Annotated in this window: 12 protein-coding genes (2 of these 12 only partly in view); 6 read left to right on the top strand and 6 right to left on the bottom strand. The window is 59.8% G+C overall.

Annotated elements, in window-relative coordinates; genetic code table 11:
* Positions 1-2,245: the 5' end (the start) of a DUF6797 domain-containing protein gene (locus Enr13x_RS34420; protein ID WP_145391414.1), read on the bottom strand. The gene continues 2,300 nt to the left of window position 1, outside the view; the window shows 2,245 of its 4,545 coding nt (coding positions 1-2,245); its start codon is at positions 2,243-2,245; the stop codon falls past the left edge of the window.
* 335 nt (positions 2,246-2,580) lie between these two features.
* Here Enr13x_RS34420 and Enr13x_RS34415 point away from each other — a divergent pair, with 335 nt between their 5' ends.
* On the top strand, positions 2,581-3,468 hold the full coding sequence (locus Enr13x_RS34415; RefSeq protein WP_145391413.1) for an SHOCT domain-containing protein: 888 nt from the start codon (positions 2,581-2,583) through the stop codon (positions 3,466-3,468).
* Between the two features lie 21 nt (positions 3,469-3,489).
* Here the strand turns inward: Enr13x_RS34415 and Enr13x_RS34410 are convergent, their stop codons facing one another.
* The 3 genes from Enr13x_RS34410 to Enr13x_RS34400 all read right to left on the bottom strand — a co-directional run bounded on the left by Enr13x_RS34410 (position 3,490) and on the right by Enr13x_RS34400 (position 6,301).
* On the bottom strand, positions 3,490-4,518 hold the full coding sequence (locus Enr13x_RS34410) for a DUF1593 domain-containing protein (protein WP_145391412.1): 1,029 nt from the start codon (positions 4,516-4,518) through the stop codon (positions 3,490-3,492).
* 204 nt (positions 4,519-4,722) lie between these two features.
* Positions 4,723-5,547, bottom strand: a complete 825-nt coding sequence (locus Enr13x_RS34405; RefSeq protein ID WP_145391411.1) for a hypothetical protein — start codon at positions 5,545-5,547, stop codon at positions 4,723-4,725.
* A gap of 10 nt (positions 5,548-5,557) precedes the next feature.
* The gene (locus tag Enr13x_RS34400) at positions 5,558-6,301 is read right to left on the bottom strand and encodes a hypothetical protein (protein ID WP_145391410.1); all 744 of its coding nucleotides are present in this window, start codon (positions 6,299-6,301) and stop codon (positions 5,558-5,560) included.
* 769 nt (positions 6,302-7,070) lie between these two features.
* Between Enr13x_RS34400 and Enr13x_RS34395 the strand changes: the two genes are divergently transcribed.
* The 5 genes from Enr13x_RS34395 to Enr13x_RS34375 all read left to right on the top strand — a co-directional run bounded on the left by Enr13x_RS34395 (position 7,071) and on the right by Enr13x_RS34375 (position 53,481).
* Positions 7,071-48,917: a tandem-95 repeat protein gene (locus Enr13x_RS34395; RefSeq protein ID WP_145391409.1), complete on the top strand. Its 41,847-nt coding sequence runs from the start codon at positions 7,071-7,073 to the stop codon at positions 48,915-48,917.
* Between the two features lie 70 nt (positions 48,918-48,987).
* Positions 48,988-50,427 carry a polymorphic toxin-type HINT domain-containing protein gene (locus Enr13x_RS34390; protein WP_145391408.1) on the top strand — a complete coding sequence of 480 codons (1,440 nt, stop codon included), beginning with the start codon at positions 48,988-48,990 and terminating at the stop codon, positions 50,425-50,427.
* A 1-nt stretch (position 50,428) separates the two neighbouring features.
* A complete protein-coding gene (locus Enr13x_RS34385) occupies positions 50,429-51,208 on the top strand; it encodes a hypothetical protein (RefSeq protein ID WP_145391407.1) in 780 nt (259 codons plus the stop codon).
* Positions 51,209-51,297: 89 nt separating this feature from the next.
* Entirely contained in the window at positions 51,298-51,996 is a 699-nt protein-coding gene (locus tag Enr13x_RS34380; protein ID WP_145391406.1) for a transposase, read from the top strand.
* 126 nt (positions 51,997-52,122) lie between these two features.
* The gene (locus Enr13x_RS34375) at positions 52,123-53,481 is read left to right on the top strand and encodes a hypothetical protein (protein ID WP_145391405.1); all 1,359 of its coding nucleotides are present in this window, start codon (positions 52,123-52,125) and stop codon (positions 53,479-53,481) included.
* A gap of 351 nt (positions 53,482-53,832) precedes the next feature.
* Here the strand turns inward: Enr13x_RS34375 and Enr13x_RS34370 are convergent, their stop codons facing one another.
* Complete coding sequence (locus Enr13x_RS34370) at positions 53,833-55,080, bottom strand: hypothetical protein (RefSeq protein WP_145391404.1); 1,248 nt, start codon at positions 55,078-55,080, stop codon at positions 53,833-53,835.
* Between the two features lie 255 nt (positions 55,081-55,335).
* Positions 55,336-57,671: the 3' portion of a M56 family metallopeptidase gene (locus Enr13x_RS34365; RefSeq protein ID WP_145391403.1), read on the bottom strand. Its footprint extends 1,072 nt past the window's final position; 2,336 of the gene's 3,408 nt are visible here — the last part of the coding sequence; the start codon falls outside the window, past its right edge; it ends in the stop codon at positions 55,336-55,338.

Genomic DNA, 57,671 nt, shown 5'->3' with positions numbered 1-57,671 from the left:
CGTTGGCCCAAGTCGTGTCGTTTTGATTTCCCCAGTGACCCTGATCGCCGCCATCGAGCCCGGGGTACTCGGCCAGCAGCGGCGGGGCCGCGGGTTGTTGACGAAAAAAGTCCGCTTGTTTGGCGTAGAAGTCATACACTCGATCGCGATTGACGTGATGCTGCCAGCTGGGCCAGTGTTCGGGTTTTAGCGGTCGTCGTTCGATCGGAAATTCCACCGGTCCATGCGAGTGTGCCTGGGCATGTGCCAGCAGCGTGTCCATCTCGTAGCTCGGCAATCCGTCGTCGGTCCCCAAGGCGAACAGGAACCGCAGCAGACCGCTGAGGTCTTCCGGGGACATCGCACCGGCCAGATTGTCGGGCATCAGCGTGCCGACTTCGCGCTGCAACACGATCTCGTCGATCGGGATCGCGATCTCCGTCGGTTGGTTGGCCGTCGGATCGCGAAGCACGATTTGCTGTTCGTCCTCGCGCACCAGAAAGCCTTGGTGGGTCTGTCCGGATTCATCGAGGACCAAGTGGGCGACGTATTCGGGTGGGATGTGCCGTTTCGGCCAGAGCACCGATTCGACCAATTCCTCGGGTTTCCGTTGCTTGCCGATCGACGTCAAATCCGGACCGACGCTGCCACCGTGATGACCGATGCGGTGACAAGACAGGCACGCCGAATTGGCATTGGCAAACGTCAGCAAGCCTCGATGTGGATCGCCATCGGCGCGGGCTTTCGCGACCAACGCGGAGACCAACTCGGGTGAGTAGTCTCGGTTTTTGAAGTCCAGCCGCGCGGCGTCGTTCGGCGGTCCTTGCGCCCCGTCCCGCGGTGAAAGTTTCTCACTGCGCCACAACAGCAGCGTCGTGTCGTCTTGGGTGGCATCGATCACGGGATCGGCGGGAATGTCTCGCACTCCCTTGGAAATTCGCACCCAGTGGACTTGGCCACGACAACCGATTCCGCCCTCGACCAGTCGACCGATCGCCAGTTTGTCCGCACGTCCATCGCGGCCGGTCGATCGAATCGGCTGATCGGCGGCCGGCTTGCCATCGACCAGCAACCGCACGCGATCCGGCTGGTAGATCATCGACACAGTATGGGGCTTGCCATCGCAGATCATCGCCTGGGAATGAACGTGATCGGGTTGCATCCCGGGCAGGTAGGCGGTGAAGTTGCCGGTGCCGTTGTTCGAAAAAATCTCCCAATGGTCGCCCGATCGTTTGGTGTCGCTGGCGACCAGGATGTTGTACCCGTTTGCATCGGGCAACGTGACTCGGCACTCGACGGTGATCGGCGGTCGTCGGTATTCCGGGCGTCCGTCGATCAACGTTCCGACGGTCTCCGAGGCTCGCTTGGGTGGTGCCGTTTCGGGTGAATACGTACGAAGTGTTGGCTTGGGGCCGGCCGGACGGCCATCGATTTGCGGCAGCAACCAATGCAAACCATCAAGGTTGTCTTGCAGCCGAAGCTCCACATCGTCCTGCGTGTGGCCGATGATACCGACGGGGCCGTCGTAGCCGGAATCGCGGACGGCGGTGAGCAGCTGAACGTCGAATTCGCCTTCGCCCAGCGGCAAGATTTTCTGGCCGTGCTGGTCACCGTTCCGGGTCATGCCGTTCAGATTCAGGCACAACAAGTACGGCTTGAGTTGCTTAAGAACCGCCGCGAAATCGTCGAGGTGCTCGTGAGCATGGTGCAGGTTGTAAACGATGCCGACATGCTGGGCGTCGTGATGCCGGCGCAGGTAGTCGCAGACCGCGATCATGTTTTCCGGCTCGCCGCCCCAACCGCCGTGGTTGTACAGCCCCAGTTTGCTACCCAGTTTTGCGGTCCGTTCGACCAGCGGCAGCAATCGCGACGCGGCGGTCTGCACGCGCTCCGCTTGCGTTTCCCCTTCGATCGAACCGAGCATCTGCCAGATTTGGGGGCGCAGACCATGCTTTTCGAACAATTTCAGCGCATCGTCGTGCAACCCCCAAAATGCAAAGTATTCGATCCCGTGTTTTTTGTATTGCAGAATCTCTGCTTCGAACGTCGGCACATGTTCGGCACGCCAATCGTAGGCGACGCGACGCAATCCGAGCCGCTTGACCATCTCGGCACGCTCGGCCGGATCGCGTTTTTGCGAGTCAAAGGGGACGATGCACCAGGCGACCAGATTCTCGTCGCGGAAATTGGCGGGCGTTTCGGCGAAACATTGCGTGGTGACGGCGACGCCGAGTAGGATCGTGACTAAAACTCGTAGATTGGCCATGGATGATGGAGTGTTGCACTGATTGGTAGAAGCCGATTTTATTTTGTTGCGACCATTGTAGGTGACAGGTATCCAGCGCAGACACGCCGCGTTCTCTGATTTTGTGGTGAGTGAAGCGAATGGCTGAATGATCGGCTCGCGGTCCGGGGAATTATTCGAAGATCCGACTCAAATAGGGACATTCATTTTCTTTGTGAATCTGCTAGGCTCTGGAGTTCGTTCGATTTCTGAACACTTGCGTTTGTGGAAATGATTCCAAGGCCGGCGACGCGAACTGTTTTTCGGTCAGATCGGGGATTTCCCGGGATGACTCTATTTCCAACCCTTGCAAGAAGATGCCAAATCTCTCCCCGACGGGACAACAAATCGTCCAGTCACTCGCCAGCCGTTACGGCCTTTCCACCGACGCAGTGACCCACATGTTGATCGCCGTTTACAACGGCAACGGAACGATGGCCCAGTTCAGCCATCCCGAATTCTGCGGCTCCGGCCAATGGATGCGGGGCGGGATGACCATGGTCAGCGACCTGTTCAACAACAATCTAAAAAACTTAGTCAACAACCTGTGCAGCGATATCTCCAACGAATTGGCGAACCATCAATCGACGCCGTTTAGCGGATCGTTTCAATCGCAAAGTCAGAACGGGATGAGTTCCCAGGCTCAGGCGAGCGGTCAGATGGGCTCGTCCAACAGTCTGTTTGTCCCCGATCCGTCGACGAATTGGTGGCCGAAGGAACTGGGGTCGCCGACTTCGTTGGGGTCGCAGAACAGTCTGCGTTACGCCTACTTTGCCGATTCGCATCGGCTGGCGGTCACGACCGGTGGGACGCCCTGGGTGTACGACACCCTGGACCATCAGATCGGCGGCTTCAGCCAGCAGCAGGGCGGCGGGCAATCGATCACCTTCACCAGCCAGTACGGGACCGTTGACCTGTCGACGCTGCCGGTGATCTCGCGCGACGGTTCGGCTCACGCGCCGCCGAACGCGCCGGCGCCGTCGATGACCACCGGTCCTGCCCCGGCACCCGCCGAAAGCCAACCGGTCGAAAGCCAACCCGCCAGCGTTGCACCGCCAAGTGCGTCCAACGGCTCCGCCGCAGCCCCTGAGTCACGAGAAAACGTGATCGAGACACTCGAACGACTCGGGGCTCTGAAAGAAAAGGGTTACATCACCGACGAAGAATTCGCCACCAAGAAAAGCGAGTTGCTCTCGCGGTTGTAGCGAGCGTCGGCGACGGCCGGTTTACGGATCCATGCACCACGACATGCGGCGCGAGAAGTCTTGCTGGAATTCGCCTCGCCAGCGACTGACCGAAAGGCGGTGATCCGTTGTCGGCTGGTCGTCGCGATACCAACCGTCGGCGGCTCGATCAAACTGGCCGCCCCAGCCGGGTTGTGTCGGATCGGATGGGGCGTTGTGGCCTTGGGGCAAAAAGAAGAACCACGATGGCGTGTCGCCTTCCTTCATGCAGCCGTGGGGATTCGGGCTGGTCCAGGTTTTCGTCGGATAAAGCTGGCCGAGCGGCCCGGTCGATCGCACGTTCGCTTCGATCCATGCTCGCGATGTCAGCGATTCGTCGCCGGTCAGATACATGCCGCGAAAGGTCGCGTTGCGTTTGTCGGTCCCCGCCTTGGCTTTGCTGAGAATGTAGTACATCCCTGGGAACTCAGACTGCATCCAATCGGCGATGCCGTCTTGATCGGCGATGTCATAGACGCGAAATCGCTTGACGAATTCTGCCAAGCCATCCGCGCCACGATCCTTTCGTACACGCCAAAGTGCCTGGGCCAAGTCCGTTTGGCCTCCCCAAATCGTGATGTTCAACGGACGATCTGTTGATCCCGCGTCGACACGTTCGATCAACAGTGCCGACCCCTCCGTGTCATGCCCTTCACCAATGTTCTGACGCCCCCGTTGCGGATTGCCGGACTTGATGACGTTCAGCAGCGATTCGGTTTCGGGCCATCCTTGGGCATGTCGAACCAGATTGCGGCGGACCTTTCCATAGGCCGACACCGTGTTGCGGATCAAGTCCGTTCGTGTCGTCGCAACTTTCAATTCTCCAGGTGTTCCCGATGCGGAAGCGACGAGTCCTTCGATCTGAAATTCGTTGCTGTAGACCATCAACCGGACCAGTGACTGCTGGTCATCGGGATCACCGCCGATGTCGGTCAACACGAATAAACGCGGACGCTCGTCTGCGGACGAGGCATCAGGCAGGGCGTCGGCAACAAATCCGACGAGCAATGCGATCAAAAAGAGACAGCGCATGGTCAACTTGCTTGCTCCGACGAAACGGTGAAAGACTTACAGGCCCGGCCGCTTGCCGGTCCGTCGATTGAATCGATATTCAGAAATCAAAGCGATGATGTTAGCCCGAACGCGTCAGCGAGGGGCGCCGCGTGACCCCTTTTCCGCTCGACAAACGCAGGCTCGAAAATTGAAAGCTGACAAAGCACCAGGCATCCATTGCTGTTACACGGCAGTCGATCGGCGTCGGCGGTAGGTCGACGCGGCGATGCCCAGCAGTAGGACGCAGGTGCCGGTGGGTTCGGGGATCGCGGTGACTTGGCCGCTAAGGATCAGATTGTCGATGCCGAAGTCTTGGTCGACGCCCTCGCTGCCGTACAGCCGAAGCGCGACGGTGTTGGTGCCTGTTAAGCCTTGGAAGTCGCTCAAATCGAGCGGTCCGGTATTCCAGGTCCCGGTCGAAAAACTACCGCCGGTCGATTCGGCCTGCGGTTCGCCAGGCGCGTAGTGATCGTGCGATAGATTGCGGACAAAGTCGGTCGCTCCGCGAAGTCCATTGATCGCGGGATCGCCCGCCGGGTTGACGAACAGGGAGTAGGTCACACTTGCATCGTCTATATTCGTCCCCCGCGTCTTCAGTGAGTCAAAGCTCAGTGATTCGAGGTTGAGCCGGAATCCGATCTGCACGTCGACCTCAAAGTAGACCGCTTGATTGGTATCCGCGAATGACCGATCGTCATTTCGATCCGTGCTGAATCCGAGCGCATCGTCATAGGCTTCGGCGCCAAAACCCAGCGCCGCCGTCGGATTCAGGTTCGGAGAAAACTGCAGGTCGCTGATCGTTGTTCCCGCAACGAAAGCATTGTTGGAAAGGTTCAAACCCGTATTGGCACCGAGTGTGTTGGACGGATCGTCGGTGTAGTCATTGCCTTGGAAATCGAAACGAGCGATCACATCGGCTTCCGCGCGCCGGTCAGCGACCAGCGTCATCACAATCAAGGCGGGGACCGCGATCAGCCTGTTGAGCCAGGCCCCACGAAACGATTTCATATCCATCAACCTATCGGGGTTTCCGTCTTCGCAGTGTGGTCCATGACAAACCGACCAGTCCCAGCAGGGTCAAGCCGCTACCGGGTTCGGGAACGACGCCTCCGCTTCCTCCACCACCACCGCCGCTGCCAGATGTCAGCGTGAAGGTCAGTGAACTTTCGCCCACGGTTCCGAATTCGAAGTTGAGCACCTTGGAGTCACCACCGATCGGGAACACGGCGGCTGAAGACGTTCTTAATGAATTGTCGTTTGGATCAACCTTCCCGGTAATATCTAAAGTGATCGAATCGCCGATTCCGAGTCCGAGTCCCGAGTAATCAAAGGTAAATGTACCGAACTGAAACGGAGCCGAGTTCGTCATTGGATACCTGGGGCTACCCGTATCAAAGGCGCTCCACACGGCTCTTGCCGGATCGCTACGGGTTACAGGCCCAAAACGCTGTTGGTCACTTCCGTCGAGCCAAGCGTCGAACGGAGCGGTCAAACCCAACGTGACCCTGGAGTAAGCGTTTGGATCACCGGCCAATGGTGCGACGCCGGCCAGCGCAGTGGAATTGACGGTGCTGTTGAAAATGTCTAGCTCAACGAGATCCAAATCCAAGCCGACGGTGTTGAGCCCGCTGCTGTCTGCGGCAATAAAGAAATCGACTTCGAACTTGTCTTCACCGGCGAGCTGTCGAATGTTTCGCAATCCGCCAAGAACACCGGCTTGGCAATGGGGACGATCCAGGCCCAGCATTGCGACGACCAGCATGAGGATGAGGCCGATCGCAGGCAATCCAGTCGCGGTCCATCTGGGCTTCGCGGGTGATCGGGGCTTCGCGGGGGATCGGGGGGGCGGCAACGGAGGTGTCATGATCGACCGGATCTTTCATCGCAATGACGAACGATCACGTCCCCTGAATAGTTTGGGTCTTTGAGTATCGGACTTGAGCACTCGTTGTCACCCTGCGAGACAACCGAACCGACGATAGACAATTGTGATCCGGAAATCAACCTTCTGGTTTGACTCAGGGAACAAGTTGCCTCTCTTTAAATAGAGTCGACGAGGACCGGGATTTCCGTGATTCGGCCGGCCCCCCGATTTCGTCCGCTGACCGAGCAGCTCGAATGGGGGCATTCAACGGCCGGGGCCGGGGCCGATGTTTCTGCCGGTGTGATGCAGGCCGTGATAGTTCCATGAACGTAGTCCACACCCCTTCCCCAGAGCTTGCAAAGCGACCTGAGACCACTAACCTAGGTACACTGTTTGGAGGGAATTTGCGCCGCATTGGCCCCACAAAAACACCGGCCGCCAAGGATCCGGTAGACGGCACACTCAAGGTTGCTGAAAGCCATCGGGCGTTCTTGTGAAGGGGCTGCCGCGTGCGTGAACGTGTACCCCCTTTCCTTTTTTTGAATCGGCGGCCCCGGTGGATCAGTTTTTCGATCATGCGACCCGTTCGGCAGAGCCGTCGAATTCGGTCACCCGTTGTCGAACTCTCGATCTGCTTTCGTGCCGCCCATACTGTTAGGCGTCTTCGATGGCACGGAAATTTGATCCGTCGGCTGACCAGGGTGGTTACGTTCAAAAGCTTCGTGATCGCCGTCGCATCAAAGCGGCGCGGAGCCGCCGCAAGAGTCTGAGCGACGGCTTGATGCGGGCTCCGTTCGAGAAACTGGAAGACCGCCATCTGTTGGCGACGGTCAATTGGGACGGCGGAGGCGACAACCAGCGCTGGCACGATCCGCTCAATTGGGAAGGCGACGTCCTGCCGACTGCTGCCGACCAAGCGGTGATCCAAGACGCGTCGAGTGAATTGATCATTCGGATCGACGACAACGTGGTCGTCGCGTCGATCGACACCACGGAACAACTCGAAATCAGCTCGGCCGAATTGCGGACGGCTTCCTTGGTGGCACAGGAGGTCCGTTTTCAAGACGGCACGCTGAATCCGACCGACGGTCAAACGTTGACCGCCGACATCGCCGGCCGCATGACGGTCGACGGTTCGGCCAGCCAGTTCGTGATCCTCGGCAACGTTCACGTCGGCGGCGAACTGGTTCTCAAACGCGGATTGACGTTGCTCGCCACCGGAAGCGATGCCGAGTTGACCGTGGACGGCGATGCCGCCTTGCAGGGCGTTCGTCTGACGGCCAACAGTGGCGGCTTGCTTTCGTTCCCCGGAATCACTTCGTTCCAACATGACTCCGCCGCGTTCAACGAAGATTTGACCTACACCGCAACCGGAGCTGACAGCCGGATCGAGTTTCCGAATCTTGTCTCGCTTGCCGGCGGAACCCACGGAGGCGCCGACATTTTTGTCCGCGCCCAAGACGGCGGCGCGATCGCGATGCCGATGGTGCAAACGATCACAGATCCCAGTCGCGGTGACACCGCTTCGCGATCGATCGACTTACGTGCCACCGGTGCCGGAAGCCGCATCGACCTTTCGTCGCTGGTCTCCATGCATGACCGCAATCGCAATGAACCCGGCGTGCTGCTGGAGTCCGGCGGCGGTGTCATCGAATTGGGGGCACTACAATCAGCGATCGGACTGAACCTGACCCTGCAGTCGTCCGCCGATCAACCGCTTGCCCAACTCCGGCACCTCACCGACACCACGGTCGTTCTTTCCGGCGGCGACTATTTAGCACAAGACCTGGTCCGTTCGACTCGATCATCGATTGACATCTCCGGCGGGAGTTTGCAAGTTGATGCCCTGGCCGACATCGATGGATCCAGTTTCATCGTTTCGGCAGGTGCGACCGTGGCACTTCCCGCGGTTACCCGGTATTCATCTTCGTCGACCGGGAACAACCAGCAAAAACGCTTTCGAGCGACCGGCGCCGGCAGCCAATTGTCGCTGCCGAATTTGGAGGTCATCCGGGGCGGGACGCATTACGGTTCTCAACTGTATGCAGAAGCGTTCGACGGCGGAGTGCTCAATCTCGCATCGGTGCAATCGATCGTCGATCCCGACGAAGGTGACAATCGTTACCGGCGATTCTTGATCGATGCCGATGGAGCGGGCAGCCGAATCGACCTCTCGTCGCTGCGTCAAATCCATGACACGCGGTGGATCGGATCGGCCGGCGACAACTCGTTGCTCGAAGCGACCGGGGGAGCCGACATTGTCGCGCCCTTGTTGACACATCTGCGCGGCACGCGATTGCTGCTCGGCGATTCCGGGTCGATCACCTCGGATCAGTTCCTCGGCATTTCCGACGGCACCGTCACGATCCGTGACGTGGATCGGATGTTTCCCAATGTGACGCGGGCCGATGCGACGTCATGGGACATCGCGAACGCTTCGGTTGATCTCTCGCAGTTGACGACGCTTGATCATGGCGGAATCACACTCGGGGCCGGCGCGGTCTTGAATGTCGATTCGCTGCACAACATCGATTCGGCGGACCTGATTGTTTCCGACGGCGCCGTGCTCGCGCTGCCGTCTGTTGTGGCGTACACGCATACCGAAACGGCAAACTATCAAACCCGAACCTGGGCGGTGACGGGGGCGGGCAGCCGGATCGAACTGCCGAACCTGCGGACGATCAGCGGCGGGACGGGGTATCAATCGCGCCATCACTTCAGCGCCGAAAGCGGAGGCGTTTTAGAATTGCCGGCGTTGCAGTCGGTGCAAGACACACCCGGTGACAACCGGGTCGGCGGCTTCGAGTTTCGGGCCAGCGGCACGGATTCGTTGATCAACCTGACCGCGCTTGAGCAGATCGTTGACTTGAATGCGGATCAACGATCGGTCGTCCAAGCGGCCACCGGCGGCACCCTCTTGATGGCGGCATTGACGTCGACCCGTGGCGTGAACTTTGTCGAAGACCACACCGGGACGATGTCGCTTTCACAACTCGAATCCTTGATCGATTCCGGGCTGACGCTTAGCGGCAGCGACGTCACCCTGGATCGATTGGTGATCGCCGACGGGACGGAGCTCAATCTGTTGGGAGTCAACTTGGCGATCCCCCAGATCGGAAGCTTGATCGATGGGGCGATCACGGCCGGCGCCGGCGGCAGCCTGACCGCTCCGTTGCTGACCAACATCGACGGCGTCGATTTTGATCTCAGCGGCGGTGTGACGATCGCATTGCCAGGGGTGACGCAGTATCGGCATGCCGCTCAGGCCAACTACGTCGATCGGACCTGGCAAGTCGACGGCGTCGGCAGCCGATTGGAATTGCCGTCGTTGATTTCGATCGAAGGCGGCAGGTACTATGACAACGATATCAACATTCGCACCACCGGCGGCGGAGTGATCAATCTTTCGTCGGTCCGGCAATTGCGTGATCTGCCCGACGGCGACAATCGTTATGCCGCCTTTTCCGTGACCACCGACGGTGTCGGCAGCCAAATCGACCTCTCCTCGCTGACCGCCATCTTCGATCGCTATGGCAGCGGAGGCCAGGGGGAACCCTCCGTGCTCGACGCGACGGCAGGAGGCCAGTTGATCGTGCCCGAGTTGGTGGATCTGTACGGGACACAACTGACGATCGATACGCCGGGCGACCCGGATGTTTCGATCCTCAATCGCATCGAAGACAGTCAAATCACGATCACCTCGATGCCGGGAGACTTCACGGAACTCGAATCGATCGACAAGAGTCGGTTGATCTTGTCCGACACCGACGCTTCGTTTCCGGCGATCACGCGTTTTACACTCGGTACGCTGGCCACCGACGCCGGTGCCACCGTTTCGATGCCGTTGGTGACCAACGTCGATGGGACGACCTTCGAAGTCCGCGGCGGCACGGCCATCGAGCTGCCACTGGTTGAGTCCTACGACCTGGCTCGTTCGGCAAATTACCAAAAATCCAACTGGGTCATCGACGGCGCCGGCAGCCTGTTGGATCTCTCCGGCCTGCGTTGGATCCGAGGCGGGACCGCCTATGAAACGCAGCTCAACGTGACCGTCAGCGGCGGCGGCGAGCTGGACTTGAGCCGGCTGGAACAAATCGTCGATCGAACCGATGGGGACTTGCGACGGCGCCGCGTTTCAATGACCGCCACCGGCGCGGACTCGGTGATCTTTCTCGACGAGCTGCAAAACGTGATCGATCGCAACGGGGACATCTCGTCGCAGTTGGTCGAAGCCGATGCGGGGCGAATTGTCGCGCCCGCCATCACGACATTGGTCAACACCACGGTCAGCGGTGATCTCGCCGACAGCCCCCTCGCACCGGCCCCGCTGCCGATTGCGGATGAACCGATCGTGGCCGCTCTCGGCGCGGAAAGCGGCGACGAACTGGCCGAATCGAGTCAAGCGGCCGAGCCGGCGGTCACCTGGATCGGCGGCGACGGTGACTGGGCGACGGCATCGAATTGGAGCACCGGGGTCGTGCCCGGAATCGACGACGAGGTGTTGATCGACAATGCCTCGGTGACCGTCACGATCTCCACCGGTGCACAACAGGTCCGTCGTCTCAACGGCGTCGGCGGGCTGGCGATCACCGGCGGATCCTTGACCGTCTATGATGACTCCGAATTGAGTGGCAACGTGACCGTCAGCAACGGTGGGGTCCTTGCCGCGGCAGGTCCCGCCGCCGTGTTCACCGCTAGCGGAACGACGAACATCGACGGAGGCAGTTTGACCGCGACCGCAGGCGGCCAATTACATCTGCCCACGGTCACCGCCTACGACCACCTCTCGACGGTCAATTTTCAAACACGCCAGTTCCTGGCCGAAGATCCCGGCAGCCGGATCGTGATCGATGCGTTGCAGACGATCACCGGCGGGACACACTACCAATCGCGTCTGTTGATCCAGGCCTACGGCGGCGGACAGATCGAGATGCCCGCCCTGCGTTCGATCATCGGCCCCGACGATGGCGACATCCGAACCCGACGAATCAATCTGATCGCCGACGGACCGGACAGCCGAATCGACGCGCCCCTGTTGGCCGAGTTGACCGACCGTTCCAGTTTCGCCGACGGCGAGTACTCTTCGTTGGAAGCCCGTAACGGCGGCGTCGTGAATACCCCGGCGATCACGACGCTGAACGGCGTTCGCGTGGTTCGCGAATTCGAAAGTGTGATCACGATCGGCAATCTCACGTCGACCGATCGAGTGGACATCGAAACCTGGGGCACAACGCTGGACCTCGGTTCGCTCGCCACCGCCAACGAAACTCGCATCACCGCGGTCGATAGCGCTGTCGCGTTGGACGTGCTGACGACGTTCGAACGAGGCTCCATCACCCTGCGAGATTCGGCATCGATCAACGCGCCGTTGCTGACCGACATCAACGGCACGTCGCTGGTCACCAGCGGCGGTTCCCAGATCGAATTGTCCGGCGTGACAGCCTATGACCACGGTTCGATCGCCAACTATCAAGATCGCACGTGGTTGGCCGATGGGCCCGACAGTCGCGTCGCCCTGCCGAATCTGATCACGGTGACCGGCGGCGCCCATTACGACACCGATCTGTTTATCACCGCAGCGGCCGGGGGATCCGTTGAACTGCCGAAACTGGATCAAATCATCGACGGCGGCGGTGACGACCGACAAAAACAGATTCGCATCATCGCCGACGGACTCGACAGTGAGGTGCGACTGGACGCTTTGACCAGCTTTGGCGATGTCAACTCGGACGTCCGGTCCCAATTGATCGCGAGATTCTGGGGCAACATCCACGCACCCGTGCTCCTCTCGGTCGGCGGCGTGGAGATCTCCCTGGATGGTCGTGGGACGATGCAAACGGCTCAACTGGAATCCATCGACGGCGGCTACCTGAATCTCAACTCGGGTGACTACGATTTCAGCGGTCTCACCTCCGCGTCCAATACCGCGGTGGAACTCGATCACGCGACGGCCGATTTGAGCGCGCTGGCCGAACTCGCCGGCGGGTCGATCGCGATTCGTGGCGGTCTTTCGATCAACCTGAGCGGATTGACAAGCATCGATGGCGTGACATTGTCCGTGGTCGATGGTGGATCGCTGGGTCTGTCGAACGTGACCGAATACGACGTGGCAACGACCGCCAACAACCAGACACGCAGTTGGACCGCCCGCGGTGCCGGTTCATCGATCGATTTGAGTGGCCTGACTCGAATCACCGGCGGTACGTTTTACGGCTCCCGTCTGACGATCGAATCGCATGCCGGCGGCCAGATCGATTTGCAAAACGTCACCGAGATGGTCGATGGACTGACCGATGACGCCCGTGCCCGCCACATCGACGTGACCGCCCGCGACAAGAACAGTCTGGTCGACTTGCGTTCCCTGACACGGATTCAAGACAGCCATACGCCGCCGTCGAGCGCGGGCGAGTATTCGGAATTGATCGCAGACCGCGGCGGCCTGATCCGGCTCGATTCACTGGCGACGCTCGAAGGTGTTCGAATCGCCGTCGACGGAACGCAGGATTGGAACTTCAGCCAATTGACATCGATGTTGCGGAGCGAAGTTGCGGCGACCGGAACCGCCGTCAGTTTTCCGAACTTGGTCACTGCCGACGTCACGAACTTCGTCGCCAACGATGCAACGATCAACGTCCCCGCTTTGACGACGCTGACCGGTGGATCGATCGATCTGTTTGCCGACTCGGAATTCAACGCCGTCGTGCTGGCGAACATCGATGGGACGAGTCTCGCTGTGGCAACGGGCATCGATCTTGACTTGCCCTTGGTCACCACCTACGCACACGCCTCGACCGGCAACAGCCAGACGCGAGCCTTTGTCGCCACCGGATCGGACAGCCGAATCGGTCTGCCGAACCTGACGGAAATCACCGGCGGAACCTTTTACAACGCGGTGCTGCGGATCGCCGCCAACGAAGGGGGACTCGTCGACCTTTCCAGTCTACAAACCGCGACCGAACCCGACTCCGGTGACAAACGCTACCGCGCGATCCATTTCGTCGCCGATGGTCTGGAAAGCCGAATCGAAATGCCGCTGTTGACTTCGTTTTCGGACTACGGTGAATTCTCGATCGCCTCGCCAGGCACACGGACGTATTCGTCCATCACGGCCACGCGCAGCGCGGTCATCGAATCCGCAGCACTTTCCCAGATCCGTGGCGTCCGCGTTTATGCCGATGCGTCGAGCGACTTTCCCACGCCTGCCATCGTCAACGCCACCGACAGTGTGATCCAGATCGACGGCAGCGGGCTGGTCGAGTTGCCTTTATTGGCCAGCGCCCCTGGAACGGCGATCCGGGTCGACGGCCTGCTGATTTCGCTTCCCGAATTGACCGAAATTCCACGCGGCGAAATCTCCATCACCGGCGCTGGGGCCGCGTTTCTCCCATCGCTCACCGACGTCGACGGGGCGACGTTGATCGCATCCGAAGGGTCGGTGCTGGAGTTGCCATCGGTCACGACCATCACGCATGCGACCAACGGGAACAATCAATCCATGGTCCTCCGCGCCGAGGGGTACGGCAGCGTGCTGGATTTGAGCAATGTGACGTCCGTGACCGGAGGTGCAAACTATGACGCCCGTGTCTACATCGAAGCCTTGTCCGGCGGTTTGGTCGACCTCTGGCAGGTGCAATCGATCACGGAAACCGATCAGGGCGACCAGCGCTATCGGCGGTTCGAATTACTCAGCGAGGGCATCGGAAGTACCATCGATTTGACTTCGCTGCGTTCCTTCACCGATCCACACACCGGCAGCTTTACGTCATCAACCCGTTATTCGACGATCGAATCTCGCTACGGCGGGGTGGTCGAATTGAGCCGGGAGCCCGAGGTCAGGACGGATTTGCGCGGCATCTACACCACCGCGGGATTGAATGCCGTCATCGGCGGTCAGATCCACGTCGAGAGTGGCTCCGTGTTGACCGGTCAAGGCACCGTTGACGGCGAAGTGTGGGTTGCCGGTGTCATCGATCCCGACGGCAAGTTGACGATCGACGGCCGCTTCGAGTTGTACGACGACGGTTACTTGAATTTCTTGATCGCGGGACTGACCCCCGTCACCGAGCACGACGTCTTGGAAGTGACCGGGCGGGTGATTCTGGACGGCACGATCCAAACGCTCGGCGGTGCCGAATACAACCCGGGACCGGGCGACAGTTACCTGGTGATGACCTTCGACTCCCGCTTCGGCACGCCCAAATACGAGGGACTGGATTTCGGCAGCCAACTGCTGTCGCCAGAACTCTCTCCGACGACGCTCGAGTTCATCACCGGGTTCTCCAGCGGTGCGGCGATCACCAGCGTCATCGCCTCCGACAGCGCCGTCAATCCGGACGGCCCCTTCTTGATCATCGCATTTGACGAGCCCGTCGACGCGGATTCGTTCGACGTCGATGACGTGATGTTGACGGGGCCGGGCGCGACGGCGATCGCGATTGATTTGATCGAGCCGTTTGCCGAAACGAACAACTTGTTCCGGCTGCGACCGAATCTCACCCAATACGTCGACGGCCAGTACACCATCACGATCGGGCCGAACGTACTGGATTTCGTCGGCAACTCGATGAACCAAGACGAAGACCAGATCAACGGAGAACCGATCGAAGATCAATTCACCGCGACGTTTGATTGGGCGCTGCCCGATTTGGACTTGGTCGGCGGAACGCTTGTGACGGCGGAAACCGAGTATTCCTTCGGCGGTGAGGTTGACCTGTTGTTCGATATCACCAACGCCGGCAATGCGATCGCAGGCGGCAACAGTTGGCGAGACCGAATTTATTTGTCGACCGACACGACGCTCGATGGCAATGACATTCAGCTCGAAAGCGTGGTCCGTGATGATCCCCTGGCCGGCGGTCAATCGTACACGTTGGATCTGACGGTCACGTTGCCGCTGGATGATGCGTTGGCGGCGGGAACGTACTACCTGCTCGCTTCGATCGACGACGACCAACGGATCAGCGAAATCGACGAAGCGAACGTTTATGCCTCGTCGCCGCTCGAGCTGTCATTCCCGCCGCTGGTCGATCTTTTCCCCACCACCATCACCGGCCCGACCGCCGGCCAACCACGGCAATCCAACGTCATCACGTGGCAAGTCGCCAACCAGGGTGACGAACCCACCGCGACGCACTGGTTTGACCGTATTTACGCCGAATCAGTCAGCGTCCCTGGTCAACGAACACTGATCGGCACGGCGCGACAAAACGGACCCTTGCAACCCGGTGAAAGTTACACGTCGATGATGACGGTGAACTTGCCGGATTTGGCCGACGGCGACTACCGCATTTTGGTCGTCAGCGACGACAGCAACCGGGTGTTCGAAGGTCCCTACGAAGGCAACAACACGCTGTTCGGGGGCGTGCTGACGGTGACACACCCCGATCTCGAGGCACGCAATTTTGACGCGCCGGCGGCTGCCAATTCGGGTCAGGAAATCGACGTCAGCTGGGACTTCTTGAATCTGGGAACCGCCACCGCCCAACAGTGGCAACAACGCATCTATCTGTCCGACAATCAAACCTTGTCCGGCGATGATCGTCTGGTGGACCAGTTTACGATCTCGACGCCGTTGGCCCCGGGACAGACACGAACGGAATCACGGACGATTCGATTACCCGTCGATCTGCAAGGCAGTCAATTCCTGTTGCTCGTCAGTGACGCCGCCGCCGAGCTGGGTGAATTGTCCGCCGGTGAAAACAATAACGTCGCAGCCAAGTTGATCGAATTGACCCTTTCGCCCTACGCCGATCTTGCCGTCAGCAACGTCGATGCACCGGCACTGGTGATCGGTGATCCGGCAGAGATCACCGTCGACTGGACGGTCACCAACCTGGGCATCGGACGCGGATTCGTCGACCAGTGGATCGATGCGATCGTGCTGAGCGAAAACGCGATCGCCGGAGACGGCGATGACGTTGTCGTCGCGACGTTCCCGCATACCGGCGGGCTCGATCAAAACGAATCGTACTCGCGCAGCGAGACGTTTCGATTGCCGGCGGAAACGAACGGACGATTCACGCTGTTCGTCCGCAGCGACTACGGCGACGCCGTGTTTGAAAACGACATCGAAGCCAATAACGATGTCGCCCGCAGCGGCCAAGTCGACATCATGCCGGCGCCGTTCGCGGACCTGGTCGTCGAATCGATCGATGTGCCGTTGCCGGTCAATGCCGGCGGCATCACCAGCCTGACCTGGACGGTCCGCAACCAGGGGATCGGCGTGACCAGTCGCGGCGACTGGTATGACCTGGTTTACCTCTCGACCACACCCGACGAGACCGGACTGATCGACGGCACGGAGACCAGTTTCCAGCACTTCGGCCAAATCGGTCCCGACGGCAACTACGTCCGAACTGGCAATCTGGTGATCCCCGACGGATTGTCCGGCGACCACTACCTGATCGTTCAGACGGCCTACAAGAATGGCCCGTTTGAGTTTCTCTACGATGACAACAACATCACTGCCAGTGCGGCGTTCCCGATCACGCTGCTGCCGCCCCCCGACCTGATCGTGACTTCGGTGACCGTGCCGACCGAGGCCGAGGAAGGCACGTTGATCGATGTCCAGTGGACCGTGAGCAATGACGGTTTTGGCGAAGCATCGGGCGGCTGGATCGATCGAGTTTATTTGCAAGAAGCAGGCAACCCCAACGGCGACTTGATTCAACTGGGCCAGTTCCCCTTCGTCGATCCGATTCCCGCCGGCCAAAGCTACAATCGCAGCGAGCGGCTGCGGATTCCGACACAGTCGACCGGCACCTTCAATCTGTTCGTCAAAACCAACTTCAATGCGCTACTCTACGAGGGCGCCGGGATCGACAACAACGCCACGTCACAGCCGATCACGATCCATGTTCGCCCGCGACCGGACCTGCAAGTCGAATCGATCACGATTCCGGATCGTTTGCCCGCCGGTGCGACGATCGCTCCGGAGTTTGTTGTCGTCAACCAGGGCAGCGTCGGCACCGGCAGCACCCAGTGGGTCGATCGTGTCTACCTGTCGTTGGATACGACGATCGATCATGCGGACATCTTGATCGGTGAGCTGCCCAACAGCGCCGCGTTGGAAGCAGGCGAACGCTACAGCACCGAAGCGGGCAGCGTCGTCGTTCCGCTGCGCTATCGCGGCGATGTTTACGTCATCGCGCTGACCGACGCACAAGACCGCGTCGAGGAGTGGCCCAACAACAATAATAACCTGACCTACAAGTCGATCTATATCGAGCCCGAACCGCTGGCCGATCTGGTCGTCAGCGACGTCGTCGCGCCGTCACAAGTGGTCGCCGGAAGCACGATCCCCGTCCGCTACACCGTCACCAATCTGGGCAGCGGTGCAACGCACGGTGACACCTGGACCGAAAATGTCTGGCTGACGCGTGACAAGAACCGGCCGCACCCCGGTCAGGGTGATTTCTTGTTGCAGACGTTGACACACAACGGATCACTGGACCGTTTTGCCGGCTATGAAACAGAAACGACGATACGAATCCCTCGCGAATTGGAATCGGGCACTTGGTACGTCACGCCGTGGGTGGATCCGCTGGACGTGATCCCCGAGGACACACTTGCCTCGAACACCAATCCCGACGACCCGAACAATATTGACAACAACAACTACAAGGCGCGGGCGATCGATGTACTCGGATCGCAGCCCGATCTGATCGTCACCCAAGTGGTCGCGCCGGATTCCGCTTCCGGCGGCGACACGATTTCGGTCACCTGGACCGTCAGCAACTTCGGACTCGCCGATGCCGAACCCGGTGGCTGGATCGACCGAATTTATCTGAGCGACCATCCGGATCCGAAAGACGATTTCGCGACGACGTTGCTGCTGGGTGAAAAGAAACGCGACCTGCCGCTGGCCAAAGGTGCTTCGTACACCGACACGCTGGACATCCCGTTATCGCCCTCGGCCACGGGCCAGTACATCATCGTGATCACCGACGACGATGTCCCGCCGACACCCTCAATTGACCTGTCGGGTTTCTTCCCGCAAATTCCGCCACCGGAGAAGTACTATCCGGTCAACGAAGTGGACGAGACGAACAACGCGACCGCGGTCGCGTCGGACATTCGCAGCTATCCCGCCAACCTGAAAGTGGTGGATTTCGACATCCCCGACAACGGCTATTCGGGCGAAGAAGTCACGTTTTCGTACACCGTTGAAAACATCGGCACCAACCCCGTCTGGAGCGGCACGCGGTACTGGAAAGATTTCATTTGGCTCTCTGCCGACGATGACTTTGTGCGGCGGCGTGCGTCGTATTTGGGGGCGTCGATCTACGCCCCCTCCTCGGTGATCAACCCCGGGGATCGTTACACCGTCGAGTACACGACGACGTTGCCCGAAGGAACCGGCGACCATTATTCGCTGTGGGTGCACCTGGATGCGCACAACGACAAGTCGCCGTTGTTCTTTCCCTATCAAGCCCGACTGTTGGAAACCGAGTGGTATCCGGCCGACGAGGGTGACAACGCCGTCTGGCTCGATCACTTTGACCGCTGGGCGTTTGAAGACCCCAGCGACAACTTGGCTCGCGTTGATTTCCCGATCATCTACAAGGAAGCGGACCTGACAATCACGGATTTCCAAGTGCCTGCCGGAGCGACATCGGGCGAGACGATCGAGATCACGTACACGATCGAAAATGCCGGCAACCGTGAAACGCGCGTCAATTCGTGGGTCGATCGTCTGTTCATCTCCCACGACGCATCGTTAGATAATTTCGACCATGAAATCGGCTCACTCGCCCGCGGCGGAACGCTGCTGCCCGGTGAGTCTTACACGGGGACCATTCGCGCCCGGCTTCCCGACGGCATCGAAGGCGATTTCAGCTTGATCCTGTTTACCGATTCGGCGGCCCGCCAGGATCGCGCTCGCCGACCCAGTGACATCGGGTTCGAATTGATCGGCCTGGAATTCGAAACGCCGGGCACGCTGGAACCTTGGGACCTCGCATCGGAAGCGTCGCGGGAATCCGCGCGCGGCAAGGTCAAGGAATACCAACTCGAAGGCAACAACATCGTCGTCCGAGATCTGCCGATCACGCTGGCCCCGTTGCCCGATTTGCAGGTCACATCGATCACGGTTCCCGAGCGGGCCGATCGTGGGCAAGAGATCCAGGTCGAATTCACCGTCATGAACTTTGGCGGCAGCACGGTCGGTGGACAACAAGAGTGGATCGATTCGATCTATTTGTCGCGCGACGAGTTTCTGGATCTCAGCAGCGATATTTACCTGGGCACGCTGCAGCATGAAGGCGGCCTGACGGCCGGCGGTTCTTATTCCGCATCGCGAACCGTGTCGCTTCCCGGAGATCTGCTCGGTCCCTATTACGTGTTCGTCATTGCCGATCCGGACCGCGGCAGCGTCAGCGGCGACGTATTCGAAGGCCCTAACGAACGCAACAACTCGCGGACGACCGCGATCCCCACGATCATCGAACTGCCTCCGGCGACGGACTTGCAAGTCACCGAGATCACCGTTCCCCCGAACGTCGAAGCCGGTTCGCCGGCGACGATCACCTGGACGGTGACGAACACCAGCAGCGAAACCGTCAGCGGTCGATGGTCGGACAGTCTGTTTTTCTCCAGCGACGCCAATTGGGATCTGCGTGATGCGGCGGCGGGCCGATTGGAGTTCCGCGGTACGCTGGCACCGGGTCAAAGCTATACACAAGTCTTTGAAACCTTGACGCCCTCGCTGACGCCGGGTGAGTATCGCGCGATCGTGCGGACCGACATCTTGAATCAAGTCTACGAAGACATCGGCGATAGCAACAATATCACCGCATCGCCGTCAACGATGCAATTGACCGCGCCGTTCCTGACGCTCGATGTTCCGCTGCCGACCACGCTCGCCACCGGACAGCAACGCCTGTTCGCCGTCGACGTGCCCTTTGATCGAACGTTGCGGGTCACGGTGTTCGCCGACGATGATTCAACCCACGAGGTTTTCCTGCGGCACAACGATGCGCCGACGGTTCGCAGCTTTGACGCCAGCAGCGGCGGAACATTGTCGGAAACGCCGTTTGCGATCATTCCCGCGACCGAAGCCGGAACGTATTACGTGTTGGTCCGCGGATTCGCAACCGAAAGTGATACCTCGCCGATTCGCATTCTGGCCGAGTTGCTGCCGCTGGCGATCACGAACATCCAGACCGACATCGGTGGCGATTCGAAATTCGTGACGACCACCATTTCCGGCGCCCGGTTCCACGAAGACGCGATCGTCAAACTGGTGCGGCCCGGTTTTGCAGAAATCATCCCGGTCAACCAAAACTACATCTCGGCGTCCGAAATCATCGTCACGTTCGATTTGGAAGACGCGCCGCGAGGTTTGTACGACGTCCAAGTCATCAACCCCGGTGGCGAAGTCGCCGTCGTTCCCTATCGATTCCAAGTCGAACGGACGATCGAACCCGAAGTCACGATCGGCATCGGCGGCCCACGTTACGTTTTTGCCGGTGACGCCGGAACGTACAGCGTCGCGCTGCAGAACCTCGGCAATATTGATGCGCCCTACGTCTATTACAACGTCGGCATCCCAGAGATGGGAATCAATGACTTCGTGTACGGATTGCCCTACAACCATTTCACGTCGAATTTGCGTGGGGGCCCCGAAGAAGGCACGCTAGCCGATTTGCCCTGGGCGGAATTGGATTCGGCCGTCAACACCGATGGAACCGTCACCGCCGGCGGCTACCTGTTCGATCAGCCCGCCGACGGGTTCTCCGGGTTCACGTTCCAGGTGCAAACCTATCCGGGACTGCGCGAGTTGCATGATCACGCCTGGGAATCGTTCAAGGCCAAGATCTACGAAGCCTTGCCGCAATACGCCGAGATCGATTTGTTGGCCGACGGGCCGTCGGCGCTCGATCAGATCTCTCCCGGGTTGTCGTTCATCTGGGAGGTCTTTGGCGCCGTCCCCGATTTTCTGACCATCCCCAAAATTCCGTTCCAATTCCACGTCGTCGCCTCGGCGACATCGATGTCGCGCGACGAGTTCATCGAGCACGCCTTGGCCGAAGCGGATCAGTTGCGCGAAGGCATCTTGGCCGATGACGACGCCGATGCGGCCCTGGTCAACCTGGCCGGCAACGAAGCCGCTTGGCAATCGATGTACCTGACCTATCTGGCCGAAAGCGGGCGGCTGCGCGCCGAGGACGCGATCCCGCCGACCCGCCAGGATCAAGAACTTGCCAGCTTGATGGCGACGCTGGCCGGCGGTGTGTTGCGCGGACCCGGCGGAGATCAAATCATCTTGTCCGGAGAATTTGGAGATTTCTTCGAGAACGTTCGTCGCTGGTACGGACACGATCCCGAACTCGAAGCTCCGGTCGATACCAGCGGCACCAACTTCACCGGTGACTCGCTTTCGTTCTTCGGTGTGCTCAGCGGCGCCAACCCGGTTCCGGAACTGCCGACCTTCGAGGACTATGATTTGGGGTTGGATCTGAACACGCATTTTCAAACCATGCGTGTCTATGTGCCCTGGGTTCCGTTCGACAAACGCGGCGCGGGGATTCCGGCGGACTATCAAATTCGCGGCATCACGCCGAACGACGAAGACGTCTTCTTTCCGCTGAATCTGCAAGGTTATTACGACCAACAGGGTTCCAACGTCGGCGCGGTATCGCAAACCGGTCCCTTTACCTTGGAAACCGGCGGGTTTGTCCCGGCCAACGAACCGTTGCCCTTCACGGTGAACTTTCAAAACGATCCCAACACCACCCGCGACGCCAACGAAGTGCGTGTGGTGGTTCCGTTGGATGATAACATGGATCCGCGGACGTTCCAGTTGGGCGATATCAAGATCGGCGACATCACGATCCGCATGCCGGGCGGACGGGCACTTTACCAGGGTGATTTTGAATTTGCCGAAACGCTCGGGTTCAACGTTCGCGTCAGCGGCGGCATCGACGTGAAATCCAACGCGGCGACTTGGTTGATCCAGGCCATCGATCCGCTGACCGGTGAAGTCCGCAGCGATACCGACGGAGGGCTATTGCCGCCCAATAACGCGCAAGGCCAGGGCGCCGGGTTCGTGTCCTACAGCATTGAACTGTCCGACAAGGCCCTGACCGGTCAAACGATCACGGCCAAAGCACGCGTGTTGCTCGATAACGCACCGCCGGAAGACGCCGATGATTTGGTGTACGCGATCGACGCCCAGGCGCCGACCAGCAACGTCACCGTCACGCCGCTGAATGCGGAAAACGATTTTGTCGTGTCATGGGAAGTGACCGACGAGGACGAAGGCAGCGGGTTCAAACACGTCACGTTGTATGTCGCCGAAGACGGCGGCGATTTCAAGATCTGGAAACGTCAGCTGCAACAAGCCAGTGGCGAAGAAGTTTTTATCGGACGTGTCGGACGCAGCTACGAATTCCTGGCCCTGGCGTCGGACTCGGCCGGAAACCGTGAAATCCCTCCGGCCGGGGAAACCGCCGACGATGACGGTTCGTCCACGTCGCTCGGCGCATTGCCGACCGTCGATTCGACGACACGTCCGAATTTCGGACAACCGACGCCGCCGACCACCACCCCGTCGACCAACCCGCTGTTCGCCTCCGCCGAAAACCTGATTCCATCAACCGGATCGACGTCGAACCCGGCCGTCTTTGATACGGTGTTGCAACCCTTCACCGCCAAACGATTCGCCGACGGATTCGACGTCACCGCGACCGGCGTCGCGACCAGCGGCATCGGCCCGATGGCGATCACCGAAACGCCCGACGGCGACATCCTGATCAGCGGCGGATCGGCCCGCAATCAGCTCTACCTGTTCGATGCCAAGGGAGGCGCGGCCGAAGGCACCTGGGCCGAGTTGGATCATCCGATCTTCAATTTGATCTTTGACGACGACGGGCGATTGTGGGCCACCACCGGCGGCGGTCCGCTGTTGGAACTCGACCCGATCGACGGCAGCATCCTGGCCGAACATGGCGAAGGGCTGACGATGGGATTGGCGATCGATCCGGCTAGCGGTGATGTGATCGTCGGGTCACGTTACGGCGTCGAGCGATTTAATCCCGATCGCGGCACCTTCCAACGACTCAGCCGAGATCAGGACCTGCGGGTCGGCAGCTTGGCCTTCGCCGACGACGGCACCTTGTACGGCGTCCAATGGCCCCAGCGCGACGCGGTCGTGAAATTCAATCCGCTCGGCCGCGCCGAAACCGTGCTCTCCTTCGACACGCCGATCGACTCGATCGCCTTCGGCCAAACGGACACGTCACTGGAAGGCTTGCTGTTCGTTTCCCACAACACCGGCAACACAGGTTTCGGCCAGTCGGTCGCGACGGGCGAAAACAGCGAACTGACGATGGTCGACGTCGCCACCCTGCGCCGCGTGGCCGTCGCAACCGGAGGCACACGCGGCGACGTCGTGGTCACCACCAGCGACGGACGCGTCTTGATCAGCCAGAGCGATCAGGTCGACGTGATCAGCCCGATCGCGATTCCCGAAGTGGTCGCGACCAATCCGGCCGAACAAACCATCGTTGCACTGCCGTTGGGATTGGTCAGTGTGACGTTTAGCGAAGACATGTTTACGGGGCTGGGCACGGAACTCGAGTCGGTTCTGAATCCCGGCAATTACGCCATTCGCGGTGACGCGTCACTGCCGGCGGATCAGCATCCCGTGATCAGCGAAGTTCGCTACCACCAAGATTCCCAGACGGCCTATCTGTTCGTCCAAGGATTCTCCGCCGGCGAGAACACGCTGTACATCGGCAAGGGGATCGAAAGCGTCGGCGGTTTCTCGCTGCCGGCGGGTTATGAAGTTCACTTCACCACGATCAGCGAATTTTCGGCCAACGTCGACATCACGCTGACGGGCACGCGATTGGATCGCCAAACGCAGGCGATCACTTATGAAGTCGAAATCCAAAACACGGGCGATTACGATCTATTATTGCCGATGAGTCTGGTGCTCGATCCCAGCGGCGGCGACATCACGTCCGGCGGAGCCGTGCCGGGCCAAACCGCGATCGCTGCCGCCGATGGCCGTTGGTTGTTCGACTTGGAAGCCAACGTTCCCGATGGCGTTCGATTGCGTCCCGGTGAAACGGCGACGGCCAAGACCATTCGATTGCTCGCGCCGAACGATGTTTCGGCGGACTTTGTGCCGGGATTCCTGGCCACCGCATCACCCAACCTGCGACCCGGGTTCGATACCGATCCGGTCAAATTCGCCACCGCCGGCAACGCGTACAGCTACGACGCCGATGCGGTCGATCCGGACGGAGTTGCCGTCGCGTATCTGCTGCGGCGTGGGCCGGAGGGGATGACCGTCGACCCGGCGACCGGGCTGGTCGAGTGGTTGCCGCAACCGGGGATTGCCGAAGACAACGCCGTTGTCTTGTATGCGTTCGACTCTCGGGGCGGATTCACATCGCAGTCGTGGACCATTCGCGTGGCCGGCGGGAACCGCGCGCCGGAGTTTGTGCAGCCGCCCGGCGAGGCGGTGATGAGCGAAAATGAAACGCTGCAGGTGATCGTCGACGTCGATGATCGCGACAACGATCCGCTGGACGTTTGGGTCGAAAATTTGCCCGCCGGTGCGTTCTTCGATCCGGCCACGAGAACACTTTGGTGGACGCCCGGCGAACACGCGGCGGGGATCTATCGCGATGTGACGCTGGTCGCCTCGGACGGCGTCAATCTCACACGACACGCGTTTAATCTGTTGGTCAGTCAAGCGGATCGTCCGCCCGTGATCGATCCGATCCCTGAATTCACGCTTCGCCAAGGCGACGAGTGGACCTACCGCATCGGGGCTGCGGATCCCGACGCGGATACGTTGTTGTTCACCAGCAACGATCTGCCGGCCGGTGCCACGCTCGATGCCCGCGACGGAACCCTGCGCTGGATCGTCGGTTTTGACGTGCCGGCGACGCGAACCATTCCGATCACGGTCACCGCCAACGGGCAATCCGTCCACAGCCAAATCGATGTCGACGTGATCAACGCCAACGGCGCGCCCAATTTCGACACCATGCGCGGCTGGTCGGTCGAGGAAGGGCAAACGCTGGTCATCACGTCCTTTGCGTTTGATCCCGATCACCCCGATTTTGAATTGCCGGTGCGACTCGGGGACGGCACGCTCGACCCGCCCGGCCTGGTTTCACCAGTGACCTATCGTGTGACCGGATTGCCCGACGGCGCCGCGTTCGATGCCGAGACCGCGACGCTGACTTGGACGCCCCGTTACGACCAGGCCGGCGACTACAGCATCCTGTTCGAAGCGACCGACGATGGCGATGGGGTTAGTGATCCGATCACGATTTCGTCCAAAGTTCCGATCTCGGTGCGTGACATCAATCAACGCCCCGTCATCGCGCCGGTCAGCAATCTCGCCCTCAGCCGTGGCGGCATGGTCGACATTCCCGTTTCCGTCACCGATCCCGATGGCGACAACATCAGCCTGGAAGTTGCCAACGGGCTGCCGGGGTTGCCGCTTCCCGACTTCGTTTCGTTCACCGACAACGGCAACGGAACGGGATTATTTCACTTCGCGCCGGGAACCGGAGATCGAGGCAATTACACGCTTTCGTTGATCGCCAGTGACGACGGCAACGGGCATGGACGGGGTCGGGTGGAAACCGTTCAGTATGACTTTGTCGTCACCGTCGAATCGGCAAACGATCCGCCGGTGCTGCAGCCCGTTTCCTCGACGGTCGTTCTGGCCGGTGACCTGTTGCGTTTGCCGTTGAAGACGACCGACATCGATCAGGAGCCGCTGACGTATTCACTGAGCGGGTTGCCGTCCGAAGCGAGGTTGGTCGACGCGGTGCGTTATGGCGAGGCGTTGTTGAATTGGGACCCGACCGCTGCGGACATCGGCCGTTACGACGTGACGGTCACGGTCAGCGATCAAGGAAACGGTGACATCGCCAGATCCCTGTCGTCGACACAGTCGTTCGTGATCGACGTTCGCAACAGCAACGCGGCACCGACGTTGATGGTGCCTGCCGACGCGGCGGTTGACGAAGGCGACGCGCTGTCGCTGACGTTCACGGCCACCGATCCAGACAACGACGCCCTTCGCTTTGCCGTCGACAATCTACCGGCCGGTGCGACGCTCGATCCGATGACGGGGCGATTTGATTGGTCACCGAGCTTTGAGGATGCCGGCAGCTACAGCTTCAACGTGACCGCGACCGACGGTTCCGCGTCGGATTCCGAACCGTTCTCGATCACCGTCGGCGCCGTCAATCGCGCGCCCCGATTGGCATTTCCGGCGGCCCAGTTCGCCCGCGAAGGCGTGTTCACGGAATTCCGGGTGACCGGTGCCGATTTCGACGGCGGTGCATTGGTGCTGACCGCGACCGACGTTCCCGACGGTGCACTCTTTGATCCGAGCACCGGCGTGTTCCGCTGGCAACCGCGATTTGATCAGGCCGGTACGTATGACGTCACGTTCACGTTGACCGATTCCGAAGCCGCGTCGGACACCATCACGGTGCCGATCGTGGTCGAAAACGTCAACCGGGCCCCGCTGATCGAAAGCCGGCACCACCAAGTCGTCGTCGGCAACTTGCTGGACTTTACCCTCGCCGCGACCGATCCGGACGGCGACGACACGTTGACCTTCTCGGCGTACGGTTTACCCGAAGGTGCTCAGATCGATTCGGCGACCGGGCGGATCACCTGGATCCCCAACCCGGGCCAATTGGGACGGACACGGGTCGATGTCCGCGCCAGCGACTCGTTGGCCGAAACGAAGCACGTGATCGTGATCGATTCGGTCGCCACGCCCCAGTTGCCAGACGTTCGTATCGTGACCACGCCGAGTTTCCCGGCGCTGCCCGGCCAGACGGTTCGGGTCCAGGTGATCGCGGACGGCTTTGCGCCAATTGAGACACTCCAGTTGACGCTGGACGGGCTGCCGATCGTCTTGGATGACCGCGGTCGCGGTGAACTCGTTGCAGGTGCTCCCGGCAAGCAGTCACTGATTGCCGAGGCGACCGACATCGACGGCTTTGTCGGTTCCACCAGCGAAACACTCCGCGTCCGAGAGGCGGCCGACAAAGATCCGCCGGAACTATCGCTTTCGTTGGGCGGCGTGACCACCGTGACCGCACCGACCGATCTGTCCGCTTCGATCATCGACAGCAATCTGGATGACTGGACGCTGGAAATCGCGCCCCGCGGATCGAATGATTACCAGCCCCTGGCCAGTGGCGAAACAACCGGCGAGGGGATCGTTCTGACGTCGATCGATCCCGGCACACTGGCCAACGGCTTTTACACGTTGCGATTGTTCGCGCGCGACATCAGTGGACGTGGCAGCGAAACCACGATCGATCTGGCAATCAATTCGTCGGTCAAGACGGATTCGTTTACCCGCACGGACGTCGACGCCACCATCACGGTCGGCGGCAAGACGCTGGAGATCGCACGTCAATACGATTCGTTGCAACAGCAGGTCGCCGGGCAACTGGGCGACGGCTGGCGTTTCAGTTTCGGTGACACCCGTTTGCAACTCGGCGTCGCCCCCCAGGATCGAGGCAGCGGCGCCGATCCCGTTGCACTCGAAGCCGTCGGTATCTACTCGGCGCTGTCACGCGGTGATCGAGTCTACTTGGATCTGCCCGATGGAACGCGTGGCGGATTCACCTTTGACCCGATCGCGGTTCAGCCCTTCGCGCAGAACGACTCCTTGGTGTTCTATCAGCCGAACTGGATCGCCGATGACGGCATCGATTACCAACTCGAATCACTCGATCGGCTTTTGGTCGCCGGAGGTAACCGCTTCTATGACCAGGAAACCGGGCAGCCCTATCACCCGGCCAACGATGTCTTGGGACGCCAGGCGTATCGGCTTGCGCATCCGGACGGCAAAGTCGACGTGCTGGACGGGCAGGGGCGGATTTCAAGTCAGATCTGGCCCGATGGCGAAACCTGGTACTTCAGCGACAGCGGCATCACGCTGGCCGGTGAATTCATTCCGTTTGTCACCGACGATGCCGGACGCGTCGAATCGATCCGATTGCCGGCGAGTCTCTCAGGCGTCGGCGACTTGCATTACGTCTACGACGATCATGGACGATTGATCGAAGTCGCCACCGTCACCGTGCCGCCGTCCGGTTCACCGTTGTCGCTGTACCGCTACGGCTACGAATCGGAAACCGTCTCCGCGCTCACGGTCGCCGTCAGTTCGACCGGTGACAACCAATTCTATCCCGAAGCACAACCGTTGACCGGCGACCTGGGTCGGTCCGTCGATTTTACCGGCGCCGAAATCATCGCGAAACTCGACGAGGGACAGACGCATCAGTACGCGTTCACCATCGACAGCGATCAATTGCGTTCGACCACCGAACAAGTGGTTTGGGTGCGAGCGATGGTCCAGCGGTACCGCAGCACCTTTGTCGCCGACACGCCCAAGATTGCTGGTCTGACGCCGATCGCGCGGAGCGTCGATGGGAATCGAACCGTGGCCTTGTTCGCGATCGAACGTGCCGATCAATATTTGTTAGAGGTTCAAGGCGCGTCGGCAGAGGACCGGGGGCAATACCAGTTGTTCTTGGACGTCGTCGGTGACATCAATCGAGATGGAGCCGTCGACGGATTCGATAGTGAACTGATCTTCGAATCGTTCGGCACCTTCGTTGGGGATCTGGACTATGACCCCCGAGCCGACTTCGACTCCGACGGCGCGATCACGGTGTCGGATTCGCAACTGTTGGCGGCCAACTTCGGTTTCACGTCCGACTTCACGGCGCTGTCGCTGACGGATCGGTTTGTCACCCCGTCATTGTTCCCGATCTACCAGCCGGACTCGGTCACGGGAACGCCGCCGACGGTGGAAGTCCCGGTCGATCCGTCGACCGGTTCGGACACCCGAATCACTCCACCACCGGTGCTGCCGCCGGCGGTGGATCCACCTGTTTTGATCCCGATTTCACTCGCGCCCACCGCCGGGGCGACGTTTGGCATTCGAAACGGCTTGTTCGACGCCGGCGGAGATCAATGGTCGACCCGCGGTGACGTGGTCTTTGAAGGCGGCGCCGCAACGCTGAGCGAATCCTCGGGCGAACGGACGTCCTTGCGGCAAGCGTTCTTCGTTCCCGACAACGCATCGATCTTGCGATTCGCCGTCAACGGGTTGTCGCTGTCGGCGACCGAATCTCGCACCCCCGATGCGTTCGAGGTCGCGCTGCTGGATGCCAACTCGCTGGCCCCGCTGGCGGGGCAACTGGGCGTGGGCAACAGCGACGCGCTGTTGAATTTTTCCGCCGACGGAACGTACCAGGCCGCGGCGTCGGTGATCGTCGGCGATGCCAATTCCGATGATCCGTCGATCGACCTGGGCGGCACCGTCAGCGGAGATCGATTGCTGATTCAGATCGACCTGACGGGGATCCCCGCCGGGGTTTTGGCCGTGCTTTCATTGGATCTGCTCGGATATGCCGCGACGCAGAGCCGGGTCACGATCGACAACGTGTTTCTGGTCGCCGGCCAGCTTCGCGCGCCGGTGGCGAACACGGATCTGGTGTCGACGAAAGAAGACATGCCCGTGGTCTTCGACGTGCTTGCCAATGACGTCGACAACGAGTCACTGCTCGATCCGGCGACCCTCAGCGTCACATCGCCTGCCCAGCACGGCGAATTGTTTATCAGTCCCGGCAGCGGCACCGTCACGTATGCGCCGGATCCAGATTATTCGGGCAATGATTCCTTCACGTACACGGTGAAAGATTTTGACGGATATGTTTCTGGACAGGCCTTCGTCAGCATCACGGTCGCGCCCATCACCGACGATCCCCGTTTGACGACCGAAAAAGCCGCCGGACCGCAAGACACGGCGTTGCCGCTTGTGATCGATGCCGCCGCGATGGACATCGATGGTAGCGAAGACGTGATGATTTCGATTCAAGCTCTGCCCCAAGGTGCGACGCTCAGCGGGGGGACCCGCGTCGCAGACGGACATTATCGTTTGTCGCCGGACGATTTGGCCGACTTGGAATTGATTCCTGCGGCGGGTTGGTCCGGGCAGGCCAATTTGGAAGTCGAAGTCACCGCGACGGACCAGACGGCCGACCCCAAATCAAAATCCGAGCTGTTAGACGTCAACGTGGAATCCGTGATCGTCGACCCGATGTCGGTCAGCGGGTTTGTCGTCAATCGGGGCGAAGCCCAGCGGTCCTGGATCCACACGCTCGAAGTCACGTTCAATCAAGACGCCTGGATCGTCGATCCCTCGTCCGACATTTTTATCATCGATATCGACGGCAACGAGATCCGTCTCCAGCCGTCGCGTTATCACTACGATGCCGAAACCTGGACGTTGACCATGGATGTCGACGGACTGATCAACGACGACAAACAGTATTACGTGGCGCTTCGAACGGCGGGAATCGCCAGCAACGCCAATCGCTTGCTGACGCTCGGCACCGGGCCGGAGTTCGGGGGTGACTACATGCCGTTGCCGTTCCACCATCTGCTCGGTGACCTGAACGGCAACAATGAAGTCGATGTCGAAGACTGGCGCGACTTGCGGCAAAGTTTGAACACCAACGCCGATTCCGAATACTACGTGCGTTATCGAGATCTGACCGGTGAAGGCATCATCGATCGACACGATTTCGTCGCTTGGCGCAATCGCTTGTCCGACACCACCGATGGCGTCGCGCCACAAATCATCGCCTCGGTGACCTTGCCCAACAACGCGCTGCCGCTGGTCAATGCCTACCAGAGCAATGCAGAATTTTCACTCGTCATCAACGATGTCAGCGAGATCAGTTCGTTGAGTCTGTCGGTCAATGGGTCGGCAACGATCGAATTGGCGAGCGAATTGTCGGCCGAGAATTCGCTGCGACTTTCGATGGCGGAACTGTTCACACGCACCGGCCAAGCCTTCGTCGAAGCGGATCACACGATCACGATGGTCGCGACGGATCGATTCGGCAACACGTCCGATCCGGTGGACGTCGAGTTTACCATCGATGACACCGCGCCTCCGACTCCTTCGACGCCTGTGTTGCTGCTGCCCGACGGCAGCGAGGTGAGCGGGGTGACGGTTGCGGACGCCAACGTGGTCGTCCGCAGCGTCGGCGAAACCGGCAGCATCGTGCGGTTGTTCCGCGACGGCGACGAAGTCGGTTTGGGGATGGCGCAAAGCCCCGTCGATTTCCCGATCAATTTGGATGGACTGGGCGACGGCACGTTTACCTTCACGGCCACCTCGGAAGACCCCACGGGCAATCGCAGCGGCAGCAGCGACACACTCGAAATCACCATCGACACGACGGCCCCGCTGATCACTTCGCTCGATCTGGATCCCGCCAGCGATACCGGAACGATCGGTGACCAAACCACCGACCGTGATGTCGTGACCCTGGTCGGAACCACCGAACCGGCGGCCACCGTGACCTTGCTGGGATCGGCGATTTCCGCCACGGCCGATGCCGCCGGTCAATTCTTGCTCGCGAACGTTCCCCTGCGATTCGGCCCCAACGCGTTGACCATCGCATCGGCCGACGCACTTGGGAATTCACGTCAACGCAGCGTCAACGTGTTCCGTCCCCGGTTGGAGTCCAATCCGCCGTCGATCGCGCTGACACTCGCCGACGATACCGGTCGGTACTTCAACGACGCAGTGACTTCACAAGCCTCGCTGTCCGGCGCGATCCAAGATGAATCCGCGATCGCAGGACTGTTCTTGAACGTGCAGGTCGTTTCATCACAAACGTCCACGGCCAGCTCGTACGGACCGGTGGATGTGGTCGGGTTCCTCTCGGGATCGACGTTCGCGCTTTCGCCGACGGACATTGCCGCCGCGATCGGCGGCCCGATCGATGATGGACAGATCACGCTTTCGCTGGTCGCCGTCGACGTCTACGACAACACTTCCGCCGAGCGCAGCGTCTCATTCGTGTCGGATACAACGGCGCCGGCTGCACCGGCCGACCTGACGCTGTCTCCGGCCAGCGATTTCGGACGCAGCGACAGCGATGCGATCACACGGGCAACCAAGCTCGGCCTGACGCTGGACGTCACCGAGCAAGCTGTCGTGGACGTCTTCGTCGACGGGGTTCCACATGCCGACTTCAGTTTGCCCGAAGGACAGAGCGAAATCACGTTATCCGGGCTGACCGAAGGCAGCCGGCAGATCACCGCCACGATGACGGACCTGGCCGGCAACGTCAGTTCGATCAGTGACCCGCTGACCGTGCTGATCGACACGACCGCGCCGGATACGTTGACGGCGGCGATTGCGTTGCCGGCCGTCGGTTCGGATGCCGGGAGTGTCAGCGGCGTGACCGAAGCCGACGCGACCGTGTTTCTATATCGCGGGTTGGATTCCCAGACCGCCATCGGCGAAACTGTTTCGGCGGCCGACGGAAGTTTTACCTTTGACAACATCAATCTGCGCGATGGCCTGAACCGTTTCCGCGTGCTGGCCGAAGACTTGGCCGGAAATCCGATCGAACGCGAAGTCGCGGAGCGCTACGACGCCCCCGACTTGTCGCCGCCGCAGATTCAACTGGCACTGGCAAATGACACCGGCGCATCGGACAGCGACGCCTTGACGAAGGACGCGACGGTCGCGGGGATGGTGGACGATGCCAGTCGTATCGCAAGCTTCCAAGTCAGCGTCGCCGGAGGTCCGTTTGTCAATACGCTCGGTTCACTGCGGGACAACGCCTTCAACCTGGATCGATCCGTTCTGGAAACCATCGCAGGTCGTCGGCTCAGCGACGGACTGATCAGTGTTCGCATGCGGGCGACCGACATTCTGGGGCACGCATCAGACATCGCCGAACTTTCGTTCACGCTTGATACGACCCGACCGGATACACCGGCGCCGCTCGTGCTCGATCCGGCCAGCGATTCCGGAATCGCCGGCGACGGTTTCACCAATCGTTCGACGCTGACATTCACGACAAATGTGGATGCCGCGGATGCCGAGGTCATTCTGTTCGCCGATGGTGAAGAAGTGGATCACGCCGCCGCGGGCGGGGACGTGATGTTGAGCGTCGCCAGCGAGCGCGGGCGACATCGCTACGTCGCTCAATCCGTCGACGCGGCCGGCAACATCAGTTTCTTTACCGCGCCGCGGTTCGTGACGTTTGATAACGAATTTATCGCGCCCACGGTCGCTCTTTCGGCCGCGCAGCAAAGGGTCGACTTGGGAAGCTCGCTGCACACCACGACGAACCCCGTCACGTTGGTCGGCGCCGCGGAAGCCGGAACGCGACTGGAAGTGATCGGGACGCCGTACTTTGCCGACGCCAATGACTTTGGTCGATTCCAAATCGAAGGCGTCACGCTTTCCGCCGGCCTGAATGCCCTGCAGGTTCTGGCGACCGATCCGGCTGGCAATACCGCCACCGTTGACGTGGATGTGATCTTTGTCGATGCGGATGGCCCAGTCTTTGACATCGACCTGGTCAACGACACCGGTCGCAGTGACACCGATACGCGGACGCAAGATCCGACGGTCGGCGGAACGATCCGCGACGCGTCGGAAATCGTTTCGTTGCTCGGATCGTTGGACGGTCGTCGGGCGATCGAGATCACATCGGCACTCAACGAAGACTTGTTGTCGATCGACGTGGCTCGATTGGAAGCCTTATTCGGCGGCGCCCTGCCCGACGGACGGCATCTGCTGTCGTTAACGGCGACCGATGCCGCCGGAAACGCGTCCACCGCCGAGTTGCAATTCGACCTCGACCGCACCGGTCCGCCGATCCAAACGCCGCCGGACCTAGTGACGTCCAGCGACCTCGGACACGACAGGTTCGATAACTTGACGGCCGAAACCGAACCGACGGTGCGTCTGTTCGCCGAACGCGGCGCATTGGTCAAGTTCTTTGTCGATTCGATCTTTGTCGGCGAAGTGCTGTCCACCGGAGTGGCCCAGTACACGATGCCCGCGTTGGATTCGGGCACGTACAACGTGACTGCGACGATCGAAGACGCCGCGGGAAATCTGGCCGGACCATCGGATCCCTTGGTGCTGGGCATCGATGCGATACCGCCGACGGACATCACGCTGGAAATGCTGGCGTTCCACCGCAGCAGCGTCCGCGACAACCACACGACCGATGATCAAGTCACGTTGGCCGGAACGGCAGAACCGGGAAGCCGCATCACCATGACCGGCCAGAACGAGATGCCGATCGCCAATGGCGGCGGGCAGTTCTTCTTCGTCGTCGATCTGGATGTCGGTGCAAACGAGTTTGTGGTGACCAGCGAAGACCCCGCCGGCAATGTCAGCGAACAGACCTTTGTGTTCACCCGCGGAGCCATCTTGCCACCGACGTTTACGTTTGACGTGACCGATCAGGGGGCCGTGGCACCGCCGCTGATCCGGGGACAACTGCGGGCCGAAAACGCGATCAGCAGCGCGATCGTCAGCACCGATCCGACGTTCACCCGCGGAGTGGTTGATCTGGTCGGTTCTCTTTCCAACGGTCAATTCACGCTCGACGCGACCGATCTTGAAATGATCAACGGGGCGCCGTTTGTCGACGGAGATCACGTGCTGTATTTTTCTGCCGTCGACTCACAGGGACGGCAGAGCGAACCGACCGAAGTCACTTGGACCCGCGACTCGGCCGGACAACCTGGCCTGCAGACCGGCGTGACGCCGATCGGCAACGCCTATCGCTACGCCATCACCGCGACCGGTGCGGCGGATCTGGCGCAGCGGGTCGATGCGATCTCGATTCCGATTCCGACCGACGTCACGGCGAGTGATTTCGTGATTCCGCCGACGTGGACCGCGGCCTATACACCCGGTGGTGATTCGATCGAGCTTTCAGCGGTCGATCCGCTGACCGACGGATTGGCCGGCAGCGATTCGTTGACCTTCAGCTTTACCGCCGACACCGCACCGACGCCGGGCGTGGCGTCCGCGACGATCGCTGATCTATCCGAAGGCGCCGCGACACGATCGGTCGAGATCGCGCTGCCGATACCCACATCATCCGGCGTCTTTGCCGTCACGGATTATTACGATGTCTCCGCGTCGACAACACTTTCGGTCGCTGCAGCCGACGGTTTGCGCGGCAACGATTCGGCGGGCGTCTCGTTGGTCGAGCGATACGATTCGAGCTCGCGTTGGGGGGCTTCGGTCAGCGTTTCTCCCGATGGAAGTTTCACGTTTGATCCCGGCACGGTCTTTACCGGCGTCGGCAGTGGCGAGACCGTCACCGACAGCTTCACGTACTCGCTGCGCGATAGCGGTAATCAGCTGGCCACGGCAACGGTGTTTTTGACGATCAGCGGCGAGAACCAAGGTCCCAGCGGCGTCGATGATGTGCCGTCCGTGCTGACACCGACGCTGTACACCCGGGCCGGCGTGCCGGTTGCGATCGATTTCGCGGACCTGACGCGGAACGATTTCGACCCCGACGTCAACGATGTCTTGACGGTCCCGTCGATTTCCGCGACCAGCTCGCGTGGCGCCGCGATCAGCATGGTCGACGGCCGCTTCGTTTACGATCCGACCGGTGTCGCCGCGTTCGACTCGCTTCCGGCGGGCGAACACCTGCTGGATGAAATCACCTACACGGTCAGCGACCCGAGCGGATCGACCGATACCGCCGTCGCCCAAGTGTGGGTGCAAAGCCCGATCAATGTCCCGCCCTCGGCCGCTGACGCGTCGCTCACGATCACCGAAGACGGCGAGATCGTATCGGGATCGTTCCAGTCGTTGCTCAGCGGTGCTTCCGATTCGGATCAATTGCCCGGCGACGGACCGTTGGCGATGGTCGAAGAGACGGTGACCAGTACGCGCGGTGCGACGGTGACGATCGCCGCCGACGGCTCCTTTGTCTACGATGCCACGGGCGCCGCTGCGATCGAGTCGCTCGCTCCGGGAGCCTCGACCGATGACAGTTTCTTGATCCGTGTCATCGACGGATTTGATCCTTCGGCAACCGCGATCGTGTCGATGACGGTCACCGGACTGAACAATGCCCCGACCGCGATCGACGACTTCTATACCGGTTTGTCGGCAAATGGTCTGCTGACGACGACTCTGGCGAACGGTTTGTTGGCCAATGACAGCGATGTCGATTCGCCACCGCCGCTGGTGATCGACCCCAGTCGCACCGATCTGCTGAGCGCCGGCGGGGCGAGCGTCACCCTGCGCCCCGACGGAACCTTTGACTACGACCCGGCGGGCGCGTTCGCGGAACTGGCCGAAGGTGACACGACGATCGACACGTTCCAGTACGTCGTGCTGGACGATCGCGGCGCCGAATCGATCGCGACGGTGCGAATCGAAGTGATCGGAGTCGACGACGCACCGGTCGCGACGACCGATGGGATCGAACAAGGGTTCTGGACCGTCGCGACGCAAAAGATCGAAGTCCCGGCGTCGGACGGCGTTTTGGCCAACGATTACGACCCCGATGCGGCCAGCAACGGAACCATCCTGGAAGCCTCCTTTGACGGGTTCAGCCAATATGGCGCCCGCGTGATCGTCTATGCCGACGGCAGTTTCAGCTATGACCCGACGGTCAGCGCGACGATCGCACAATTGCAGGCCGACGGAATCGATGTCGTTGACACGTTCCGCTACACCGTTCGTGAAGTCGCTCCGCCGGCCCCGCTGGCCGATGACGACGGGCAATCGCCGCCGCCCGCCGCTCCATTCGCCGCTCCGGCGGCGGCACCGCCCGAGGCCAGCAGCGAAGGCGTCGCGGAAGTCATCCTACGCGCGCGGCCGTCCAACTACAGCTTTGATCTGGTCGCCAGCGGAGTTGGTGATGTCGGCGACGGTGTTTCGATTAACAACAAGGGCAACGTCGCATTCCAATCCACGAATTCGTCCAAGGACTATCTATACATTTGGAGCGAAGAACAGGGGCTGTCGTCATTGGGCGGGACGGGGATCATGCCGCCGAACAATGGCACCGGTGGAGTCCCGTCGGCGCTCTACAGCCACGTGGTTCAAATCAATGATGACGACCGCGTCCTTGCCCAGCGGCAACTCAATGCGATCGCCATGTTGGGCATGCCGATCATGGGCTTGCCGATCATCACGCTGACCGACGTTTTACTCACCTATGCCGAGCTGTGGAACGGCGAACGTGTGCTCGGTGGTGATGCCTACGGCACGCCGAAACAGATCGGTGTCGGAGACATGGGGATCGCCAACGCTGGATTGCGTTGGGGCAATCCACAAATGATCGATTTCCAGTTTCTGTCAATCGTCGGCGCCGTTTTGCCCGGTGCGATCGGATTCGCGCTCACCGCCCAGTTCATGTTGGTTCCGCGGATCTGGACACTCAACCCCGTTTGGTCGAGTGCCTATTTCACACCCGTGAACCCGGTTTGGAACGCCTTCCAGGATCCCGATAATTTTGATTTCGACACGCTCAACGCCGTTTCTCTGGCGACGTCATTGATGCCGATTTGGGTGCCGCAGATCTACGTGACACCGTTCGTTACAATCTTTCCACATACCGCCTCGGTCAACAACGCCGGGCAATCCATCTTTGTCGCCAACACGAACAACAGCGAAACGAGCACGGGGTTGAAGCTGGTGACGTACGGCCACGAAGGGCGCCAGCCGTACAAGGCGCTGCCGATCGACCAGCCGGTCAAACATGCGATGATTGCCGACACCGGGCACAGCGTCTTCACTGAAGGCGGCGATGTCAAGATTCTTGATTTTGACATGAACCAAACCGGTGGCGGAGGATTCACAAGTTACGGTGAACAAGCCGCAATCAGTGATTCCGGTTACGTCGCCGTCGCCGGTGACGGCCCCGGCGGTGAAGGCGTCTATGTGATCGACGCGGCAAGCGGGGAGTGGTCCAAAGTCGTCGGCATTTCCGGCGACGGAACGGTCGATGCAAACGAAGTCGAATTCGAGGGCGAAGACTTGGGATCGATCGAAGCCATCCTGCCCGGGCCGATCGGAATCAACGGCCCCAAAGTCGGTGACGAACCCGGCACGCCGTTCTTCACCATTTCGTTCATGGCGATGGCGGACGGCAAAGAAAGCTTGCACGCGGTCAGCTTCTATCCCGGAAAATTCGAGAGCGGTCCGCTCGATCCCCAGTTGTTCATCGGATTGAACCGCGTGGTCACCATCGGGGAAACGCTGCCGGGCATCGGCGCGATTTCAGAGATCAAAGGTTTTGACATCATCAACAACTCGGGCCAGATCGTCTTCACCGACGGCGAGAAGGTCGTGCGGGCCAATCCGCCGATCAGTGCGACGGGTGATTTGATCTACGCTTTTGAAGGACGTGAACTAAGCGAAAACGAAGTTTTCAAACGTGAGGACGGCGCGGCGGTCGCCCGGTTTGTCGCCGGAGATCCGTTGGCAACTCCCGACCAATTCGTCGCCAAAATTGATTTCGGTGACGGACAAACCGGTGACGGAAAGATCGTCGCGATGGATGATTTGCCGCTCAGCTTCGAAGTCGTCGCCGAACACATCTATGACCGTGAAGGCCCCTATGCGATCACGGTCCAAATCACCGACACAAAAAATGAAACCGGTGGAGTCGCCGTTTCGCTGGCCAACATCGTCAATGTCATCAACGAAGAGGATATCGAGAAACTGGTCCTGGTCGATGACGAAGGAAACGATACCACCCCCGAAATCCAAAGTTTCGCCTCGCCGATCAAGCCGGAAGAAAGCGACGGTGGCGGCGCCAGTTGCGAAGCCAGCCCGCCCAGTGACGAAGAAATCCGATCCGCCGGCCTGGCGACACGCGCCACCCTGGACCGATCGACCGGGAAGTTCGACGTGGTTTCGGTCGGTTACGGAGGCTTCGTCTATTCGTTCGGTCTGGCCACCGCAGGCAGCGACGGTCAGGGGGAACCCAATGCCAGCGAAACCGGCAGCGGTTCATCGATCAATATCCGCAAAGTGCTCGCCAGCGGAACCCTGGATGCCGTGTCCTTCTCGCCCGATTCGTTCGTCGTCGAAAAATATGAGACCGGGTTCGACGGGTCCAGCGAAGGCAAGGGATGTATCGAAACCAATTCGTTCGCCGAAGAATCGGAAACGGAAGTCAATTCCACCAGCTACTTCGTCGACGAAAAGACCTTTGAAAACGGCGAATTCGACTGGACGCTGACCACCGTCAAAACTTCGGACTACACCACCACCGGGGAGCGGTTCATCGACGGCGACTTGCAATCACAGATCGACAGTTTGATCGGCGGCGGTGGCTCCGCTTTCGTCGGCGATTTCCGCATCGAGGGAAGTAGCGAAACCACCGAGATCCTGCGCGAGTACGGCGCCCCCGGCGACGTCACCCGCGACTACACCATCGACACCACTTCATCGGTCGACCATCGTGGCGGTCGACAATCGTTCGAATTCGTCCACGTGACCGAAACGGAATCGTCATTCCGATCCACCGGAATGGTCTCCGATGACGACTACTCCATCACCATCACACGCGACGTCACGACGTCCATCATTCAACAGCAACAAATCAACAGCCCGCGAGAAATCAACACGTCGGGTACCAGCGAGTCGCACACGACGACGTCCAAGTCCGGCAGCCTGACCGGATCGTTCACCATCAACAGCAACACCGTTTCTTCGTCCGACACGACGACGACCGAGACCAATCAAACGTTGACAAAAAATTCCACCGCAACCTCCTCCGGTGAATCGACGCTCGAAGGAACCGGCGACAACGAAGGCGGTGACTTTAATTTTAATACCACCAGTGTCTCCGAATCGTCCGTCACCTCGGACACGGTCAATCAGGAACTCTCGTCCCATGCAACCAATGAATCGACGACGAACATCACCGTGACCCAGTCGGGCAACTTCTACGAAGGCGACTACACCTACCAAGAAAACCGCCACACCGGATACACCACCAGTGATCGGACCGTCAACCAAACGTCAACGGTGATCACGGACTCCGAAGGCACGCGAGAGGTCGACGTTCAAACCGAGGGAAACAAAAAGAGCGGCGATTTCGAAATCAGCGAGGAATACACCGCCAATGACACCACCAACGTTTCGGAAACCAACCAGTCGCTGACCCGCACCACCGACGCCACCACCGAATCCAACGGTGATTCCAGCAAAAGCGGCAACTCGCAATCCGGTGACTTTGAGTTCAACGGATTCAGCTACGCCAAGGTTGTCACCGAGCGTGCGATGACCAACGCACCGCTGACGACCGAGAGCGATGAAACCGTTGAATCGGAAACCACGTTTGAAGGCTCTGGAAACTCCAAGGACGGGAACGTCTCCAAGACAGAAGAAACGACGACGTATTCCGAGTCCGAGGAACGGCTCACCAACCAAACCAAAACCAGCACCACCAACACGGAGTCGGAACGGACCGACCAGATCTCTTCCGAGTTCAACAGTTTGACCGGCGATTACTCGCGATCGGTCGGCGGAACCTCCCAGTCGTCCAAGGAAGTCGTCACCGAAAACGGCGAACTGACACAAACGATCAAGGTCGAGGTGGAAACCTCCGATCGGTCGTCTTCCGAAGGCAATCAGATCTCCAGCGAGATGAGTTCGGAGTCCCGGACGACGTCCGAGGAAACCCAGGACATCACCGAAACGCTGCTGATCCAAACGTCGATCACGCATTCCGAGTCCTCCTCGACCATCCTCTCCAGCGGCACGACGAATAGCATCGTCGGGAATTTTGAAAATCAACAGTCCGTCCAAACCGATGCCAAAACCGATTCGACCGTGACGAATCAAACGTCCACGAAAACGGTTCAAACCACCACCGAATCACAACAGAATTCAGAGTCGAGCGGGAACTCCATCAGCGGCGATTCGCAGACCACCGAAAATGCGTCCAGTACAGACGAGAGCACCTCCCAGTCGAGCAACGGACCAGATGCGTCTGAAAACGTGAGTGGGGAATTCACCGTTCAATCCACTTCCCGTTCCAGTGGAAACGCCAATTCGATCACCGGCGTGTTTGACAACCAGTCGTCGTCGACCGTGACCCGCGAATCGAATTCCACCCGCGAGAACTTGTCCAGTGTGACCACCACCGACAGCATGTCCAGAACGGAAACGACGTCGACCAGTGATGGAAACAATATCACCGGAGATCTCAATCGCACGTCGGACGAACACACCGAATCGTCAAGCGATTCCGAAAACACTAATCAGTCTCTGACCGACAGCGAATCATCGATGTCGATTTCCGATCGTCGTTCAACCGAACAAGGGAATCGGTACAGCGGCGAATTTACGATCGAAAGCACGTTCAGCTCCAGAGACGACGGAAGCGGCACGCGAGAAAACCACACGCTCGAAGAAAGCCGTACCAGCATGACGACCGCGATGGGAACCGGAAACCAGACCGTCAACCGAGTCACCGGTCAGATCAGCAGCATGCAAATGACGACTGTCGAGCGAGAGGTCGATCTCCAATCGACCAATCAATCGCAAGAAAACACACTGGAGAACACGTCAACCAGCAGGACCACCGTCCAGCGTTCCAGCAATGCCAATACCGGCGAATTCTCCGAGACGCGTTCCAACTCCGCCGACACCTTTGTCTCGCAAACGTCCACCAACGATTCCCGCACCGTTTCCACCGAGTCCACGACCCAGGCGACGTCATCGAGCGACAGTAGCGGCAATCAGGTCACCGGAGAATACAGCGGCAGCGAAACGACGTCCCAGGACGCCGTCACGACCACCCTGGTCACCAACCAAACCTATCGCGAGTCGGGTTCGACGGATTCGACGCTCGACACGACGACCACTCGTTCGGGCAATAGCGTGATCGGAGATTACACCGAGTCGTGGGACACCGAAACGACATCCCAGTCGACGCAAACGATCACCAATCCGCCCTTGCGCAATGAAGTCACGGTCGACACGAGCGCGACGACGCAGGGAACCTCCGAAGGCAACAACCTGTCGGGCCAGGTCCGTCGCAACGAATCGAGTGAGTCCACCGCCGAACGCACCGAAACGGTGACCAACGGGACACTCACCTCGACCTCGTCGTCGGTCAACACCGCGACCTCCCAGAGCATGGCGTCGGGCAACATGATCCGAGGCAACATCGTCACCGAATCCAGTTCCGAAGAGACGGTGACGCAAAACGATCTCGCCACCAACGGCATGCAGCGGACCGAGGTGTCGATCACCGATTTGACATCGACCGAGACGACGCGTGAAGAAAATCGAATCGAAGGCGACGTCGATTACGATTCCCATTCCATGGCGCGGTCGCAACGCACGACCGTGATGACCAATCAGGGACTGCGATCGGTCAACAACACCAACTCGATCAGCGAAGTCGCCGTCGAACACTCCTCCAACACCATCACCGGGACTTTCTCCCGTGATGAACGCACCGACACGACCACCACGTCGGACGAAATCGAAACCAACCGAGGCCGAACCGAAACCTTCGACGCCACAGAGATGCAATCGTCGACTGTTTCGACCTCGGGCAACTCGGTCGTCGGCACCAGTGGTGGCGTCAATACGGTCACCGGTTCGAGCACCGTCGAGCATTCGATCGTCAATCAGACTCTAACGGTCGGTGCGACGATTTCTGAAATGACGACTCGGGTGCAGACCTTTACCTCCAACGCCATCAGCGGAAGTTCCAGTTCGACGACCCGGAATTCCGGGTCGCGTGAACGCACCGAAACGGTGACCAACGGCACACTCAACGCCGCCGTCACCGAGACGTCGACCTTTGGATCCGTTGCCGGCAGAACGTCCAACACGATCACCGGTCATTACACGGACACCAACTCCGGACATCAAATGTCGCGTTTGGACGGAAGCGATACCAATAAATCCCTTTCGGTCAGTTACGTCACGATCATCGATAGCAGTTTTACCTCCGGCGGCAGCGGCAATGCGATCGCGGGTGGATACACCAACCATTCGGAAACCCTTTCAACCGAAACCCGCACGTCGACCGACACCAACGGACCGCTGACCATTGATTCGGTCAACACGAAGATCAAAACAACGACCGTCAACGGAACGGGCAACTCGGTCAACGGAACCAGCAGCAGCCATACCGTGGCGGAGACGACCGAAACTTCCAGCCAGACGGACACCAACCAGACCCTCACCGTCGAAATCACCGGCAGCGGTGATTCTCGTGTCGTCACCGATGCGACCAGCAATCAATTCACGGGGGAATTCGGCAGCACGACGACCACGACCGTCATCAATGGGATTCGCAACGAAGAATCCGCCAATCAAGGCTACACGTCGGTGGTGACCGATGAATTCTCGAGCACATCGACATCGATTTCGACGGGGAACTTCATCACCGGTGCGACGACGACCAACGATTCCGGTTCGTCGATCAGCAATGTGACCGCGACCAGTAACGTCCAAACCGAAACGCTGAGCGAATCCCGTGAATCGACCAGCTCGTTCTCGTCCGAAACCATCTTGAATTCGATCACGGGTATCTTCAGCACCAACGCCACCAGCAATGTGGAACTGGCAACGGACATCACGTCTGTCAACCAAACGCTGACGGCAACCGCTGAGTCGACAGAGACTTCGGAGACGACGTCCACCGAATCGGGTAACTCCATCACCGGAGCCTATTCCTCCGATTCCACCACCACGTCGAACGGATCGGGGACCCAACATGATGTGAACCAGGTTTTGATTGTGGATGCGTCCTTCGACAGCGAATCGGAAACCCGCACGGTTGAATCGGGCAACCGCATCGACGGCACCTACACGTCCACGGTGACGAACACGTCATCCAGCACGGGTGAAGAGTCGAATCAAATCGATCCGGATTCGACTAATTCCACGACCGATTCATCCTCGTCGACCGTCATCACGTCGGGAGACCACATCCTGGGCGATTACACGTCAGACGCTACCGGATCGTCGGCGTCGACCTTCAGTGAAACCTTCGCCTATCTCGAATTGGTTGCGTCCAACACGTCCAGCACCACGTCGTCCAGCACTTCGACGTCGACAGGGAACGCAGTCGCTGGGACGGATGAAACCACCGCCCGTGTCGAATCGTCCACCGCGGGGACGTCCACCGAAACCAACCAAGCCATCGTTTCAGTCGAAGGAACCTTCACCAGTTCCGACATCAGTGACACGACCAGCACGTCCAATGCGATCACAGGCGCTTACACCAGCACCACGGTCAATACGTCGTCTAACTCGAACAGCGAGACGAGTTCGAATCAATCCCTCGAACTGGTCGTCTCGGGAAGCGGCAGCGCCGAATCCACCACGGTGCGTACCGGCAACAGTGTCACCGGTTCGTTCAGTGAAACGGTCGACGCCGAGTACAGCCGATCGGACAATGAAACGACGACGAACCAAACGTTGACCAGCGTCATCGCGGTGGCGTCCAGCGGAACCAGTCAGTCCACCACTGCCGGAAATTCGATCACCGCAGCGTCGACCTTCACTTCGTCCAGTTCTGATTCTTCCGCGACGACGCAAAACGATACGAATCAAACCATGACGGTCAATTTGACCGACACCGCCGTTTCGACAACGACGGCCAGCGGGAGCGATAACTCGATCACGGGCGTCTACAGTTCCACCAGCGAATCAAGTTCGACGGCGGAACTCGATGAAACGACGACGAACCAAACGACGACGAGCACGTTGGACCGTGATCTGACGTCGACCATCGAGAACACCTCCTCGGGCAACAGCATCACCGGCGACTACACCACCGTCGTCATCGCTGAATCCGACGCGACCGCCACCGGAGTGTCAACCAATCAGACGTTGACGGTGACCACAACCAGCCAGACCGAGTCGGACGCGTCGACGACGACCGAGACCGGAAACTCGCGATTCGATACCTATTCCATCACCATCGATTCGACGCGAACCGTGACGACGAATCAGTCAACGGGCAACCAAACTCAATCTTCCAGCGCCGTATCGACGACGACCACGGAAACCGAGAGCACTCGCAGCGGCAATCGCACCAGTGGATCCTTCACCGAAAATGTGACCCAAGATCTGACATCGAGCGTGACGGGGACGTCGACAAACCAAACGCAATCCGCCTCCAGTGAGACCGGCCAAAGCTCTCGCGACGTCACCGAGCGCACCGGTAATGAAATCACCGGTTTGTATTCCTTCACAACGACGACGACCTCTTCGTCCAGCGAAGACCTTTCCGAGACCAACACCGATCGCAACGTCACGGGGATGTCAACTTCGATGTCGACGATCGAAATGTCGGGCAGCGGCAACAGCATCACGGGTGCATTTAGTGACAGCACCGACACCGCCAGCAGTTCGTCGACCAATCAGTCCGGAACGATCGATGACCGCTCGTTCACGCTGGTCGAAACCACTTCGATGACCAATGAGTCGTCTTCCTCGGGAAACCAGATCACGACGGCAACAACCAGCACGTCCACCGGCACCGAGTCCTACAGCTACAGCAAGGACACGACCTACGCCGACGGCAGCGATGAAAAAACGGTCTCGCGTACCGGGGCCAGCAGTTCGTCGTCGACCAGCAATTCCATCACCGGCGTGTACTCCTCCACCTCGTCGACATCAGGAACGACCGAGTTGGAAGAAACCGGCACGCGCAGTGAAACGTACGCCGCCAATTCAACCGTCGAGATGACATCGGCTTCGACCGATGCGGGGAACTCGGTCGTGGGGACGTTCAATTCGTCGACGACCACCGAGGTGGCGTCTTCGGTGTCTCGCACGCTGACCGACGCCAACGGCACCACTCTGTCCATCAGCGAGACGGCTTCGAGCGAGTCGACCGACACCCAGACCGGAAACCAAATCAGCGGACTTTTCACCGGCACGGGGGATTCGGAATCGTCCGTCGCGACGACGCAGACGCTGTTGACCAGCGACGGATTGTATGACTACGACGCCGTCAACACCGTCGACACCACGTCGACTTCGACCGGCAGTGGGAACCTGGTCACGGGTGCCGTCAGTGCGGACGTCGATTCGACGATCCAAACGACGTTGACGCAAGACGGCGTTGTCGCTGGGGGCACCGTCGACTTTGATTCGTCGTCCAGCGATGTCGCAGAGACGGAGACGACCGGCAATAGCGTGACCGGTATCTTCCAGCACGTCACGTCGGGCACCGATACGTATTCCTTCTCACAGATCATCGATCGCGGCGCCGCCGGCGATTCCGACACCCGGGGCAGCGGAACCAAGACTTACAACAGGACGACCGACGTCCAGGCTCTGACCGGTGATGCGACCAGCACCACGACCGGGACCGACACCTACACGTTGACGCAGTCCGGCAATGATTCTTCCGGCGTCTTCTCGGTCGACCTGAGCGGCGAAGATGCTTTTACCGAAACCGAAACCAGCAACGCGGAAACGGGAGTTTTTTCGCGTTCGACCGATGTCGACGGTTCGGTCACGGGAACGCGGACGGTCGGCGGCGTGACGACGGCGTTTACCGAAGCGGTCGATCAAGTCGTCACCCAAGACGGCAACTACATCGACGGCGACATCGACATCACCGTCACCGGCAATGGGCGTTACGACGCGTTGGTCGAATCCACCGACACCTCCAACGGCGTGACCGCGACGCCGGGGATGCTCGATTATTCACCGACGGGCGTTCCCATGTTCATGGGCGCACCACCGGCGCTGCCGACCGCCGGCGGCACCGAGGCGCTCGCCGCCGTCGCCGCTGCGGCGATTTCCTCGTACGCCAGCGCCGCGACGGGATCACTTTCCGGTGCCGCCTTCCGAGGCGCCCAAGCCAGCGGCATCGCATCGATCGCGGCCGGCAGCCTGATGTCCGGCAGCCAGATCCAACAACAGTACACCTACGCCGGCACCAACGCGATCGAACAGTACTGTTTCCCGGCGGGCACGGAAGTCTTGATGGCCGACGGTACCGCAAAACCGATCGAACAGATCAGCGCCGGGGATCAAGTCGCTGCGGCGATGCACCCTTTGCAGGTTAGCAACAGCCGCGGAGACCTCCTCGCTGCCTCCGCCGCGGAGCGTCTTTCGAATTCCACGACGCTGCTGATGGAGCACCCGCCAGTGACCCACGTGAGAGGCATCGTCGACGGCAATGTGACCGAAACGTACCACAACGCGCCGCAACCGTTGCTGGAGATTCACGTCGACGGCGCGAAGATCGCGACGACGGCCGGCCACCCGTTTTATGTTGTTTCCGATCAAGCAGACTCCGGCGACTGGAGACTGGCCGCTGACTTGCAATCCGGCGACCAACTGCTGACCGCGGAAGGCGTGCCGCTGACCATCACGGCGGTCACTCCCGATGCGTCGCCAGCGGTGCCCGTGTTCAACTTCTGCGTCGCCGAGCATCACAACTATCACGTGCGGCTGCCCGGCACCGATCACTTCGTGTTGGTGCACAACGATTCATTCGGGCTTTACACCTACGGCAATGCCCTGGTCCCGGTCGTCATCGAAGCACTCAATGACTGGGCGCAGGACATGGCTGACCGGACCGAGGCGATGGTGGACTGGGTCAAGGAGAATGCGCCGATCCTGTATGACGCAGCGGTCGCGGTGTACGACGTCGGCGCGGGACTGGTTCAAGCCGGCATCGCCGTGATCAATTTCGCCAGCGACGTGATCAACGTCGGCGTGTTCGTCGTCGGAGCGAATCTAAGTTTCTACGGATTCAATCAGATCGGCGACTCGATCATGGCGTCGGCGCTCGACGGGATGCAGAACAACACGTTGTTCGGCGTCAAAGCGACGACGGTGGCACTGGCGGGTTTGTCGGCGGTCGCCACCGTGGCGACGTTCGGATCCGCCGGTGCGGTGATCCTGTTCGCAGGAGCAACCTTCGGCGTCACGGACGTCTACATCCGTGCCAATATGAAGGGCGAGTCGGTCACCTTCAATCAAGCCTTCGAAGGGGCGATCAACGGGGTGCTCAATCCCTTTGGTGCGACGTTCGGAGTCATCGGCGGGACGATCGCGGTGATGAACAGCGATGCCACCACGCCGGCGCAGCTGTTGGCGGACTACGAATACGGCAATCGAGCCGGCACGGCGCTGGGCACGATTGTCGGCGGATTGGCAATGACCGGCCGCGCCGCCTTCCTTCGCAGCGGCAGCATGAGCTATGCGATGAAGGCGATGGCGCCCGGCGCGATCGGTGCGGTGGGAGGTATCGCGTATGGACAGATGACCGGCAGAGACCTGGCGACCACGCTTGAGATCGGTGCGGCCGTTTCGATGGTCTTCGATCTCGGCAGCAGTCTGTTCATCAAGTGCTTTGTCGCCGAAACGCCTGTCTGGGTGCCGAACAACGGGGACGGCGGGTTGTATGCCCATCCGGAACTCTTGGCCCAGGCCGACGCCGCCGACGCAACGCTGGCCCAGATCGGCGCCGGCGTTTCCCTGGCCATCCTGACATCGCTGTCATTCTCGGCCTTGATGCGGCCGGCGAAATCGGACGACGAGGAAGACGAACAAGAACGACGTCACGCAACGGTCGACTCGGTGTTCGGATCGCGAGACGACGGCTGGAAAGAACTCGCCGACGTGCTCTGGTCCGACCCGTACGGGCCGCCACAGCGACGTCCAAAACTAGGATTCAGTTGACCACCGACCCTTTCAACCGCCACCGATCTGACACCCGATTCATTCATTCAAAACTTCACCGGTCACTCCGATGTCCGCTTCAAACAAAACGCAAAAGTCCCTGCCACGCACGCTCGCGGCGTACACGATCCTGGTGCTCGGATTGGCCGTCTCGGCACGGCTGATCTTCGGCGGGCCGTTGCTGCGAACCGAATCGACCACCGGCACAGACGCGGCGACTGAGTCCACGACACTGGCATCGCTTGAACCGAGCGAACCCTCGCAACACGGCGCGACGACGCGCCCGATCGAATCCATCCGTGTCGGCGATCGTGTCCTGGCCGAAAATCCGGAGATCGCACAGGAGACGCGCGAAACTTGGAAAGAACCCGACTGGACCGACTGGGTTCAACTCACGCTCGAAATGCCGCTTTCGACACAAGACGATGACGCGGATCCGCCGGTCCTGCAAATCGAAATCTTGCGTCCGGAACAGTGGTTCATTGAGCAGGTTGGGCTGGTTGTCGCCGAACGTGAACCGGAACTGGCGGGCGTCGCGAGCGAGCGTCCCGCGACTCAAGCGACTGCGGAGCCATGGCACGACTCCGTCCCCTATTCACCCCTGCGCGACGCGTACCGTCATGTCGTTGACGTTCACGCATTGGCCGCGGCTGTTGAGGTGGACGTCTTGGGACTGACCGTCGAAATGGATCTGCCCGAAATGGGAGCGGTCGGCACGGCAGTGCTGAAATCGCTGCAACCGTGTCCCCCGGTGAAATCTTCGGCGGGGCAAGTCGTCACCGCGACCTTCGCGCATCCGCCGACCACGCAGGTGTTGGAAGTCGTGTTCGAGGGAGAGTCGGAGAGGATCGGCGTGACGGACAACCACCTGTTTTGGTCAGTCGATCGCCAGGCATTTGTGCCGATCGGAAAAATGGAAATCGGCGAACGCGTCGTCACGTTCCACGGCGACACCAAACGGATCGAAAGTCGCCTGCCCCGTCCCGGACCGCAGTTGGTCTACAACCTCGAAGTCTACGGTGAACACGTCTACTTCGTCGGTGATCAGGGACTGCTGGTTCATAATGCGTATTCGACACCGAACCGCCCGAATGCTGCACTGGAAGGGAGAATGGTAACCGGTCGCACCAACAAGGCAGGAGAAGCCCTCAACGATCTGTTTGAATTTGCAAATCCCACGCGTGCATCTCGACAAGGTCTCGGATTCGCTGAGGAGCTTCACCATTTTTGGCCGAAGTGGCTCGGCGGACCTGAGGCGGGGCCACTCTTGAATGTCCGCATGGGGATCCACCGTGGCGCTGGCGTCGGAATGCATCAGCGGCTAAACGATTATTTGGTCAGTTCGGGAATGGTCCCCAGAAATATGATCAACAACTCAGCTTGGGTGCGACAGAATCTCACGCCGAGTCAAATCAAACGTGCGCTGTATCAATTCTACAGGACCAACTATTCAAACTTGCCAGGTGTTCCAAAACTTCTCAACGATGCAGCAAAATCTGTAAAATTTTAAGATGATCAAAGAATACCGACTGGAGTTTATCTCGAAGAAACCTGCATCTCTCAAGTCCGCGTGGCAAGAGCTGCTTGTCGATGGCGTGCTCACGAATAGCCTGGGGATCCTAACAGGCGTATTTCCAGCTGATTCGCCACAACTACAAAGAGTTTTGGCGTTATACGAACGTGACAAGGAGACGCTAAATGTGCGTATGGAGTCTTCGTGCCGAGCAGTGTACGACGGAAATGATTTCGCTTCACACGCGCTCTTTAAGCTTTTTCCACAAGACGCGCAATTGATTCAACACGAACAGAGAATGCCTTTGTATTGCGAGGAATGTGGCAGAGGGATTGGATGCGAACGTGCCCGTTCGTTGTCGCTAGACAGTGACACGATTTCGCCGACTTGTCTGATCGCAATCACCACCGAAGGAGACCTGCTACTACGCGACGATCTTGTCGAAGAAATCAAGCGAGTTGACAGCCTTGACGAAGTTCAATTTGACGCTGTCGATGCTCCAAGCAGCTCGAAGAAGTGGCGATCGGTCGTGCAAGCGCCCGTGGCGTTAAGGGTTGGGGCACGCAACGGATTCTGTCAACGGTGCGGTGGTGCGATCAAGAGTGACGCGCTGCCAGAGATTGACGAAACGTACTCGAGTCAAATCATGCGGAACTTCATGCTCTCGCCAGACCGTCCTCGTCTTCCCTGTTTTTCCAAAGCGTTGGCCGACTGGCTGGTTGAATCAAGTGCCTGTGTGACATGGGATCAATTTAAACCGATCAAAACAATGGGATAGTCCGGTCAAAACAAAGGGGTCAGGTCTCTTTTATGTGGTTTTTCCTTCGATTAAACTGATGGCTTTGTCCTGGGATTGCGAGGAATCCGATGTCCAGAGCACCTCGAGCTGACGAAGCCGGTGGGTTGTACCATGCGTTGAATCGCGGCAATCTGCGCGCACCGATCTTCCACAAGGACGCCGACTATGTCGCCTTCGAAAAACTTCTCGGTGAAGGCTTGGAACGCTACCAGGTTCAACTTTTTGCTTATCAGTTGATGCCGAATCACTATCACCTCGTGCTGCGACCTTCCGTCGATGGTGAGATGAGTCGTTTCATGAAATGGATCGGCGGAACGCACACCATGCGTTATCACGCCCACTACGGTAGCGGTGGGACCGGGCACATCTACCAGCAGCGGTTCAAGAGTTTTCCGATTCAAGACGACGATCACTTTTTGACGGTCTGCCGTTACGTGGAGCGCAATGCACGCCGAGCCAAAATTGTCAAACGGGCCGAAGACTGGCGATGGGGGTCACTTTGGCGGTGGCTTGCCAAGCCGGCTCCGACACCGAACCTGCTTTCGCCCTGGCCGATGCCACGCGTACGAGGCTGGACAGATTGGGTCAATCAGCCGCTCGGAGAAGAGGAGCTTACCCAGGTCCGAAGGTCTGCCCATCGGGGAAGCCCGCTGGGCGACGAGGCATGGGTGGAATCGATCGCCCGACGCCTGAATCTTGAGTCAACGATGCGACCCAGAGGCCGACCGAGGGTTCGTCCGGCGCAAAATGCAAAAAAAGAGACCTGACCCCTTTAATACGGGGGCTGTTGAAGCACCACCGTGACAATTAATCTTGTGCGTTGTGAGCTTCGGTGAATTTGCTCTGCAATGAGGCAGACCACCGGATCGCATGGTTCACCAGTCGTAAAGTCGATGTCAAGCCAAACGAATCTTCCCGACTACGGGCGTACCTTTCCACTCTATGTGCCGCCCATCGATTGGTTTTTTCTGATCGACGACAGTCCCGAGTACACGATGTCCTTCTTCCTGGATCTCGATTTTTCGGGACGGTTGGATCAGGGCATCTTTCAGGACGCGCTCGAGGAGGCGTTGTCTCGCCACCCGCTGTTGTTCTGTGTCATCGAACTGGCCAAAAAGAATCGGCTCTGCTGGGTGCCCGCGCCCGACAAAGTGCCGCCGGTCGATTGGGCCGACGGTGACGTGCCGCTGGAGTTCAAAAACAACGGCTACATCGACATCCGAACCGAAACGGGACTCCGTGTTTGGGTCCGACAGTCCGCCGATTCGGCGCGGGTCACGATGCAGTTTCACCACTCGGCCTGCGACGGCACCGGCGGCTATCGCTTCGTCGGTGACCTGCTCGGCTGCTACATGAAACGGTTGCCCAGTTGCGAGGGCAAGGTCGAACTGGGGAATTTCGACACCGCATTGTTAAAGGTGCGTCGCTCGAAAATGCGCAGCATCCGCATTCACGACAGCGGATTCAAAAAACTGAAAATCGCGATCGCCGAAGGCTGGAATCATCTGCGCACCCGCACCGCCCCGCTGCGGCCGCCGGCCAATCCGCCCGGCAATTTCGTGTTGCCCGGGATGGTCAAGCAAGAATTCTCCTCCGGCGACCTGGCGACCCTGCGGACCGCCGCGACGTCCCAGGGCGGCACGCTGAATGACTTGTTCCTGTGCAAGATGTTTCAGGCGGCGCTGAAGTGGAACGGGCCGACCACCGGATCTCGCAAAATTCGGTTGCTGGTCCCGGCGGACATGCGCGACGGCCAAGATTTCGAGATCCCGGCGTGCAACATGACCGCGTGCACGTTCGTCACCAAGTCGGCCGCCGAAATCGAAGACGACACGCGGCTGATGGATTTGGTCATCAAGGACACGCTGGCGCTCAAAAACGGCGCACCCCAATCGGCATTCGTCAACGCGCTGACGTCGGCGATGGAAGGGACGGTGTTGCAAAAACTGCTCAAGCACGGCGGTTGCCTGGCCACCGGCGTCTTTTCCAACGCCGGTGACCCCTCGCGTCGATTCACCGGGCGTTTGCCCAAGAAACGCGGCAAAATCGCCTGCGATGAATTCACGCTCGAAGCCATCACCGGCGTGCCACCGCTACGCAGGCACACCCGCAGCACGCTTTCATCGAGCATCTACGGCCGCAAGCTGAGCTTTTCCCTTCGCTGTGATCCCTACCTGTTCGGCGAAAGCGACACCAAAGAGCTGCTGGAATTGTTCTGCGATCAACTCAGGCCGCTGATCGACAAGGCGTGATGGTCGGCGTTTGTGAGATAGGCTTCCCGCCTGTCATTATTCCCTCCCCTCGTTCCAAGGCTCCGCCTCGGAACGCGATGTCGGTGTAACTCGGGACGTCGATTGTATGAGTGGCGGAGTTGATCGTAGCGGAAGTCGTCGAGACTTTCGCGAGCCGCCGGCCCTCTCTGGCGTTTGCTTGCTGCGCAAACGCCGTCTCTCCCAGAGTGAGAGAGTCTAAATCGGTTGCCAAATCCTGCATTAATACAATGGACGTCCCCCGCAACACGTTGCTCGCGACCGGGAGGCGGAGCCTCCAAGACACTGTGTTCCCAGGCAGAGCCTGGGAACAAGGAGCCACGCGCCGCTCGCTCACGCTTCCCGCTGAAGTGCGCGCTCCTCTTCGTCGTTAATCCCCAACGAATAGGCAAACCGCCCCAGCATCGCGGCGTACAGGAACGCGATCACGACGCACAGTGCCGAACCGATGCCCGCGTACAGCGGCTCCGGTGGCGCGAACCAAAAATACACAAGCGGCGCGGCGAGCGTCGCGCCGGCGGCAAAATAAAAGACCCGGCATTCACGACGCGACCGTTTGAAGCCCCGGAACACGTCCAAGGAAATCGGTGCCATGACCGTCTGGTTGTCCAAGATCGACAACACGACATAGGGAAAGACCAAATGGGCGCCGAACAGCATCAGTCCGACCGTGACCAACGCGCGGGACGAAAACAGCGTGGCCAGAAACAGCGCCGGAGTCACCGAGCAAACGAGCGCCGCGCCGACGATCAGGCAGGATTCCAACCAGGCGTACAGATCGATCGTCGGCCAGTCTTCCACGGTCCGGCTGCCGTTGGCGACCGAATGAACGATTGCCAGGCCACAGGTCATCGCCAATGAAAACGCGATCGCCATGAAGGGAAAGGTGGCGAAACCGAGCCGCGGCCGCGCGACCGTTCCCGCCACCGGCAAGGCCAATAGCAGCGCCACCGCGACCAGATGAATCACGACGCCCGGATCGATGAAGACACTCAAAATGGATTTCGTCCAGCTGCTCATCGCGTTTTCTTCGCGGCTGAGTTTCTGGTCCTCCGCTTCGACATCGACTTCCGCCGATTTCATCACCGATTCAATCACCAAGCCGGCGTTCTCGGTGCGCCGCTCGAAAGGATGGGATTCGCCGCTGGGGATTGGATCCGGGAATGCATTCGACGCCAGGGGCGACGCCAGGGCCGGCGATGAAGGCGACACCAGCTTCTTGGGAGGTCGCGGGACTTTGACCCGGCTGTGGCAATCGTTGCAGCGCACCGTGCTGCCGACCTGGCTGACGCTGACGTACTTGACGCTCTCGCACTTGGGGCAGCGGACGCGGAATTGCTCGGTGTCCGGCAAAGATTGTGGCGCGTCGGGCGGCGCGAAGTTCAAATCGGACGGCAAATCCTTCAGCCCCAGCCAATCTTCGTCTTGATGCGTCGCGGCGACACTCTCGGCGGCATGCTGGGTGACCGGGGCGGTCGAAAAGGGTTGGGAGCACGCCGGGCACCGCACCCGTCGACCGGCCTGACTCTCGCTGACCGAAACACGGACATTGCATTTCGGACAGTGAACAATTTGTGACATGACCGCCGCAGAGAAACCGTATTACGTTGAATCGAACGGACGCCGGGGTTGGTGTGCAGGCTGTTGGGACCGTTGTACGACGTCCTTTCTAGGTCGTCGTCGAGAGTCCAACGGACGACGGCCCGGAAGGGCCATCGTACTCGAAAAACCGGTCTCCTAAGCTGGACGCCTAAAGGCTCCACACCAACGGTTGCGAAATCCTCTATTCGCTATTACGGTGCCATTCGGTTCTACATTGGGGCGCGCCATTCACATTTATTTTGGCAGACGTTCATCATACAGCATGATCGACCGCACGATGCTCAGCAAGTTATCGCTCCGCCGAATCGTTCGTACCCGCTTGCCCTCGGTATCGTAAACGACGGATCCGATTCCATCGGCTTGGCCATAACGCTCCGAAATCCTCGCCTCCTGGTTGTCAATCGCGATCGGGAAATCAAACTTTTCCAAGGTTTGATCGTCTAGTGCGGAATCCGTCACCCTGGTCAAGACACCCACGACCGCCAACCCGCGATCACCGTAAAACTGTTTGCAGAGCTGCGTCTCCTTCAATTGGAACGGATGCCAGGCAAAGGAGATCAAGACGAAACGTCCTGGCATTGCCTCGACATCAATCCGCCGTTCATCGATCCATGTGGCTGGGCCGAGGGGCTTAATCCGCGGAGGTGCTTCTTGGTAGGCGGACGTCGTTCCTAATTCAGTCAGCAATTTGGAACCGACTTCCAATTCGACGGAATCAGACGGCAGGTTGGACACGGAATACCAATCGCTGCTTGATTCGGCACGCTGACCAAAGCGAGCGCGGCTTTCCCCTTCGGCGATCAACCGATACTCGAGACCTTCGCTGAGTCCGGCAAACTGAATAAAGCCGTATTCATCGGTGAAGTCTCTCAGCAGCGTGGTCCGGAAACTGCCTCTCCCGCTTCCGGCCAGACTGTCACCCCTGACTCCTAGCCCCACCATCAGGCCGGGCAGCGTCTTGCCGATGCCGTCGCGAAGCACGCCGTGGATGACGCCTTCCGGTGAAAGTCGAATTCGAAGTGTTTCCGTCTCGGTCGCGGAAGCGACGAAACGGGAGAGTCGCTGGTAGGGGTGAAACACATGAATCCTTGTTTGCCCACGCCTGCCGGGTTCGAGTTCAAACTCCCCGTTTTCATCGGCGATGATCGGTGATCGGCGAAGATCGGGAACGATGATTGCTCCGGGGACGGGCTCTCCCGACGCGGTCATCACTTTGCCTCGAATCATCGATTCCGGTTCGACGGTCATCGGATCGATCGAGACGGTTTGTGACGCCACGACGTCGACGGACACTCTTGTCTCGGACGCTTTCCACTCTCCAGACGACTCTGACACCGAAACGAGATACTCCCCTTCGGCAAGCCTACAGCTGTAGTGACCGTCAGCATCGGTTCGAGCAAATTTGATCACGCGTTTGGATCGGACGAATTGCACACCGACGTCGGGCAAGCCTTTGCCGGTCCTCGCATGGACGACCTTTCCTTCGGCGATACCCGTCCGGTGCAACGTAAATGCAAACTCATTCTCTGTGGTGTCGTAGAAGTACCACGGCAACCCTTCAAGCGTCGGGTGTTCGATCGTGATCGTCGTGTGTTTGTCTCGCAACCTGGCTTCCACCACACCGCTGGTGTCGACGTCGAACTGTAAAACCGAATGACCACCGTCTTCCGAAATGGTTGCGTCGATTGTCGCCTGGTCGATCAGATCGGGGTCGCTTTCACTTGTCACGACGAAGCGAACTTTGTCACCTTTTTCGATGACCGCTCGCAGTGGTTCGGAACCGAATTCGACCTTCCACAACGGTGTTGCCGCGTACTCGGTATGGGACAGTCGGAGGTCGTAGTTGCGAGACCGGTCAATCGCCGGGATCGTCAGATTCCCCGCAGCGTCCGAGCGGGGCAGATCGACCCCGAATTGTTCCCAGTCTTCCGCGAACAGGTAAAGGTTGCTGGCGTGAGCCCCGTTGGTATTGAGCTGCTCAAGCAGGGCACCGGCAACCGGTTCGCCTTGTTCATTCACGACGTTGATCACGCAGGCGTCGGCGGGCACCAGCGACACATCGATGTCGACCGAGTCGGCCAGGTGACCAGCCTGCGGTGGGTAGCGGTACAGGTTCTTCTGCCCGATTGCGTACCCCGGTGAATAAACACGAACGGAAATGTAGGACATTTCCGATGGTTGGACCGGCAGGTCGTTAAACCGATAGCGCCCGGCTTTGTCCGTTTTGCCGGTGGTTCGAAACAGTTGGCGGTCTTCGCCGACCCGGTGCACTAACAGCACCGTCGCATCTGGGATTGGTTGCCCCTGTTCGTTTCGCACCGTTCCTTGAATCTGCGTCTCCGGTTGCGCATCGTTTGGATTCGCATCGGCATCGTCCGTCTCAGCCGGAGCGGATCCGTCCGCCGGTTGGTTTGCCGGGGGCTGGTTCGCCGGCGATTGGGGCGTTTCATTCGCCCACGCCATCGACGCCAGACTGCCCAGTCCGACTGCGATGCACGTCGCCATCGCAACCACGATCCAGCCGCGCGCCGAGACCCGCGTCGCACGGTTGCGACGTCGGTCTAACAAAG

Origin of the sequence: Stieleria neptunia, from assembly GCF_007754155.1 — a bacterium.
In the GTDB taxonomy this organism is placed as follows: Bacteria; Planctomycetota; Planctomycetia; order Pirellulales; family Pirellulaceae; genus Stieleria; species Stieleria neptunia.
The sequence above is the reverse complement of the archived record's forward strand: the minus strand, read 5'-3'. Positions and strand labels throughout refer to the sequence as shown.

What these genes read in the sequence shown, in the direction of transcription:
- Enr13x_RS34415 (WP_145391413.1), top strand. Translation starts at nt 2,581, where the DNA reads ATGCCAAATCTCTCCCCGACGGGACAACAAATCGTCCAGTCACTCGCC.
- Enr13x_RS34410 (WP_145391412.1), bottom strand. Translation starts at nt 4,518, where the DNA reads ATGCGCTGTCTCTTTTTGATCGCATTGCTCGTCGGATTTGTTGCCGAC.
- Enr13x_RS34405 (WP_145391411.1), bottom strand. Translation starts at nt 5,547, where the DNA reads ATGAAATCGTTTCGTGGGGCCTGGCTCAACAGGCTGATCGCGGTCCCC.
- Enr13x_RS34400 (WP_145391410.1), bottom strand. Translation starts at nt 6,301, where the DNA reads ATGCTGGTCGTCGCAATGCTGGGCCTGGATCGTCCCCATTGCCAAGCC.
- Enr13x_RS34395 (WP_145391409.1), top strand. Translation starts at nt 7,071, where the DNA reads ATGGCACGGAAATTTGATCCGTCGGCTGACCAGGGTGGTTACGTTCAA.
- Enr13x_RS34390 (WP_145391408.1), top strand. Translation starts at nt 48,988, where the DNA reads ATGTCCGCTTCAAACAAAACGCAAAAGTCCCTGCCACGCACGCTCGCG.
- Enr13x_RS34385 (WP_145391407.1), top strand. Translation starts at nt 50,429, where the DNA reads ATGATCAAAGAATACCGACTGGAGTTTATCTCGAAGAAACCTGCATCT.
- Enr13x_RS34380 (WP_145391406.1), top strand. Translation starts at nt 51,298, where the DNA reads ATGTCCAGAGCACCTCGAGCTGACGAAGCCGGTGGGTTGTACCATGCG.
- Enr13x_RS34375 (WP_145391405.1), top strand. Translation starts at nt 52,123, where the DNA reads ATGTCAAGCCAAACGAATCTTCCCGACTACGGGCGTACCTTTCCACTC.
- Enr13x_RS34370 (WP_145391404.1), bottom strand. Translation starts at nt 55,080, where the DNA reads ATGTCACAAATTGTTCACTGTCCGAAATGCAATGTCCGTGTTTCGGTC.